This is a genomic window from Candidatus Krumholzibacteriia bacterium, from assembly GCA_029865265.1.
Lineage (GTDB): Bacteria > Krumholzibacteriota > Krumholzibacteriia > WVZY01 > JAKEHA01 > JAKEHA01.
Window position 1 is genome coordinate 1 of record JAOUHG010000018.1, and the last position, 57671, is coordinate 57671.

Below are 57671 nucleotides of genomic sequence, written 5' to 3' on the forward strand. Positions count from 1 at the left end.
CTGCACGACCCCTTGTGGTTGTCGACACCAACAGAAGGGTTGCGAGAAAAGCCGCATGGACGCCGACGCGTGCGCAGCTCACAACTGCGTCCCGAAGCACCAGTACATGGCTTGGTTGCGGGCATACGTGTAGGCAACAGTCTCGTAATAGCAGTTCTGTCCGGGCGTCGATCGGCACACATCAAGATTGTAGGCCGCAAAGTTGTACGCGATCAGGGAAGCTGTGCACGTATTCATTCCGGGGGCCGGGTACATCGGCTCATCGGCAGGAGTCGCGACGGCCATAGTGCAGAGAGCAAACAGGAGAGCAAGGGAACGCTTCATAACTCAAGCCTCCTCTCGGAGGATGCCACTCTTGGCTGCCTCAAAGAGCAGTCTATCCCGGTTGGCCCGGTTGTCAACGGGCGGTGTGCGCGCCCTGGTCGAACTTGAAGCCGCTCTCGCGCACCTTCTTCAGGAGGCGCGCGATGCGGTCCTCGTCGATCACCATGGAGATGCGCATGAAGTCCTTGCAGTGGCTGCCGAACGCGCTCCCGGGCGAGACGATGACGCCCGTGTCGCGGAAGAACTCCTTCGCAAACACGCCCGCATCCGCGTAGCGCCTGGGCACGCGGTCCCAGATGTACATGGCCGCGCGCGGCGGGGTGAGGTGCCAGCCCAGTTGGCCGAATCCCTCGATGAACAGGTCGCGCCGCCGCCGGTATTGCTTGCGCTGCGCCTCGGCGTAGTCCGTGGAGCTGTTGAGGATGTCGGCGCCGGTGCGCTGGATGGCCAGGAACTGGCTGAAATCCATGTTGGCCTTGATCTTCACCAGGTCGGCGATGATCTGCGGGTTGCCCACCACCCAGCCCAGACGCCACCCGGCCATGTTGTAGCTCTTGGAGAAGGAGTGGAACTCCACCGCCAGCTCCTTCGCGCCCGGGAGCTGCATGATGCTCGGCGTGGGCGTGCCCGGCTCGAGCGCCAGCTCCGAGTAGGCAAGGTCGGAGACCACGATGAAGTCGTACTTGTCCGCCAGTTCCAGCGCCTTCTGGTAGACCGGGAGTTCCGCGGCGGCGCCGATGGGGTTGTTGGGGTAGTTGAGGAACAGCAGCTTGGCCTTGTCCCACGCCGATTGCGGTACATCGTCGTAGTCGGGCAGGTAGTTGTTCTCCGCATGGAGCGGCAGCTCCACCACGTTGGCCTCCACGATCTTCGCCGCACCCAGGTAGGCCGGGTAACAGGGCGTGGCAATGACGACGGTGTCGCCGGGGTTGATGTAGGCGAGCATCAGCTTGGCGATGCCCTCCTTGGAGCCGATCAGCGGCAGCACCTCGCCGTTGGGGTTCACGGTGACGCCGAAGCGGCGTTGGTACCAGTTGGCGACGGCCTTGCGGAACTCCGGTGCCCCGTCGAAGGGCGAGTAGCGGCTGTTGTGCTCCTGCATGGCGCGGACATGTTTGTTCAGCATCTCGAAGATGTCGCCGTGGGGCGGCTGGTCGGGGCTGCCGACGCCCAGGTCGAAGATGTCCTCGGCGGGACGCGGGTCCTTGCGCTTCATCTGCGCGATTTCCTCGAAGATGTAGTGGCCGGATGAGACAATCCGGTTGGCTGGCGTGATCATGAAAAACCTCCGACTTGTGTGTGTGGATTATGATGGAACGCCAACCAGATTAACAGCTTTGCGCGACGGCGTCAAAGGTCGTAGACTTCGCGGATGCTGCCGCTCCTGGCTGTCGCCGCCGTCCCGCTGGCCCTGCACGCGGTGTGGCGCATCCGCTACGGCTACCCCCCGCAGACACTCCCGCGCGTGCTGTGTTTCCACAAGATTTCGCGGCGCTTCTGTCTGGAGGGGACGTGGACCACGCCGCAGCGTTTCGCGGCGATGATCGACCGCCTGCTCGAACGCGGCTGGACCTTCATCGACGAGGCGACGTTCCTGCATTCGCTGGAGGCGCCCGACCCGGCCAATGCGCGGCGCGCGTTTCTCACCTTCGACGACGGCTACGCGCACCTCGCCGACACGGCGTTTTCCGTTCTGGCCGAGCGGGGGATTCCATTCCACGTCTTCCTGGTGACGGACTACACCGGGCGCGACAACACCTGGGACCTCGGGCTGGGGCGTCCGCGCTTCCGCCACCTGGACGATGGCGTCATCCGTGAGATGGCGTCGGCGGGGGTGAGCTTTGGGTCGCACTCCGCCGCGCATGCGGATCTCACCCGCCTCCCGGACGCAGCGCTGCGAGATGACCTCGCGCGCTCGCGCGACGAAGTCGCCCGGCTGGCCGGGCGCCCGGCGCGCACGCTGTCGTATCCGTTCGGCATATATAATGACGCGGTCCGACGCGCGGCGGCGGAAGCGGGCTACGCGGCCGCGTTCTCGCTGTATCCCGCCCACCGCAACCGTATCGTTGACCGCCACGCGCTTCGACGTGATGCGGTGTACATCATCGACCCGGTGTGGGGTGTCGAGACCAAGCTTCGTCCCGGCCCCCTGTATGGACTGGAGGAGATGAAGTGCCGCGCCATCAACGCGGTGGCGCGCCTGACCCCGCTGCTCAAATCAAAGCGCGCGTCTCAGCCGGGGTAGGCGAGGCCGAAGCGCGCGCGGTAGTAGGCGCGCGCCGCCACCAGGACGGGGAGCAGCAGGAGCAGCATCAGGGGGTCGCGCAGCACGGCGGTGAGTGCTACGATTACGGTCATCCACTGCACCGCCAGCGAACTCGCGCGCGCGCGCGCGGCGCGCATCAGCACCGGGCCCATGCGCTGCGCGCGTTCGATGAAGATGGCCGCGGTCACGAAGCCCAGAAAGCCGGCCAGGGTGACCAGTACCGGGAAGGCCCGCGTGCCCCGCTCGAGAAACGAAAAGGCCGCGTCGCCCAGCGCACCCAGCGCAAACAGCACCGCGACCCATGCCGATACCCGCACCCCCACCGCGACGGTGGTGGTGCGCTTGCCCGTCGCCGCGTCGCCGTCCACGTCCAGAATGGTGGTGTGCAGGAAGGTGGCGCCCACCAGGAACACCCAGGGGATCCCGTTGCGCCACGCGTCGGCGAAGTAGTCGCCGTGGCCGGTGGCGCCGATGACAAACGCGAGACCGCCGTATCCGAGCGCGTTGGCGGCCAGGTCGAAGTAGGGCCGCGCGCAGAAGCGCAGCGGTGGTAGTGAGTAGGTGGTGGCGAGCAGGAAGGCGAGGACAATGGGAAAGCGCTGGCCGGGCACGACGCGCTGATAGAGCAGGGATGCGGCGGCGAAACACACCAGCGCGATAGCCACCATGGTGCGCATGCCAAACAGGCCGCGCGTGAGGTAATGGCCCTTGTCGTTGAGGGCGTCGCTGTCGCGGTCGAAAATCTGGTTGAGCACGTAGGCGCAGGCCAGCACGGCCGAGAGGCACCAGAAACCGGTGTCGGCCAGCACGGTGGCGAGAACGACGTCGGGGGCGGAGTGGGCGCCGAGCGCATAAAAAGCCCACGCGGGCACGAGGATCAGCGGTCGCAGCACAAACACGAAATCCGCGATCCGCAGCAGCGTTCGCGTCGTGCGAGACGGGTGAGATTGCAGTGCGTGCGTGAAAACTAGAGCAGGGTATAGGCGGTACCGTCGCGCGTCAACTTGTATCGCAGGTCGAGGTCCGCCGCGCGCTGGAGCGTATGGTTGTCCACGAAGCCCTCTTCGCGCAACGTCTCCAGGGTGGCCGGGTACGCGCCCATCTCGGCGCGGAACGCCTCCACCCCGAAGCGAACGTGGTACTCGATGCGCGCCCGTGCGGCGGGATCGCGGGACACGACGCCTTCGCGCGCGATGCGCGTGACGTGATCGGTGTTGCGCCACGCGCCGAACATCAGGCAACTGGCGAACATGAACATGGCCGCGACCATGGTCATGGGGTTGCCGCGCTTCTTGTGGCGCACGCGCGCGGCGATGGTGCCGTCGGCGGTGAGGCCGCTTTGCAGATCCTCCGCCACCGCGATGAGCCCCTTCTCCTTGAGCAGCTTGAGGGCCTCGTAGACGTCGAAGGAGGGCAGTTGTGCCCGCGCCACGATGTCGCGCACCGTGCGCGGCTGGTCCAGCAGCGCCAGCACGGCGGTCTCGCTCTCCATGGTTTCGGCGTCGGCCTCCGGCTTGCGTCCGCTGGCCGAGATGCGCACACCGTCGGCCGGGAAGGTTTGCAGCAGCATCGGGTACTCGTCGATGCGGCGCATGCACTCCATCAGCAACGGCTCCACCGAGAAGTCACCCATGGTCTTGACGCCGGACACCACCTCGTCGCCGGATACAAACTTGTAGGAGAGCTGGTCCCAGGTGATGACCTCGTGAAGCGCTTCCTGGATGTGGTTGCGCCAGTGCCGCTTGAGCCGCTTCTCGTCGAAGATACCCTCGGAGATGATCACGTCCAGCAGATCCAGCTTTGATTGCGAACTGATCTGCGTGATCTTGGCCAGTTCCTCGCGCTTCAGGCAGCCGTAGCGCGTCAGGTAGTCGCGGAAGGGGTCGCGCGTCTTGCTGCGGCGGTCCCGCGTGGAGATGATCTTGCCGTCGCGGAAGAACAGCACCGACGAGCGGTCGCTGGCGGTGACCGACAGCATCCCGGTCTTCTGCTGGACCGCGATCAGCTGCAGGATCTCCTCGAGACCGAACGAACTGAGATTTCCTTCGAGCGCCATGGTGTGTCCTGTTGTCTTCCGCCGCTAGGCCGAGGCCTTGTTCGACTCCGGTTCATTGTTGCGCGGGCGCGAAGTCCCGATGCGCGTGTTGCGTACTTCGTAACGCTGGTTCGCGGTGAGGGCGACCCAGTAGGAGATTGCCACGCCCAGCCCGGGCACGATCCACTTCCACAACGGCGTGGGCGTGGACAGCGAGTTCCAGTCGGGAACCAGGTAGCCGCGTGTCCACAGCATCAGCGCCGAGAACGAGAACACGGTGGCGATGAAGAACCCGCGCGCGAAGCGGCCAAAGAAGATGTGCCGCAGTCCCGGAACCCAGATGGTGAGCCAGCGCGTCGAGCGCCGGCGCTTGATTACCACGGACTGGCGGCGCTGGCGCAGGAGCGCGTCGAGAACCTTGTCCGACGAGACGCCCACCACCGCGTCGTTGCACGTCTGGCATATCACTGAGCCGCGCGCGTCCTGGCAGCAGCCGTCGCAGGTGAGGTCGCCGCAATTGGCGCACTGGAAGGCGAGCTTTCCGGGGCGGGTGAGCCGCTGCACCCCCACCACCAGCACCAGCGACACGGCGGCGATCCAGAAACTGATGCGCGCCGATTGTCCGGTGACGCTGGCGATGACGCTGGTGAGCAGCGCCGGGTTGTGATGACGTCCCTCGATGCCCGCCATGTGCCACAGGTCGCCGCTCGAGTAGGGCCGCGGATAGATGGGCATGCGATCCCGTGCGGGTCGCGCGATGGACCCGATGACGCCCTCGACGTTGAGCTGCGATGCGCGGTTGAGCGCGCGCGACGACTCGCTCATGAGCAGCGTCTTGATATAGGCCTGGGCCAGGTTGTACTGCGCAACCGCGTCGGTCGAGTCCGCCTGTTCCGCCTTGCGGTATCCCTCCAGCGCCTTCACGTACTGCCCGTTGAGGTAGTACACGTTGCCCAGATTGATATAGCTGATCGCGACCCCGGGCTTGATGGAAATGGAGCGCAGGAAGTGCGCGGCCGCGTTCTCGGTGTCGCCGGCGCGCGTGGCCAGCAGGCCCAGCGCCGCCTGGCGCTCCGCCTCCAGACCCTCGGCGCGGGCGTTGGCGAGTGCCCGCGTGAGTGCTTCGTCGGCGGGTGAGTCGTTGGCGCGCGCGATCAGAGAGACCAGGGAATTCGGGTCGGCCACCGTGGAGTAGCGATCCATGACGGGTGCAAACCAGGCCAGCGCGGCGAAAGAGGCCATGATGACCATCGACATCACCCGTTCGCGCCGTTGCATGAACGGCCACGTCAGCAGCATCACCATGGCGGCGGCGGTGGCGAAGCCGGGGAACAGGGCGAACGGCGTCAGTATCACCAGCAATGCGGTCATGCGCGGGCCGACCGCGTCGAACCGTTCCTTGAACATCTCCGCCACGCTGTGGGCGATGAACGGGAAGTAGCGCACGGCGAGTGCGATCCACACGATGCCGCTGGCCAGAATGAGGACCAGCGCGAGGGTGACGACGGAATTGATGGCCAGGAAACGCTGCGACTCGAACGTGGTGGCGGCAATCACGACACCCTGCACGAAGTGATAGACGGCCTCGGGGTTCATTTCCCGGGCGCGCACGCGGGCGAGGGTGAAATGGGCGTCCGCAAAACGCGGGCGCAACTGGAGTGCGTTCTGCAGGTGGGTGGCGGCGTTGTCCCGTTCGCCGCGCTCGATCGCATCCAGCGCGTACTGGTACTCGATCACGGCGGCGACACGCAGGGTCACCGCGCCGTAGTTGAGTTCCTGCTGCTGGTAGCGGGCAAATTCTGCCGGGCCGGCCGGGGCAACCGCAACCCACAGCACGGCGATCGCGCACGCGCTGCAGATTGCAACCAGCGTACGTCGGGTGCGGCTCATCGGGGAGCTGCCTTCCCGAAGCTTGATGTTGGATTCATGCGTGTTCCGGCCTCTCGGCGGCGTCGATCGCCGTCCTAAGTTCTTCCGTGCGAACGCGATTCGGCAAGAAGCGTGCCGGGGAACCGACCCGGTCAGCGGTGCCGCTCCGGGCCGCGGGGTGCCGTTTTCGCGCCATTGTGACCGGGGCCCGGCCCGTGATATAAACAACCTCTATGTCATCACTTCCCGTGGTCTATATCAGCGATCTCCGTGCCCACGCCGGCCAGCCCGTCGAGCTGCGCGGCTGGGTGTACAACACCCGTTCCGGCGGGAAGATCCGCTTCCTCATCCTGCGCGACGGCACCGGCTACCTGCAGTGTGTGGCCAGCGCGTCGGACGTGAGCGAGGCCGACTTCGAGACGCTCGGGCGCCTCACCCAGGAGTCCAGCGTGGTAGTCACCGGGGTTCCGCGCGAGGACAAGCGCGCGCCCGGCGGCATGGAACTGACGCTCAAGAGCGTGCGGCTGGTGGGCGCGTCGGACGGGTTTCCGATCACGCCCAAGGAGCACAGTTCGACCTTCCTGCTCGACCACCGCCACCTGTGGCTGCGCAGCAAGAAGCAGCACGTGGTGCTGCTGGTGCGCCACCACACGGTGAAGGCGATCCGCGACTACCTCAACGACCACGGCTTCGTCAACCTGGACACGCCCATCTTCACACCCAACGCGTGCGAGGGCACCAGCACGCTCTTCGAGACCGACTACTTCGGCGACAGGGCCTACCTGTCGCAGAGCGGGCAGCTCTACAACGAGGCCACCGCCGCCGCCTTCGGGCGCGTGTACTGTTTTGGTCCCACGTTTCGCGCCGAGAAGTCAAAGACGCGCCGCCACCTCACCGAGTTCTGGATGGTGGAACCCGAGGTGGCGTACATGGAACTGCCGGAGCTGATGGACCTGTGCGAGGACTTCTTTTGCTACGTGACCGGCCGCGTGCTGGAAGCCTGCGGAACCGAGATCCGCGACGTGCTCGAACGCGACACGTCGAAGCTCGAAGCGGCCATGCAGCGCCCCTTCCCGCGCATCCATTATAAGGACGCCGGCAAGTTCCTCCTGGAGAAGGGGCTGCCCTTCGAGATGGGGGGCGATTTCGGGGCGCCCGACGAGACCGCGCTCACCGAGGCGCAGGCGACACCCATCTTCGTGCACCACTTTCCGACGGCCATCAAGGCGTTCTACATGGAGCCGGATGCGGCCGAGCCCGAGTACTGTCTCTCGGTGGACATGCTGGCGCCCGAAGGCTACGGGGAAGTCATCGGCGGGGGACAGCGCACACCCGATCTCGATCTGCTCGAGCGCCGTATCAAGGAACACAACCTCCCGCGCCAGGCCTTCGAGTGGTACCTCGACCTGCGCAAGTACGGAACCGTCCCGCACTCGGGCTTCGGCATGGGTGTGGAGCGCACGGTGTCCTACCTGTGCGGGCTCTCCCACCTGCGCGAAGCCATCCCGTTCCCGCGCACGATCAACCGCCTGAATCCGTAGGACCACCGGCGCGGGCTCCGGTTGACCCGCCCATACGCTCGGGTGTAAAATTCCCCCTGGCCGACCGGACAGGAGCCCTCCCGATGTCGGACCCGGTCCCCGAGACTCGTGGTACCAGGCGCCTCCCTGCGAGACCGCAGACGTTCGCCGCCGCGCTGGCGGTTTGCCTTGCCCTCACCCCCCGCCCTGCCGCCGCCCAGAGTTCCATCGGTATCTACAGCGACGTTTCCGGAAGCTCGTGTTCGCTGTCCGACAACGGTCAGGGGTTCATCAACGGGTATGTCGTGGTGCGGCCGGGCCAGGAGGGGGTCTCGGCGGCTCAGTTCTCGGCCCCGCCACCACCGTGTTTTACCGGCACCTACGTGGGCGACCAGCAGGCGCCCGGAACGCTGGTGCTTGGCAACTCGCAGACCGGTGTCTCGGTATCGCTGCTGGTTTGCTCCGCCACACCCACCCACGTTCTCACCATCCAGTACTTCGGCTACGGCACCACGCCGGCGTGCTGCGAGTATCCAGTGCTGCCCGACCCAGCCGAAGACAGTGTGAAGATCGTCGACTGTTTCTTCAACGAAACGGCTGCGGCCGGTGTGGTGGGCCGCGTCAACGCGGACGGTTCCTGCCCGTGCGCGGGGAACAGCCCGCCGTTCCCGCCCGACAACCCGGTACCCGCCCACGCGGCGCAGGGTGTGAGTGTCTTGCAGACCCTCGGCTGGACGGCGGTCGATCCGGACGACAACATCAGCGAGTATCTCGTCCATTTTGGAACCGACCCGTCACCTCCCCTGGTTGCGAGCGGGTTGACCGCGCCGTCGTACGACCCCGGGCAGCTGGAGGAATTCACCGAGTATTTCTGGCGCGTGGTGGTGCGCGACCTGGGCGGGTTCGAGACCGCAGGCCTGACATGGCGATTCACGACCCGTGCGGCCAACTCGCCACCCGGCGAGCCGCGGTTTCCGATTCCCGAGGACGGCACCGCCGGCCTGCCGCTCGATCTGAGCCTCGAGTGGTCCGCCACGGACATCGACGGCGATGCGCTCACCTACGACGTGTACTTCGGCACCGAAGACACGCCGCCGCTCGTTTCCTCCAATCAGGGGGTGCCGAGTTACACCGTTTCCACGCTGGCGTACGGCACGACGTACTACTGGCGCGTGGTGGCGCGTGATCCGCCGGGCCACGAAACCTCGGGGCCACTCTGGTCGTTCGCGACACGGCCGGAGAACTACCCGCCCGGAACCCCCGCCAACCCGTCGCCGGCCAACGGTGCAACTTCACAGGCCATCGATGTCGCCCTGTCGTGGCACGCCGCCGACCCCGATTCCGATGCGCTGGTCTTCGACGTCTACTTCGGCGCCACGAATCCGCCGCCGCTGGTGGTGGCGGACCTGAGTGGCACGGCGTACCAGCCGGGTACGCTGTCGTTTGTCACCACGTACTTCTGGCGCGTGGTGGCGCGCGATGAGCACGGCGCGGTGCAGAGCGGTCCGATCTGGTCGTTCACGACGCGCCCGGAGAACCTGCCGCCGCTGGTGCCGGCCTCGCCCAGCCCGCCCAACAACTCGACCAACCGCCCGCTCGCGTCGGTGCTGGGGTGGCAGTGCAGCGATCCCGACGGGGAGGCGGTTACCTTCGACGTCTACTTTGGAACGGGATTTCCACCGCCACTGCTCGCTGCCGGCGTTGAGACAAACTCCTTCAGCCCGGGCACGCTCGCGTTTTCCACCCAGTACCGCTGGCGCATCGTGGCGCGCGACGAGCGTGGCGCGGAAACATCGGGGCCAACATGGACCTTTGCAACCAAACCCAACTCGCCGCCCGCGGCGCCGTCGAGCCCGAATCCCTCCAACAACAGCAGCAACCGCTCCGTGCTCACGACGCTCTCGTGGCAGTGCAGCGACGTGGACGGACACGCCATCACCTATGAAGTGTACTTCGGAACCGAGAATCCGCCGCCGCTGGTGGCCACCGGCGTGGAGACGCGGGCCTATGTACCGGGGACGCTGGCATTCTCGACGCGCTACTACTGGCGCGTGCGCGCGCGCGATGAGCTCAACGCGACCGCAATCGGAGCGCTGTGGACCTTCACCACCCGCTCCGACGGGCCGCCCACGGCTCCGGCCAATCCCGGCCCGCCCCACGACGGCGTCGCGCCGCCGACGGCCACGCTCTCCTGGACCTGCACCGAGCCGGACGGCCAGCCGCTCACTTTCGATCTGTACTTCGGGACGGTGTCGTCACCGCCGCTGGTGGCCACCGGACTTACCGAGCCGCAGTTCGACCCCGGACCGCTGACGATCTCGACGCGCTACTACTGGCGTGTGGTTGCGTCGGACGGGAGCCTGGTGGCAAACGGTCCGCTTTGGCGGTTTGCTACCGCTATTCCAGGCGACGTGAACATCGACGGCGCGATCACCGTGGCAGACGCGCAGTGCGCGTTCGATCTGGCGCTGTTGCGCTTGCCGGCGTGCGGCGCCGTCAGCAACCTGGAGTACGGCATTGCGGCCGCGGTCGACTGTAACACCATCGCCACCCCCCGCGATGCCCGCTGCATCCACAAGCACGCCGTGGACGGATCGTGTTCGTTCTGCGGGACGACGCCTGCGGCCGCGGTTGCACCGAACTCGCCGCCGGTGCTCAGGCAGGGGAGGACATACGAGGATGGCGACACGCTGGTGGTCACCGTGGATCTGGAGGGTGTTGCCTCACTGCAGGCGTTTGGATTCGAAACCTGGTCCTTCAACGCCACCCTGGTGCGCGTATCGCGCCGGGGACGAACCGCGGGCTTCGAGGCGCTAGGGGCTGGCGCAGCGAGGGTGGGGGGGTACACGCTCGACGGGGTCACGGCGATGACGCGGGAGCAGTTCATCCAGCTGCGGTATCAGGTCCCGCCCGGTGGCGCGTACATCTGGATCGACAGTTTCGTTGACGATCTGGCGGGCGCCGCGCCGCTGGAGATCTACTGGGGCGGGGGAAGCATTCCCGTGTTGATCTCACGCTTTGAAGGCGTGGAAACGCAAGCCGGCATCGAGCTGCGCTGGGAACTCGCCGGTGACGAGACTGCGGAGTGGTTTACGCTGTTGCGCCGGGAAGGATCGTCGGGGCAGCCCGTGTTGGTGGGCGAGGGGGCGCTTGCCGGTGCGAACGGTTCCTATCTGGATAAGTCGGTGGAGCCCGCCACCACCTATCACTACGAACTGCTGGTGCGCACACCCGGGGGAAACGAGTTCCGCTCGCAGACGGTGACCGTCACCACGCCGGGACGCGAGCTCGCGCTGGGGCAGAATCACCCCAACCCGTTCAATCCCACCACGGTGATTCCGTACACGCTGCCGGGCGGTACCTCAACGACGCGTGTTCGCCTGCTGGTCATGGACGTCTCGGGCAAGCTGGTGCGCACGCTGGTCGACGAGCCGCAAACGGGCGGCGTGCACGAGGCGATATGGGACGGTAGAGACGATCGCGCTGGGCCGGTATCGAGTGGCGTGTATTTCTACGTGCTGGATGCCGATGGCAAGCGCCAAACGAGAAAGCTGGTGTTGCTGAAATGAAGACACGTTCAATCCTGACCATCGTGACGGTCGTCGTGATGTCGTCGATGATCGTCGTTGATCCAGCGGGCGCACAGAGTTCCGTGGGCATCTATAACGACGCCAGCGGCAGCACCTGTTCACTCACCGCCCCGTCGTCGGGGCAGATCACCGCCTACGTGGTGGTGCGCCCCGGGCCCGGCGGCGCCACCGGGCTGCAGTTTGCCGCGCCCAAGCCATCCTGCTTCCAGGCCACGCACCTTGGCGACGTGACCCCGGCGGGTGTGCTGTCGATTGGAAACTCGCAGACCGGCATTTCGGTCGCGCTGGGTGGCTGTTTTGCACAACCGGTGCACGCGCTCACCATCGAGTACCTGGCCACCGGCACCACGCCCACCTGCTGCGAGTACCCCATCGTCAACGATCCGTCGGTGTCGGACATCCTGGTGGTCGATTGTGTGTTCAACGAGCTGGTGGCCACCGGCGTCGTCAGCACGTTCAACGCCGACCTCACCTGCCTGTGCAGCGGCAACAGCGCGCCCAACATCCCGGACAATCCCGACCCGGCAAACGGCGCGAACAATGTGGGCGTGCATGCCTCCCTGAGTTGGATCGCGACCGACATCGACAACAACCTGGCCGAGTTCGACGTGTACCTGGGAACCGACCCGTCGCCGCCGCTGGTTGCGACGGTGACCGAGCAAACCTACACGCCGCCGGCGCCTTTGACGGAACTGTCGACGCACTACTGGCGCGTGGTGGCGCGCGATGCGGGCGGCCTCGAACAGTCGGGCAGCGTGTGGACCTTCTCCACGCGCGCGCTCAATTCGCCACCGGAGCCGCCGTTCTCGCCCTATCCGTTCGACGGGGCGGAGGCGATTGCGGAGAACATCACCCTGATCTGGCAGGGGGATGACATCGACGGGGATACGCTGGTGTACGACGTGTATTTCGGCACCACGGCCACGCCACCGCTGGTCGCAACCAACCGGCCGGCCTCGTACACGCCTCCCACGCTGGCGTTCGACACCCGGCACTACTGGCGCGTCGTTGCGCGTGACCCGATGGGGCTCGAAACCTCCGGGCCGGTGTGGGACTTCACGACCAAGCTCGAGAACTACCCGCCCGGTCCGCCAAGCTTCCCGTCACCGCCCAACGCCGCCACCGGCATTCAGCCCGACGGCGTCAACCTGTCCTGGGTGGCGACGGACGCAGACGGCGACTCGCTCACCTTCGATCTCTACATCGGCACCACGCTGCCGCCGCCGCTGTTCGACACGGGGATTCCGACCATGAACTACGCGCTTCCCGGTTTGACGGGGGGCGCGCGCTACTACTGGAAGATCGTCGCCCACGACGATGTCACGGAGACGTCGGGGCCGGTGTGGTACTTCAACACCGCGGGTGTGAACCTGCCGCCGACGGCCCCCTCGAATCCGAGTCCCCCCGACAGTGCGATCGGCGTGGCTTCGCCCGCGACGCTGCAGTGGACCAGCACGGATCCCAACGGCGATCCGGTCCGGTTCGACGTGTACTTTGGCGACACCTCGCCGCCGCCGCTATGGCGGACGAACCTCGCGAGTCCCTCGACCGTCACCGGTCCCCTCGTGCCCGAGCGGCAGTACTTCTGGCGGGTGGTGGCGCGCGATTCACACGGGGCAGAGACCACGGGGGCACAGTGGAACTTCACCGCGAAGCCCAATTCGCCGCCGTTGCCGCCGTCGTCGCCAACGCCCGCGGACATGGCGACCAACCGGCCCATCAACAGCACGCTGGGCTGGCAGTGTTCGGACCCGGATCTGAACAGCATCACCTACGACATCTATTTTGGAACCATGTCGCCACCGCCGCTGGTGAAGACGGACCACACCCTGAGAAACTACGCGCCGGGGATGCTCGCTTTTGATACGGACTACTACTGGATGATCGTGGCGCGCGACGGCTTCGGCGCGGAGACGCCGGGTCCGCAGTGGACCTTCCGCACCGGTTCCAACTCTCCGCCCAACGCGCCGTCCAACCCGTACCCGGGAAACGGTGGAGTTTCGTCGACGTCACCCACGCTGTACTGGGTGGCGTCCGACCCCGACGGGCAGACGCTCACCTTCGACGTGTACTTCGGCACGGCGAGCAACCCACCGCTGGTGGCGCCGGGGCTGGTCAGCAGCACTTACCAGCCCGGCCAGTTGCAGGCCGAAGTGACGTACTACTGGCGCGTGGTTGCGTCGGACGGCGAGTACTCGACCAGCGGGCCGACCTGGTCGTTCCTGGCCGGTGTTCCGGTGGGTGGCGGCGCGAGCACGGTCGAGATCTACGCGGATCAGAGCGGCACCATGTGCAGCCTGAGCGACGTGACGTCGGGGCTGCAGTATGTGTACGTCTTCGTTCGGCCGGTGGGTGGTGCAACGGGGCTGCAGTTCTCCGCCCCGAAGCCCGACTGCTACACCGCCTACTACCTGGGCGAGGACGTCACGCCGGGCCTTCTTTCCATTGGGAACACGCAGGATGGAATCTCGTTGGCACTCGGGGGATGCGTGGACGTCCGCATGCCCGTCGTGACCATCGCCTACTTCGGTATCGGGACGACGCTGCCGTGCTGCGAGTACCCCGTACTGCCGGATCCGGGCAAGAGCGGTATCATCGTCGTCGACTGCTTCTTCAGCGAGGAGCCGTGTTCGGGGGTGTCGTTGACCATCAACGAAGCGGACTACTGCTCCTGCGGTGCGCTGCTTCCGGTGCTGATATCCAGCTTCGAGGCCCGCGCCGTCGAGGACGCGGTCGAAGTGCGCTGGGAGCTCGGCGGCGACGAGACCGCGGAACAGTTCACGGTACTCCGCCGTGCGGGCGACGCGACCAACCCGCAGGTGGTGGGGGAGGGTGCGGTGACCGGTGCATCCGGCTCCTACCTGGACACGTCGGTCGAGCCCGGTGTGACCTACCACTACGAGCTCGTGGTGCGCACGGCCGATGGCAACGAGTTCCGTTCGCCGGTGGCCACGGTGACCACGGCGGCCGTGGCGCTTTCGCTGGGGCAGAACCACCCCAACCCGTTCAACCCCACCACGGTGATCCCGTACACGCTGCCGGGTGGCGCTGCCACCGCGCGGGTGCGGCTGCTGGTGATGGACGTCTCCGGCAAGCTGGTGCGCACGCTGGTCGACGGGCCGCAGGCGGGCGGGTTGCACGAGGCGGTGTGGGACGGCCGTGACGACCGCGGCGGTCCGGTGTCGAGCGGCATCTACTTCTGCGTGCTGGACGCCGACGGCCAGCGCAACACGAGAAAGATGGTGCTTCTCAAGTGAGCGGACACCGTCGGAAACGGCCTGGCCGCGGGGTGGTCGCACTCCTCGTGGCCGGGGCGTGCCTCGCGTCGCCGCTTTCCGGGCCGGCGTGGGGACAGGCGTCCATCGGCGTCTACAGCGACCCCACTGGCGTCGGCTGCACGCTCAGCGATCAAACCACGGGACCGATCGCCTACTACGTGGTCGTGCGGCCGGCGCCGGGAGGCAGCACCGGCGCCCAGTTCGCGGCGCCGAAGCCCGCCTGCATGACGGCCAACTACGTCGGCGATTCCATCGCGCCCGGAATCCTGACCATCGGCAATTCACAGACCGACATCTCCGTGGCGTTGGGCGCATGCCTGACGGATCCGACACACGTCATCACCATCAACTACTTCGGCTTTGGCACCACGCCGGCATGCTGCGCGTACACGGTGATTCCGGCGCCGCGCAAGAACAGCGTCATCGTGGTAGACTGCGTGTTCTACGAGGCGGTTGGGACCGGTGTGGTGAGTTACATCAACGCCGATGAGTCGTGCGGCTGTGTGGGGAGCAGCCCGCCCGATTTGCCCCGCCAGCCAGACCCGCCATCGGGTGCCCAGCGGGTGGACGTGAATGCCTCGCTGAGCTGGGTGGGGACCGATGTCGACGACGACCTGGTCGGCTTCGACGTCTACCTCGGCACCAGTTCGCCGCCCCCGCTGGTTGCGACGGCAACCGAGCCGGAATACTCACCGGACCAATTGGCGCCACTCGCCAAGCACTACTGGCGCGTGGTGGCACACGACGCGGCCGGGCACCAGACCTGGGGCCCGCTGTGGAACTTCGAAACACGACCGGCGACTTCCACGCCGGACCCGCCACACCATCCGTTCCCGGCGAATGGGGCGTACAACGTTCCTATCAATGTTGCGGTTTCATGGGTGAGCGACGACGCCGACGGGGACGCGCTCACCTTCGATCTCTATCTCGGAACCGCCTTCAACCCGCCGCTGTTTGCCGCCGGTCTGCAGGAGCAGAGCCACCAGCTGCCGGAGCTGGTGGAGGGGATGCGGTACTACTGGCGGGTGGTGGCGTACGACGACACCTCGCAGGCATCCGGGCCGGTGTGGACGTTTGCCACCGAGGGCTATAACGGACCCCCCGCGGTGCCGTCCGCGCCGCAGCCGGCGCAGAACGCGAGCGGGGTTTCCGTTCAGGCCGACCTGGCCTGGCAGTGCTCGGACCCGGAAGGCGACCCGATCACCTACGACGTCTACTTCGGCACGACGTTCCCGCCGGTGCTCGTGGCGAGCAATCACGCGGCTACGTCGTTCCCACTCGACCAACTCGCGTCGTCGCAGTCGTACTACTGGCGCATCGTGGCGCGCGACATGCACGGGGCGGAGTCGGCGGGCCTGGACTGGACATTCACAACCGGCGTGAACGCGCCACCCAACCCGCCATCGCAACCGCGTCCGTCCAACAACGGATCGGCGTCCCTGTGGACCTGGCTGGGGTGGTCGGCGAGCGATCCGAACGGGCACGCCCTCACCTTCGACGTTTATCTGGGCGACACGTCGCCGCCGCCGCTGGTGGCGACGGGCATCACCAAGAAGTTCTACAATCCGGGCCTCCTGCAGGAGGGGGGTGTCTACTACTGGCGTGTGGTGGCGACCGACGGTGAGTTCGTGGTGAGCGGACCGGAGTGGACGTTTGAGGTGGTGCCACCGAGCCCGTCCTGCCGCGGGGGAAACATGGGCATCTACCCCGACCAGACCGCAGGGAACTGCAGTCTCAGCGATCAGATGTCCGGTCCCCTCGACGTGTATGTGGTGGTGAATTCGGCTGGCGTGACCGGCGCTCAGTTCGCCGCGCCCAAACCGCCCTGTTTCACCGGCGTGTACCTGGGTGAGGAACTGGGTGCGGGGTTCATTGCCACCGGAAACTCGCAGGATGGCATGACGGTGTCGTTTGACGGCTGCCTGGCTGGACCCTACACGACCGTCGTGACGATTCACTACATGGGCCTGGGGACCACGCCACCGTGCTGCGAGTATCCGCTGCTGCCCGCTCCCGGCGCGAGCCATGTCGTTCTCGTGGATTGCAACTTCGAAGCAGGGATGTGCTCCGGTGAATCGTTGACGATCAACGAGGACTGGAGTTGCTGGTGCGGCATTATTACGCCGGTTCTCATTTCACGCTTCGGCGCGTCGGAAACCGATGCGGGTGTCATGGTGACGTGGGAGCTCGGCGGCGACGAGACCGCGGACCAGTTCACGGTACTCCGCCGTGCGGGTGACAGCGTGGATCCGCAGGTGGTGGGGGAGGGTGACGTAGCGGGTGCCAATGGCTCCTACCTGGATACGACGGTCGAGCCCGGCGTGACCTACCACTACGAGCTCGTGGTGCGCACGGCCGACGGCAACGAGTTCCGCTCGCCGGTGGCCACGGTGACCACGGCGGCCGTGGCGCTCTCGCTGGGGCAGAACCACCCCAACCCGTTCAACCCCACCACGGTGATCCCGTACACGCTGCCGGGTGGTGCTGCCACCAAGCGGGTGCGGCTGCTGGTGATGGACGTCTCCGGCAAGCTGGTGCGCACGCTGGTCGACGAGCCGCAGGCGGGCGGGATGCACGAGGCGGTGTGGGACGGCCGTGACGACCGCGGCGGTCCGGTGTCGAGCGGCATCTACTTCTGCGTGCTGGACGCCGACGGAAAACGCCACACCCGCAAACTGGTTCTGCTCAAGTAGACGCCGCGGCGCCCGCTGGCTACAATGCGCGCATGCCCGAGCTGCCGCCCGTCCGCTATTTCCGCTCCGCCGCCGAGTTCCGCCGCTGGCTGGAGAAGAACCACGCGCGCGTGACCGAACTGTGGGTGGGCTTCTACAAGAAGGGTGTGGACCGCAAGGGGATCACCTACAAAGACGCCGTCGACCAGGCCCTGTGCTACGGCTGGATCGACGGTCTCCTCAAGCGCGTGGACGCGGAGAGTTACACCCACCGCTTCACGCCCCGCACGCACAAGAGCACCTGGAGCAACGCCAACATCAAGCGCGTGGGAGAACTCAAGAAGCTGGGCCTCATGGCGCCGGCCGGCCTGGAGGCCTTCGGGAGAAGGACGAAGGACCGTTCGGGTGTCTACGCGCATGAGAACCAGCACGTCACCCTGGCGCCCGCCATGATGAAACGGCTGCGCGCCGACAGGAAGGCGTGGGCGTTCTTTCAGGCCCAGGCGCCTTCCTACCGCCGGCTCGCCGCGGCGTGGGTGATGTCCGCGAAGCGGGAGGAAACCCGGGAGCGTCGCCTGGCGTCGCTCATCGAGGACTCCGCGCGCAACGCCTGGATCAAACCCCTGCGCTGGCAGAAGTAGGCACGCGCCGCCTCAGAACGGTGTGGCGGTGCGGTAGAAGCGGCGCATCTCGTCCATGGCACGCGCGGCAAGGTCGGGGGGAATGCCATCCACGCGAGCGTTAATGTCCCACAGTTTGTACTTCTGCACATACATGGGAAACACCGAATACACGTCGTCGTCGGCCACGATGGCGTGGTTGACGTAGCTGCTGATGACGAACGGGCGTGGGTCGGCCAGCGGTCCGTACAGGTTGAGCCCGTTGCTGTAGTCGCCCGCGTCCTGCTTGCAACCCAGGCCCTCCTGGATGAGGGTGGGGACGATGTCGATGTGGGCGGTGGCTTCGGACACCACGCGCGGTTCCCGCCACGGCACGTAGATGATGAGCGGCACCCGCGTCTGGTACCCGGTGAAGTTGCTGGTGTGCCCCCAGTAGTTGGCGTCGTTGTCGTCGAACTCCTCGCCGTGGTCGGACGTGATCACCACGATGGTGTTCTCCAGTATTCCCTCCGCCTCGAGACCGTCCAGCAGATCGCCCACCAGCGAGTCTACCCAGCCGACCGCGTTGTAGTAGTCGTTCAGGAACGCCTCCGGGTCCCGCTCGCGGTTGGCCAGGGCGATGTTGAGCTTCCCGGCCGGGGTAAAGCGCGCCGTGTCCTTGGGGTAGTAGTAGCTGAAATGTGTCGACTTGTAGAACGCAAACCCGAAGAACGGCCGGCCCGCGGCGTTGGCGTCCAACGCAAAGCGGTGCAGGCGCCCGGTGAGGTCCTGGTCCTTCAGATCGGCGCTGCGCCCCTCGAATTCCTCCTGCACGTCGATGCCGCGGAACATCCCGTCCTTGATCTTGTGGCGCTCGAAGTGCGAGTCGGCAAAGATCCCGAAGCGGTAGCCGTTCTGCTGCAGCACGTCGATCAGCACCGGGTTGTCGATGGCCGCGCAGTTGGCCTTCACCGCGGCCCAGTAGGTGGGGTGGATGCCGTAGAACACCGAGAAGACACCACTGGGCGTGGAGTTTCCCGAACTGAAGTGGTTGTCGAAGCGCGATGCGCGCGAGGCGAACGCGGCCATGTGCGGCGAGATCCGCTCGTTCATGGCGTCGAAGCGCCAGCTCTCCAGCAGCAGGAGGAGGATGTTGGGCCGCCGCGATACCATGGTCGAATCGCACGCCACGTCCCGCAGCGGGTAGTGCAGCGCCTGACCCGCATCGTCCGCCGATCCGGAGGTTTCCACGATGAGCGGCAGCCGGTCGGCGTACTTGAGCGCGTGCCGGTGCGAGGTGATGGGGAAGTAGAACGGGAAGCGCAGCGTCATGTCGGTGAAACGGGTGTCGTTGCGTTCGTAGGCGAGCACGTGCAGCGCCTGGCTGGCCGAATAGGACACCAACGCCACCAGGAATACCGCCGCGGCCAGGCGCCCCGGGTGCCGCATGCGGCCGGAAACGCGGAACAGGAATGCGGTGAGCGCGGTCACCGCGGCCACCACCGCGGCCGCCATGGCGATGGTGAGCCCCGAAATACCGATGCCGCTGAAGGACTGGAACGCGTACTCGAGCCAGAAGGCGTCCACGTGGAAGCGGTACACCCGGTAGATGGTCGCGTCGAACACCAGGTAGAAGAGCATCGCGCCGATGAGCGTGGCGCAAACCGTGCGCGCCACGCGCGGCCACGCGATCAACACCAGGAAGACCAGCGACAGGAAGACCAGCGGAACGAGAACATAGTAGCCCAGGAAGACGAGAATGGCGTACGCGCCGGCGGAGTTGAGACCGGTCGACGCGTCGAGGTAGCGGGTGAGCGCGAGCACCGCGAACGGCAGCGCCAGGCCCAGCAGCGCCACCATGCGCGCATAGGAACAGGCGCGCGTGGACACGCAGGCCCGCGCCGAGGCGAGATAGCTTGGGAGTTTCATATCGGTCTGGACCGCAGGCGGCCGCGGTTCGGGCTGCGGGGCACTGCAGGCTCATATTGTAGCGCCATCCGATTCGGCCGACACGCGAAAGTTTGGGCGCTGAGACGCGCGGGGCGGCGAAACCTTACCACGGATCTGCCGCGGCGTTCCTTCGCGGCTACACTGCCTGGTTGCATCGTGTTAGGATGCGGGCCGAGGAGGTCCTTCATGCACTTCGCCAGGCTTCTTGTCGTTTCGTTCCTCGCCGTTCTCCCGATGCGGTCCGCCGCCCAGGAGGCGGCGCAGGCGCCCGATTCCACCGCCGCCGACAGCGCCGTGGTCGTGGTGCGCAAGCCCACCATACCCATCGTCCCCTTCTTTATTGAGGGGATCGAGGACACCTTCCTGACCGCCACGCTCGAGGTGCCCGAGGACCGCTCGCAGCCGGGCGGGCGCAAGATCTCCCTGCACATCGTCATCGTTCCCGCCCTCGAAAAGGGCTCGGGACTGCCGCCGCTGTTCGACATCGCCGGCGGACCGGGTGTATCCGCCACCGCGGGTGCCGCCGAGTACGCCGGTGTGCTGCGCGTGCACCGCGAGCGCCGCCCCGTGGTGCTGGTGGACCAGCGGGGAACCGGCGAGTCCAACCCGCTGCGCTGCCCGGAACTGGAAGCCGTCTCGAAGATGGACGATATGTACGACCCCGACGCCGTGGCGCGTTGCCGCGACGAACTCGCGAAGACGGCCGACCTTTCGCACTACGGTACCATCGACGCGGTGCGCGACCTGGAAGACGTCCGCAACGCGCTGGCCTATGACCAGATCGATTTCATCGGCCTGTCATACGGCACCCAGGTGGTTCAGATGTACATGCGCGAGTACCCGGACAACGTGCGTGCGGCGGTCATGCTGGGCGCGGTTCCGCTGGGCGAAGAGATCCCGCTCCACCATGCCAACAACGCCGAGGCCGTGCTGCAGCGCATCCTCGACGACTGCGACAGCGACCCCGACTGCGGGCGCGCGTATCCGTCGCTGCGCCGCGAATGGTCGGAGTTGCTGGAGCGGCTCGACGCCGGTCCGGTCTTTGCGGAGTTCGTGGACTCGACCGGTGCGCGCAGCGTGGAGATCCGCAAGGGGCCCTTCTGCGAGGCGCTGCGCTCGCTGTTGTACGTGCCGCCCACGCAGCGGCTCATCCCGCTGTTGATCCACCACGCCGCCCAGGACGACTTCCGGCCTTTCCTGCAGATGGTACTCGCCGGCGGCGCGGGCGGTTCGATCGCCGAGGGAATGTATCTGTGCACGATCTGCCCCGAGGGGACCACGCGCATCGCGCCGGATGCGATCGACGCCGCCACGGCGCGCACCTTTCTCGGTCGCTGGCGGGTCGACCAGCAGATGGGTGCGTGCGCGGTGTGGGCGCTCGCGCCGGCGCCGGACGCGGACCTCGCCCCGGTCGTCGCGGAGGCGCCCACGCTGTTCATCACCGGGGGCATGGACGCGGTGACGCCGATTGCCTGGGCGCAGGAGATCTCGTCGCGCCTGACCCACAGCCTGGTGCTGGTAATCGACCATCTGGGGCACCATCCGGACGGCCTCGAGCACATGGAGTGCTACGATGCCGTCATCGCGCAGTTCTTCGAGAAGGGGAGCGTGGTGGATCTGGACACGTCGTGCTTCGACACCATGCTGCCGCCGCCCTTCGTGACCGAATAGAATAGACGCGTTCCTCTAACTTGAAATACGCCCCCTCCCGAAACCGGCGGAGGTTCAGTTGACGCGCGGGCCGGGGCATGGTATACCCTCTTTCTTGTAGTACCTCGGCTTGGCGATCTGCAGTTAAGGGCAAAGCAGTTTCAAAAGACCGGCTTCGGTCGGAACCGAAATCGAGCGTGCTAGCTGCACCATGCCCGGCGAACGCCCCACTCCATCAGACTGCCGTGCGCTGCTTCTCTGCGCAGTTCCACTCTCTCGCGCGGCAGGTTCCCGTCTAAGCATCCGTCAGGTGTCGATGTTCGCGCTTCGCGTTCCGATCTTGTGTTTCGGGTTCCGCCTCCATGTCCTTGCGTAACGCGCGGTGAAGTTCCGCCACGCGTGGCGGTATGACAGGGAGGGTGCGTAACCGATTCGGTTGCGCGGCGAATTGAACACCCAACCCCTTGGAGGACCACCATGACGGGGAACAGATGGGGTTTGCGCCTTCTCATCTTCCTCCTCCTGCTCGCGACGCCGCTTGCGAGCGCCCACGCCGTGACGAACATCTTCTTGTACGACGAGAGCGTGGCGGCGGATGTGGATCTGAACGCCTACCTGGCTGATGGCACTGTCAAGCAGCCAAACGGCAAGGGTTTCTTCAAATACGTGGATAAGACACCGGCGCCAGCCGAGTATCCCACGATTGCAGTCTCCGAGCAGAGTTTTGAACAGCTCGGGGCGTCGAACGCTGAGATCGATGGCGTCTGGTTCATCAATCACGGCAATTTCTATGTGCCCAACAAGAAAGCGCTCATCCTGTGGGTGGTCCGAATCCCGGACGCCTCCCTGCGGATGCCCGCTGAATTCCAGCAGGATCTGACGATCTCGATGTGGGTCGACTGGAACCAGGACGACAAATGGAAACCGGGAGAGCGGATGATCCACCATTCGTTCAACCTGGCTGACAGGTTCCCGGCCACGGACGACGAAATCGTGGTTTCGTATCTGACGTCGTTCCAGGTGCCGGATGTCACGGAGATCATGACGTCCAGCGCCAAGTACGGCAACTCCGGCAAGGACATCCGCCACCTGTGGGTGCGCGCCGTGGTTGCGTATGACGATGACGACATGAGTCCGGACGGCGCGCAGCTCTTCGGGGAGTACGAAGACTATCGTGTCTCCTATTACGTTCAAAACAAATTCATCGGCGATGGTGGATCGCGCTAGGAGGGAAGAGCCATGAAGAGATTCAAGAATATGTTCTTGCTCGGCGCGGTTCTTCTTTCCGCGCTGTTGATCATTCCGTCTTTGCAACCGGTGGATGCCGCGGACGGCGCCAGGCCCGAACGCGTTGCACCGGGTCTTCAGAAACAGCTCGACGAGGCGGCGCCCGATGAGATGGTCACCGCCATCGTCAAGCTTCGTTCCATCGGCCCCCCGCCCCAGGCGAACCTGGGTCGGTCAGCTGTGTTCGGTTCGCTTCGGCAGAATGCGCGTGTCTCGCAGGCGCAGCTGAAGTCGTTCCTGAACCGCCCGGACATCCGGGCCGACGTCGGTGTTACGCGCGAGTTCTGGCTGGACAACCTGGTTCTCGTCCAGGCCCGGAAGTCCGTGATCGAACAGATCGCGCGCCGCACGGACGTTGAACAGGTGTTCGACAACTACACCGTCACCGTGCCGCCGCGGCCGGCGGACGATCCACTGCCGGATCCGCACCAGAGCCAGCCGTGGGACAACATCGCCTACATCGGCGTCAAGCAGGTGTGGACCAGTTTCGGTCTGCGCGGTGCAGGGGTGCGTGTCGGCGGACTCGATACGGGTGTGGACATCAACCACCCCGACATCGCCGGCAAGATGATCACCAACAACCCGGCCGATCCCACCTATCCCGGGGGATGGGCCGAGTTCGACGGCAACGGCAATGTGATTCCCGGTTCGGTGCCGCACGACAGTGACCAGCATGGAACCCACACCACCGGCACCATGGTCGGCGGCAACGCCAGCGGGTGGGACGTGGGTGTCGCGCCGGAAGCCAGCCTGATGCACGGTCTGGTCATTCCGGGTGGAAGCGGGAGCTTTGCGCAGGTCGTGGGCGGCATGGAGTGGATCATCGATCCCGATGGCAATCCCGCCACCGACGACGGCGCGCAGGTTGTGAACATGTCGCTCGGCGCTACGGGAACGTACACCGAGATGGTGGCGCCCACCGACAACATGGTCGCGGCCGGCGTGTTCCCCAGCTTCTCGATCGGCAACAGCGGGCCTGGTGCCAGCACAACCGGCAGCCCGGGCAACGTCCCCAGCGCCTTCGGCGTGGGAGCGACCGACAACCTCGACGTGATCGCGTCGTTCTCGAGCCGTGGCCCGGTGACGTGGAACTTCCCGCCGTATGTCGGGACCTACACCAAGCCGGACATCTCCGCGCCCGGTGTCTCCATCTATTCCACCGTGCCCGGTGGGGAGTGGGAGTACAGCGGGTGGAGCGGCACGTCCATGGCGGCCCCGCACGTTTCGGGGACCGTTGCGCTCATGCGCCAGGCCAACCCCAGCATGACCGTCGCCGAGATCAAACAGATCCTCGCGCAGACGGCACTTGATCTGGGCGCGGCGGGCATGGACAACAACTACGGCTGGGGACGCGTCAACGCGTTCGCGGCCGTCAGCGCCGCGCTGGTGGGAGTGGGAACGCTCGACGGTACCGTCGCCAGCATGGGGATGCCCGTCGAGGGCGCCCTGGTTCGTGTGGCGGACACCGGCCAGCGCGTCACCACCGACGCCAACGGCGACTACAGCATCCGCATCGTGGCCGGCGATCACACCATCGAGGTGAGTCGCTTCGGCTACGAGTCCGCCTCCGCGCTCGTCACCCTGGTGGCGGACATGACGACCACGCAGGACTTCGATCTGGTTCAGCTGCCGTCCGGCGCAGTCGCCGGCACGGTAACCGACTCGCAGTCCGGCATGGGTGTGTCCGCTTCCATCGCGGTGAAGCTCGCCGGACAGGTGGTTGTGAATGCGTCGACGGATCCCATGACCGGTGCGTACAGCATCACGCTGCCGGTGGGAACCTACGACCTCGTCTTCACGCCGGTGTTCCCGTATCCCGCGACGACGCGGAACGGAATTGCCGTCATGGAGGGGATGACGACGCCGCTCAACGTGACGCTCATGCCGGCCCAGGTCCTCATCGTGGATGACGACGCCGGCGGCGCCTTCGAGTCTTACTTCGAGGCGGCGGTTGCGGGAGCGGGGAGGTCGTATCTCACGGTGAGTTCGCCACCCACGGCGGCGCAGATGAGTGCGTTTGAAACCGTGGTCTGGTTCACCGGCAACGACTACACCACCACGCTGACGGCCGCCGACCAGGCGGAACTGGCCGCGTACCTGAACGGCGGCGGCCGCCTGTTCATGACCGGCCAGGACATCGGCTACGACATCCGGACGGAGGCGTTCTATGCGGATTACCTGCATGCCGCCTACGTGCAGGATGACGTGGCACTCGGTGCCGTGCTCGGCAACCCGGCCAGCCCGGTGGGATTCGGCTTCTCGTTCGCCATCTCGGGTGGCAGCGGGGCCAGCAACCAGGCCTACCCGTCGGAGATCAATCCGGTGGGTGGCGCCATGTCGGCGTTCTTCTACGATCCCAACGTTCCGGGCGCGCCGGTTTCGGTCGGCGAAGTCACCAAGAATGGCGGGGTCGTGGGCGACGGCATCGCCGATTCCGGCACCGCGGGTCTCACCTACGAGAACGGTTACAAGCTCGTGTACTTCGCGTTCGGGTTCGAGGCCATCGCCGATGCCAGCACGCGCACCGAGTTGATGGACCGCGTGCTCGACTGGCTGCAGGGATACCCCGAGATCAACCACACACCGCTGGGCGATACCGAGGATACCGCGCACCCGTACACGGTGACCGCGACCATCACGTCCGACTTCTTCACGCTGGATCCGTCGAGCTTTGCCGTCGTGTACAGCGCGAATGGCGGGCCGGACTTCACGGTTGCGATGATAGCGACCGGTGCACCGGACGAATACGCGGCCAGCATTCCGGCGCAGGCGTCGGACACGGAGGTCGCGTACTTCATCCGCGCGGCGGACGTGGAGGGTCATGCCTCCGTGGATCCGCTGGGAGCACCGCTCAACCGGTACAGCTTCTACGTGGGCAGAGACATGGTGGCCCCGGAGATCGTTCACATGCCGCTGCGCGACACCAACGATCTCACCGGGCCGTATCCGGTGATGGCGGAAGTGACCGACAACATCGGGGTCGAGTCCGTGTACCTGCTGTACTCGAAGAACGGCGGCCTCTGGCACCGCGCGAAGATGATCCCGCCCGACCCGGTTTCGCCCGTGTACCTGGGCGAGATTCCGGGCCCCACCATGGTGGGTGACCAGTTCGACTACTTCATCCTGGCGATGGACGAGTCGTACTCGGGCAACGTCACGCGCGAGCCGGCCACGGGAAGCCACAGCTTCTCGATCGTCGAGGAGTTCGTCTGGGACTTCGAGATGGATGACGGCGGTCTCACGCAGACGGGTGACGTCTGGCAGTGGGGTGCCCCGACCAGCGGTCCGGGCATGGCTCACTCCGGGATGAACCTGTGGGCGACGATTCTCGGCGCCAACTATCCCAACAGTTCCAACGCCACGCTGGACCTGCCGGCGATCACCATTGCGGCCGACCGGCCGTACGCGGTGTTCTCGTTCTGGCACTGGTACAACATGGAGAACACGTGGGACGGCGGCAACGTCAAGGTTTCGACCGACGGCGGTGCCACCTTCCAGATCGTGACTCCCGCGCGGGGCTATGACGGCGTGGCCCGCAGCGGCAACGCGGGCATTCCCAACGAGCCCTGCTTTACCAACATCAAGGAGTTCTGGCAGGAGGACGTGTTCGACCTGTCGGCCTTTGCGGGCCAGCAGGTGATCCTCCGCCTGCACTTCGGCAGTGACGGCAGCGTGCAGCGCTCCGGCTGGTACGTGGACGACATGCGTCTGCGCAGCAGCGACACGGACGACGTGGCACCGTCGTTCAGCAACGTGGTGGTTCCGGCCAGCACGTTCGACACGGCGGGGCCGTACGTGGTGAGCGCCGACGTGCGCGACCTGTTCTCGGGTCTCGCCAGCGTCGACATGTACTACAGCCTCGACGGCGGCCCGTTCGTCCAGGTGCCAATGACACCGGGGACGGGCGACCAGTGGAGCGCGAGCATCGGCGGACAGGCGCAGGGTACGCGCATCCGCTTCTACATGGAAGCGTCGGACAACGCGGGCAATACCACCCGCGAACCGCTGGGGGCGCCGGGTGATACCCACCTGTTCGCCATTCTGCCCAGCGCGCCGACGCTGGTGCTTTCCAGCTCCACCACCCTGGGTGCGGGGCTGGACGGCTACCGGGCGGCGCTCGAGGCCAACGGCTACGAGGCCGACTACTGGAGCTTCGTGAGCCAGGGCAGCGAGGTCCTCAATCACCTGAGCGCGTACGAGAACATCATCCTGGAGGAGACGAGCAGTATGACGTCCGCCGAGATGACGGCGTACGGTGCGTTCCTGCAGTCCGGGACGGTCGGGTCCAAGAAGGGCTTCTTCATCCTGGCGCGGAGCGTCGGACTCACCTCCTCCAACCGCCCGTTCATCATGCAGTACCTGCGTTCCGAGTACGTGCAGAACGACGCGGGCTGGAAGGAAATCACCGGTGAGCCGGGCGATCCCATCGGCATCGGCGAGACGTTCCTGCTGAACGGCACGTCGGTGGATGAGATCCAGCGTTCCACCACCTATCCGGGTGGCCTCATCGTGTACCGGTTCACCGCTCCGGGAACCGCGGCGATGTCCCGCGCGGAGTACGGAGAGACTCTCGAGAAGTACGGAGAGGAGTGGGACGGTGTGGTGCCGGATGCGCCGATCAGTCTCGATGCGGCGTGCGGTATCCGTTACAACGGAGACACCTACCGTTCGATCTACCTCACCTATGACATGAGCTATGTAACCGAGCTGTCGCGTCGCGAGGGCATCATGGATCGCGGCCTGCGCTGGCTCGCGTCGCCGGAAATCGTGCACAGCCCGCTGCCGGACACCGAGGACACCACCAGCCCGTATGCGGTGACTGCGCTGGTGTACTCGGACAACCTGGATCCGACGCGCGTGCGAATGACGTACGACGTCGGCGGCGGAGCGGTGGTTGTGCAGATGACACCCACCGCGAATCCAGACGAGTGGTCGGCGTCGATACCGGCGCAGCCGCTGGGAACGACCGTGCGGTATTACCTGAGCGCGGCCAATCTCGACGGCAATACGTCGTATGACCCGCCGACGGCTCCGACGGACCAGCACTCGTTCGATGTCAACGCCGACCTGACACCGCCGGTGATCGCGCACGCGCCCGTGGGCACGACGGCCGATATCACCGGGCCGTATGTCATCTCGGCGGATGTCACCGACAATGCGGGTATTTCCTCCGTTCAGCTCTCGTGGCGTAAGAACGGCGGCAGCACCACCACGGTGGCGATGACCAACACCATGGGCGACACGTATGAGGGCTCGATGCCGGGACCGTCGGTATTCGGCGACCTGTACGAGTACTTCATCGTGGCCAGGGATATTGCCGGCGTTCCGAACACGGCACGCAGTCCGCAGAACGGATTCCACAGCCTTGAGGTCGTTGACTTCTACGCGTGGGACTTCGAAGCGGACGACGGGGGATTCTCGGCCATCGGCCAGGACTGGCAGTGGGGTTCGCCCACCAGCGGCCCGGGTGGCGCCTACTCCGGCGTGAACCTGTGGGCGACGCAGCTCTCGGCCAACTACACCGCGAGCAGCAACTCCCGCCTCGACTCGCCGCCGGTGGTGGTACCCAACGGGAGTACCTACGCGCAGATGAGCCTGTGGATGTGGTACGACACGGAGCTCAACTACGACGGTATGAACGTGAAGGTCTCCACCGATGGCGGTTCCAACTGGACGATTCTCACGCCCGACATCGGCTACAACGCCACGGCTACCAGCGGCAACGCCGGTATTGCGGGTGAGCGCTGCTTCAGCGGTCACGGCCAGAAGTTCTGGCAGAAGGCGACGTTCGACATGACCCCGTACAAGGGTCAGGGCGTCATCGTCCGCCTGCACTTCGGCAGTGACGGCAGCGTGCAGTATCCAGGCTTCTACGTCGACGACGTGCGCATCGAGGGTATGGAGGACACGGAGGGGCCGGCGTTCGTTTCGCGGTCCATCCCGCTCAGCACCTTCGATGAAACGGGTCCGTACCTGGTGAAGGCGACGGTTGTCGACGCACTCTCCGGCGTGGCTGGAGTGGATATGCACTACAGCACCGACGGCGGAACGATCTACACGACCGTGGCCATGACCGGCACGGGCAGTGCGGACGAGTACGGGGCGGATATCCCGGGTCAGTCGAGCGGTACGCGCATCAAGGTGTACTTCTCGGCCACCGACAACGCTTCAAACGGGTCCACCGATCCGGACGGGGCGCCGGGAACCTCCACCTGGGAGTTCGGCATCCTGCCCTCGGGTGACTACCTGGTCATCGTGGGTGGCACCGCGGAGACCACTCCGCTCATGTTCCAGGAGGCGTTCGCCACCCTGGGACGCACCTACGACATCTGGGACTGGGACGTGAGTGGAGTCCCGGACCAGTCCGTCCTCAACGCCTACCAGGCGATCGTCGTAGATGAGAGTTTCTACTTCGATGCCACGCAGCTTGCGGCGCTGACCGCCTTCCTCAACACGGACGACGGAACGCGCCAGCAGATCTTTTTCATGGGACGCGACCTGTCGTTCGGCTCCTCGGCGCGGCCGTTCATGGAGCAGTACACCGGCGCGGCCTATGTGAAGGACAACCCGGCGTGGTTCCAGATTTCGAGCGCGCCGGGTGACCCCATCGGGGCGGGCGAAACCTTCACCATCTCCGGGAGCTACCCGGACGAACTGAAGTTCTCGACCACCTGGACGGGTGCCGAGGCGGTCTATCGGTACAGTGGCGTGGGCTCGGCCTCCGACCGGTGGGACACCGAGAAGGAGAACCGCGAGTTCTACGAGAAGGAAGGCAAGGAGTGGGATCCGAAGCTGTGGCCCTTCGCACCGTCCGGACCGGATTCACTGGCCGGCGTGCGGTTCGTGGGACCGAGCCACTCGGCGGTCTACTTCTCCTTCAACCTGTACTACATCCAGGAGCCGGCACGGCGTGCAGCCGTTCTCGGCCGCGCGCTCGACTGGTTGGCGTCCACCACGACGCTCACCGTGGCGGCGGGTGGCGAGACATTGGGATCGCCCGACGCGCCGACTCTGCTGCCTCAGCAGCTCTCGCTGGGCCAGAACTACCCGAACCCGTTCAACCCGGTCACGCAGATGCGGATCGGCATACCGGCGAAACACACCACGCCGGTGAGCCTGAAGATCTACAACGTGCGGGGCCAACTGGTGAGGACGGTGTTCAGCGGTGTGAAACCGGCGGGATACCATACGTTCAAATGGGATGGCACCGACGAACACGGGAGCCCTGTGGCGACCGGCGTCTACTTCGCGAACTTCGTCGCGGACAACACGCGGCTGACGCGCAAGATGGTGCTTCTCAAGTGAGCGGGGGTTCTTTGATCTGAAGGAAGCCCGGCCATCGAGTCTGACGATGACTCGGTGGCCGGGCCGCCGCGGCGCTGGCGTGCCGTGGCAACACTGGACAACTTCATCTTTTGTCGGTAAACTCTGGATCGGGGACCGCGATTAGTTCACCGCTTCTAGAGTGGGGGGAATCGCCTGAAGATGAGCCGATGGGTTCTATGCAACCAATTGTTCGTTAAGTCCCGACATCTCGCCGTCGGTGAAGCAAACGACACGCAGTGCCAAGAAAGCAGGGTGCCGGGATAGAACTCTGAATTCTGTTCTACCTGCACGTCGATCGAGGTGTGGGAAATGAAAGCCAGTGAACCTACCCAGAGATTACCATCCGCGGCATCCCCCGAGACGCCGGAGCATTGTTCCGCAATCGAGACCGCGGGCGGCGAATGTGGCGTGCCCGTGTGACCTGTGTGTTTGCAATTCTCGTCATCGCGGCAAGCACGGAATCGAGCGCGCAGACCGTCCCTTCGACGATTACTTTGTTTTCGGACCCGAACGGATACTCTTGTACGCTGATTGACAATCAGGAAATCCCCCTGAATGTCTATGTGATCAATGAGAGCCGAGGGCTGGTGGATTCGAGGTTTCGGATCGCGAGTTCCGAGGGATTCAACGCGGACTACCTGAGCGAAGTGGTTCACATGCCATTCCACATTGGTGATCTGCGGGCGGGCATCGATATAGGTTACGGCTACTGCGCCACCGGCACGCTGCTGCTTGCCACGATCACGTATATGGGTCACGGGAGTTCAAGCCCATGCGCGTACCTCGAGGTCTTGCCGCATCCGGTGTCGTACTTTGGCACCATTGAAGTCATGGACTGTGCTTTTGACACACTCAGAGGATCCACGCTGGGACCCCTCCTGGTGAACCCGAGTTCAGGGCAGTGCGCGCCGTGGTGCAGCCCGGTGGGTGTCCAATCGACGACATGGGGGGCTGTGAAAGCGTTGTACAGATAGCACGTAAGCCGGGGCCGCAGGCGACACAAGGAGGGGAGGGCTATGCGATTGGCTTTGATTGTCGCGGCGCTGAGTCTGCTGGCCACGGCCAGTTCATCAGTTACAGAACGGTCGGTGGGCAACCAGAGCTTCGCGCTGCGCGAGGGTGTTTGGTATTTCATCGATGAACACGACGAAGAGTGGAGGGTGGCGCCCGGCCGCATTTTCGTCAAGCTCACACAGGGTGCCACGCTGGAGCTCGCGCTGAATTCGCCGCCCCTCTCAGCGCTGAGCCTGGAGCGTCGGCTGCCGGTCGCGAACTTCTACCGGTTTCGATTTTCCCCGGAAAGCAACCCGATAGATGTCCTTGCAGAGGCCGTCTCGTCTCCGTTCGTGGAGGCGGCTTTTCTTGACACGTACATTCGGTTCCTAGGGGACGCCTATTACGACGAGTTGTGGCATCTAGCGGAGATCCGGGCGGAAGCTGGGTGGAAGGTGACAACCGGTTCCTCCGACGTGACCATTGCGATTATCGACGATGGATTCGAATACTATCACGAGGATCTGGCTGCCAACGTCTGGTCGAACCCAAGCGAGACGCCGGGCGATGGCGTTGACAACGATGCCGACTCACTCTGGTACGGGAGCCCGCTCGCAGATGACATGGTAGGATGGAATTTCGTTGATAACGACAACGACCCGTCTCCTAGGGCGATCCCCGGACACGATGATCCTGCCCATGGAACGGCCGTTGCGGGTCTCGTTTCGGCCACGAGAGACAATGATCTTGGTGTTGCCGGCGTCGCCGGCGGCAGCGCAGCGGGAAGACCTCAATTTGTGGCCGTCCGGGTGGACTTTTACGGCGACGTGACCGACGCCGTGGAGTACTGCTGGCGGAAGGGCTTTGACATCATTTCAATGAGCTGGACGAACAACGATGATTACGGACTCGTCCACGCTTTGCTGGACAGTGCGTATGCGGATGGGGCCGTCCTCGTCGCTGCTTCTGGAAATACCCCGCATAGGCGCGTATTTCCGCCTGCAAGCTATTCGTCGGTGATCGCCGTCGGCGGTGTGGGAGCGGGAGGGCAACAGCTCGATCTCTCCTGGGGACCGGAACAAGAACTCGTCGCTCCGACGTCGAAAATCTACTCGGGCGTTCCGCTGTGGACGACGGATAACGATTCGAGTATCACCGGTTACAATCCGGAGATCTATTGCGCATGCCCTCCGTCGTGCAATCAACGGCGGGCGTGACCCTCCAGTTCACCGAGGAGTATGTGACCGCCACCGACCGGCTCCTCTACGTCGACCTGGACCTTGAGGGCATCGCGGGTGTGCGAACCTGCGTCCTGTCCTTTCAACCGGGGATCAAACACCTGGAGCTTCTGAGCTGGGAGCAGGAAGATCCTTCTGTTGGGCAAGTGCTTTTTACACCAGCGCTCCGCAATGGCGTTCCAGAGTTGTTCTTCGGAGTGATGGTGTCGGAAAGCTACGGCGGGGCTTCGGCGCGCCTGGGGCGGCTCACGTTTGACGTCCAGACCAACGAGCCACTCGTGCTCGACGACGAGGCGTTCGTGCTCGCAGTGGGGGACCTGCTGCAGGAGGGCGAGGGGGGCACAGCAGTTGCCGCCTCGATGAATCCGGTCGTGGGACGGACGCTGGACACCGAGGTGGTGCGCGTCTTCCACAATCGTTTGGAGCAGTGCTTCCCGAACCCGTTCAACCCGACAACCACGATCGCCTATTCGATCAAGGAGGCGAGCGACGTGGGCATCACGATCTACGATGTCGCCGGACATCGGGTGCGTGACCTTGTAAACGAGCGGCAGGACCGGGGCGCGTATCAGATCGTCTGGGATGGCCGAAACGACAACGGAGCACCGGTCTCGAGTGGGGTGTAATTCTACAAGTTGGTTGCGAAGTCGTTTACGAATACCAAGAAGATGGTGCTTCTCAAGTGAGCGGCGGCAGCGGAATCATCGATCGCGTAAGCGGTTGACGGGCCCGCCCGCCTCTGTTTCCTGCGCTGGCGCCCCGGGGCTTCGTGCCCCGGGGCGCCGCCGGTGAGGCTCCTCCAGTCTTCATTTGCAACCGGCCGTCCCGGGCGCTATCCTAGGGTGGCCGCTCCGCCCCGCCCGTCTGTCGGCTCGGCGCCTGCCCGGATGCATCGTCCGGGCGGTTTCGTTGCGGACCGCGTCAATTATCACTTACTCCCACTGTTCCGGGACCCGGCAGGTTGCGTTCTCGACGCGCCGCGGCCACCGGAAGGAGCTGACGAGATCATGGCCAGGAGAATAATCGTAACCATCACCATTCTGGTGGTGGTGATCGCCGCCCTCGCGTTCGTCAAGTACCGTCAGATCATGGCTGCCATGGAGGGCGGTGCCTGGACGCCGCCGCCGGAGGCCGTGACCACGGTGGTCGCCGAGGAAGTGCAGTGGATGGGGACCATCAATGCCGTCGGCAGCGTCGCGGCGGTAAACGGCGTCATCCTCAGCGCGGACCTGCCCGGCGTGGTGCAGGAGATCACCTTCGACTCCGGGCGGCGTGTGGCCGCGGGCGACGTGCTGGTGCGCCTGGACACGAGCCAGGAGCAGGCGCAGCTCAAGGGTGCCGAGGCGCAGCGTGACCTCGCGAAGCTCAACCTGGACCGCGCGCGCGACCTCCTGACGAAGGAGGCGATCTCCGAGTCCGACTTCGATCGCGTGGATGCGGAAATGCGCGGCGCGGAGGCGGCCGTGGAGGGGTACCGCGCCACCATCGACCGCAAGACCATCCGCGCGCCGTTCGCGGGGATCCTCGGTATCCGCCAGGTCAACCTGGGCCAGTACCTCGCCGGGGGGGACCCGGTGGTGCCGCTGCAGCAGCTCGAGCCCATCTACGTGAACTTCGCCGTCCCCCAGCAGGACGGCGGGCGGCTCAAGCCGGGCAACGACGTCCTGGCGCGGACGCAGAGTGTCGACGGACCCGTCGCCGGCAAGATCACCGCCATCAACTCGCTCATCGACACCGCCACGCGCAACGTCGATGTGCAGGCGACCTTCGCCAACAGGAACGCCGCGCTGCGTCCGGGCATGTTCGTCGACGTGGAGGTCGAGCTGGGCAGCGCGACCTCGGTGGTTACGTTGCCGGCCTCGGCGGTGAGCTATGCACCGTACGGAAACTCCGTCTATATCGTGGAGGACGTGACCGGGCCGGACGGGAGTACCTACCGCGGCGTGCGCCAGCAGTTCGTGCGCCTGGGGGCCGCGCGCGGTGACCAGGTGGCGATTCTCTCCGGCGTCAACGCCGGCGAGGAGGTCGTGACCTCGGGCGTGTTCAAGCTGCGGCCCGGCGCGGCGGTGCTGGTGAACAACGAGGTCCAGCCCGCCAACAGCCAGACGCCCAACCCGCAGGACGGCTAGGGATGCGCTTTACCGACATCTTCGTGCGGCGGCCGGTGCTGGCCATCGTGCTCAACCTGGTGATCCTGATCGCCGGGGTGCAGTCGATCCGCTCGTTGAGCGTGCGACAGTATCCGCGCAGCGATATCGCCGTGGTGCGCGTGACCACGGTGTACGTGGGCGCCAACGCCGACCTGGTGCGCGGGTTCATAACCACGCCCCTCGAGCGCGTCATCGCCAGCGCGGACGGCATCGACTACATGGAGTCGGCCAGCGCGCAGGGTGTGAGCACCATCACCGTCCACCTGCGTCTCAACTACGACACCAACGCCGCCCTCACCCAGATCCAGGCCAAGGTGGCACAGGTGCGCAACGACCTCCCGCCGGAGTCGGAAGCCCCGATCATCGAGCTGGAGACGGCGGACAGCGAGTTCGCCGCCATGTACATCGGCTTCTCGTCCGAGGATCTCGACGAGAACCAGATCACCGACTATCTCACCCGGGTCGTGCAGCCCCGGTTGTCCTCGATTGCCGGCGTGCAGCGCGCGGATATCCTCGGCAGCCGCACCTTCGCCATGCGCGTCTGGCTCAAGCCGGACATGATGGCGGCGCGCAGCATCTCGCCCTCGGACGTGCGCAACGCGCTCGCGCGCAACAACTACCTCTCGGCGCTGGGCACCACCAAGGGGTCCATGGTGTCGGTGAACCTGGTGGCCAACACCGACCTCAAGACGGTGGAGGAGTTCCGGCAGCTCGTGGTCAAGGAGGCCAACGGCAGCCTGGTACGCCTGGGAGACATCGCGGACGTGGTGCTGGGAGCGGAGAACTACGAGCAGGAGGTCCGCTTCAACGGCGATGCGGCCACGTTTATCGGCCTGTGGGTGCTTCCCACCGCCAACTCGCTGGAAGTCATCCGCCGGGTGCGCGAGGCCATCCCCGAGATCGAGGCGCAGCTGCCCGCGGGCATGAAGGTGGGCATCCCCTACGATTCGACCCGCTACATCGAAGACGCGATCCATGAGGTCCTGAAGACGCTCACCGAGACCCTTTTCATCGTCATCGTGGTCATCTTCCTGTTCCTGGGATCGGTGCGCTCGATGCTCATCCCGGTGGTGGCCATTCCGCTCTCGCTGGTGGGTGCGGTGTTCCTGATGAACGTGGCGGGCTTTACCATCAACCTGCTCACGCTGCTCGCCGTGGTGTTGTCGGTGGGGCTGGTGGTGGACGACGCCATCGTCATGGTGGAGAACGTGGAGCGGCACCTGCACATGGGTGAAGACCCGTTCCACGCCGCGCTGTTCGCCGCGCGCGAGCTGGTGGGTCCCATCATCGCCATGACCATCACGCTGGCGGCGGTGTACACGCCGGTTGCCATCCAGGGTGGGTTGACGGGAACGCTGTTCCGCGAATTCGCCTTCACGCTGGCGGGCGCCGTGATCATATCCGGCGTGGTGGCATTGACGCTTTCGCCCATGATGGGCTCCAAGATGCTGCGCGAGGGCGACACCAACCGCGGCTTCGCCGGTTTCGTCAACGGACAGTTCGACCACATCCGCAACTTCTACGTGCGGCGGCTCGCCACCGTTCTCAAGTACCGGCCGGCGGTGTACACGGTGTGGGTGGTGGTGGCGCTGCTGATGGTTCCGTTCTACATGTTCTCCTCCAAGGAGCTGGCCCCCACCGAGGACCAGTCGGTGATCTTCGGTATCGTGCAGGCCCCCGCCAACGCCACGCTGGATCAGACCACGCTGTACACGCCGGCAATCAACCGCGTGTTCGAGTCGATTCCGGAGCACCAGGCCACCTTCCAGATCACGTTTCCGACCGGCGGCTTCTGCGGCATGGTCACCGTTCCCTGGAGCGAGCGCGACAAGAGCAGCGAGCAGTTGCAGCTCGAGGCGTCCATGCAGCTCGGGCAGATCCCGGGCGTGCGCGTGATCCCCATCGTTCCGCCGGCGCTGCCCGGCGGCGGCACCTTCCCGGTGGACTTCGTGATCGCCTCCACCGCGGAGCCCGAGGAACTGGCCCGGTTCGCCGACGATTTCGTGATGAAGGCCTTTCAGAGCGGGATGTTCATGTACGCGGACTCGGATCTCAAGTTCGACCAGCCGCAGACGGAAGTGGTGTTCGATCGCGACAAGCTGCGCTCCGCGGGCGTCGACCTCAGCCAGGCGGGGCAGGACCTCTCCACCATGCTCAGCGGCAACTACGTGAACCGCTTCAGCATTCAGGGCCGCAGCTACAAGGTGATTCCGCAGGTGAAGCGCAGTGAGCGCCTGACCGCGGAGCAGATCGAGGACATATACATCACCGGCCCCAACGGCAGGCTGGTTCCGCTGTCCACCTTCGCCACCCTCAAGACGACCACCCAGCCCCGCGACCTCAAGCGGTTCCAGCAGTTGAACGCCGTGCGCATCCAGGGCGCCATTCCGCCCCCGGTGCCGCTGGACAAGGCGCTGTCGATGCTCGAGGCCGAAGCGCGCAAGACGCTGCCCAAGGGGTACAGCATCGACTACGCGGGCGAGTCGCGCCAGTTGCGCAAGGAGGGGAGCAAGTTCCTCGGGGTGTTTCTGCTCTCGGGAATTCTCATCTACCTGGTGCTCGCCGCCCAGTTCGAGAGCTTCCGCGACCCGTTCGTGATTCTCATGGGTTCGGTGCCGCTGGCACTCGCGGGTTCACTCATGTTCTCGTTCCTCGGCTTCACCACCCTGAACATCTACAGCCAGGTCGGCCTGATCACCCTGGTGGGACTGGTCGCCAAGAACGGGATCCTGATTGTCCAGTTCGCCAACGAGCTGCAGTTGGAGGGGCGGTCCAAGCTGGACGCGGTCATCGAGGCCTCGGGCACGCGCCTGCGGCCCATTCTGATGACCACCGCGGCAACGGTGGCGGGGCACATGCCGCTGGTGTTTGCGGCCGGGCCCGGCGCCGGATCCCGCAACAGCATCGGTATCATGCTGGTCACCGGCATGATCATCGGCACGGCCTTCACCCTGTTCGTGGTGCCGGCCATCTACATGCTGATTGCGCGCACGCGCGAGCGGGCGGTGCAGGAAGAGGTGCTGGCCAACGTCGCGGCCGGCGTCTAGCCGGGTTGCCGCGCAACCCGTGCGGCCATCCTTCCGTATATACCGCCATTCCCCCGGCCCGGTCCGGTGCCCGTTCGGAGTTGCCGGGGCGAACTCCTCACCACCCACACCAGGAGGTCCCGGTGCTAAGCACGCGCGGTCTCACCAAGATCTATCCCGGTCCGGTAACGGCTCTCAATGGCGTCGACCTCGACGTTGCGCCCGGCATGTTCGGCCTGCTGGGGCCCAACGGCGCCGGCAAATCGACCTTCATGAAGATCCTGGCGGGTCTGCTGGAGCCCACCTCCGGCACGGTGACCCTGGACGGCAAGGACACGCTCGCCGATCCCGAGTGGTTGTGGCCGCGGCTGGGCTACCTGCCGCAGGAGTTCGGCTTCTACCCGCACCTCTCCGGCGAGGCGATGCTCGCGCACCTGCTGGCACTCAAGGGTGTGGATGCGCCGGGCGGGCGCAAGAAGCTGGTGGCCGATCTGCTGGAACGCGTGAATCTGTCCTTCGCCGCGAAGCGCGCGGTCAAGGGCTACTCGGGCGGCATGCGCCAGCGCCTGGGCATCGCCCAGGCCATCGCGGGCAACCCGCGCCTGATCATCGTGGATGAACCCACCGCCGGTCTCGACCCCGAGGAGCGCATCCGTTTCTATCACCTGCTGAGCGAGCTGGCCGCGGACCGCATCGTGCTCCTTTCCACGCACATCGTGGAGGACGTGGCGGTGTTGTGCCCGCGCTTCGCCGTGATCCGCCAGGGCAGGCTGATCGCGCTGACCACGCCCACCGAGGCACGCGCGGCCATCGGTGGTCACATCTACGAGGGAACCGTCGACCCGGCCGGCCTGCCGCGGCTGCGCCAGGAACGGACGGTCACGCAGGCGCTGCTGATGGAGGGGCGCAACCGCGCGCGAATCTATGAACCCTCCGGCCATCCCCCCGCGGGCTTCACGAGCGTGCCGGTCACCCTGGAGGACGCCTACCTCGTGCTCATGCGACTGGGATCGCTGCCCGGTCGCGAGCCGCTGGCTGCGGCAGCCGCGGGTGAGCGATGAGCATCGCACGCCTCCGCGCCGCATTCAGTGTCGAGTTCTGGAATTCTTTCCGGCGTCCGCTGTTCATCGCGCTGGCGCTGATGCTGGCGCTCACCGCCTTCGGGCTGTCCAGCGGCAAGATGTCCATTTCCTCCGGCGACAGCACCGTGGGTGGCACCAAGGCGTGGATCACCTCGGAGTTCGCGCAGACCCAGACCACCGCGTTCCTGGTGCTGCTCTACTACGCGTTCTTCGTTGCGGCGGCCGCGGGTTTGTCGTTGTTGCGCGACCGCGAGACGCGGGTGGACGTGCTGCTGCACTCCACCCCCATGACACCCGGCGAGTATGTGTGGGGGCGGTTCTTCGCGGTGGCAGGCAGTTTCACGGTGTTGCTGTGCTTCCAGGCCGGGGCGGACGCGTTCTTCAACCACGCCGTCCCCAACGCCAACCTCAACGAGATCCGCGGACCCTTCTTATTCCGCAGCTATTTTCTGCCCGTGCTGAGCATGGGCATTCCGTTCGTCGTGTTCTTTGCCGGCGTGTCGATGTGGGTGGGCGAGCGCTCGCGCAATGCGGTGCTGGTGTTCGTGCTGCCGGTGGCGATGCTGATGATCAGCGGGTTCTTCCTGTGGACGTGGTCGCCGTCGTGGCTTTCGTGGCGGGTAAACCAGATTCTGCAGGTGATCGAACCCACCGGGTACCGCTGGCTCAATGAGACCTACCTCAAGGTGGATCGCGGCGTGGAGTACTACAACCACGCGCACGTTCCGTACGTGGGGTTGTTCTGGCTGAACCGCCTGTGGCTGCTGGGAATGGGCGTGGTGGGCGTGTTGATGACGCGGCGATCGGTGGCCGCGTCCATGCGCGGGGCCGTGGTGGCAAAGCCGCGGCGCTGGCGCTGGCGCCGCAAGTCCGGGCCGATTGCGGCCGCGATCCCCGCGCCGGCGCCCGAGGATGCGTCGCTGGCCGGCATGGGCATGACCAGCGGTGTGCCTTCGTTCGTGGCAAGCGTGCGCCGGGTGGCGCGCACCGAACTGCACGAACTGCTGCGCCAGGCGGGCCTGTACATCTTCTTTCCGCTCATTCTCATCCAGTGCCTGGGCAACGTGCTGGTGGCGGTGGGCGCATTCGACACGCCGTTGCTGCTGACGCCGGGGATGACGGCGGTGGCCGCCGCCAACCAGCTGGTGACCTTCGTGTGCTTCCTGCTCATGTTCTACACGGTGGAATCGCTGGAACGCGAGAAGGCCACCGGCTTCGCCCCCATTCTGTTTGCCTCGCCGCTGCGCACCACCGCGTTCTTGACCGGCAAGGCGCTGGCCAACAGTGTCATCGCCGTGGCCATCCTGGTCGCCGCGTTCATCGCGTGCGCCATCGCGCTCCTGATCCAGCATACCGTGCCGCTGTCGCTCTCCCCCTACCTGCTGGTGTGGGGACTGCTGCTGCTCCCCACCTTCCTCGCGTGGACGGCCTTCGTGACCGCGTCGTACGCCGCGGTGGGGAATCGCTACGCGGCGTATGCGATTTCGTTCGGGCTGCTCGCCTTCAGCGGGTACAAGGCCATGACCGGGGGCATGAGCTGGGCGGGCAACTGGCCGCTGTGGGATGCGTTGCGCTGGAGCGACCTCGGCGCCTTCGAATTGGATCGCAGCGCGCTCATTCTGAACCGCGTCATGGTGCTCGGCTTCGGCGTGCTGTTCACGGTGCTGGCGGTGCGACTGTTCGGCCGGCGCGGGGGCGACGCGGTGCAGACCATGCACCGGCTCTCGCCACGCCGGCTCGCGCGATCGGGCGTGCGCCTGTTGCCATTTGCCGCGGTTCCGTTGACGGCGTGTGGGGTGCTGATCTTCATGGTGCACAGCGGGCTCGAGGGCGGCGTGGCCAGGAAGGACGCAAAGGAGTACTGGGCGAAGAATCTCAAGACCTGGTTCGACGTGCCGCTGCCGGACATCGCGCGCGCCGACATCGACGTCAAGGTGGATCCCGCGAAGCACTGGATCGCCAGCAGGGGCACCTTCACGCTGGTCAACCCGTTCGATGACCCGCTGAGCCAGATTCCGCTCACCACCGGGCTGTTCTGGGAGAACGTGACCTGGACCATGAACGGCGAGGACTACACGCCGGAGGACAACCGCTACCTCGTGGTGTTCACGCCGTCCCGCCCGCTGGCCAGCGGTGACAGCGTGGTCGTCGGATGGTCGTTCGAGGGGAAGTTCCCCGGCGGCGTCACGAAGAACGGCGGCAATGCCAGCGAGTTCATCCTGCCCGCGGGCGTGGTACTCACCGGTTTCAGCCCCAGCTTTGCGCCCGTGCTGGGCTTTCAGGAAGAGGTGGGAGAAACCGAGAAGAACCGCACCGAGCCGCGCCGCTACCCGCGCGACTACTGGAAGGGCATCACCCGTGGCGGTTACGGCGCTACCGCGTGGTTCCCCGCACGCATCAGCGTCACCGGACCGCAGGAGTACACACTCAACTCGGTGGGCGTTTGCACCAGCAACACGGTTGAGGACGGCTGGCGCACCCAGGTGTGGGAAACCGACCACCCCGCCAAGATCCTCAACATCGTGTGCGGGCGCTGGGAGGAGAAGCGTGGCCGCGAGGGGACCGTGGTCTATTACAACGACAAGCACCTGTACAACGTGGACGAAATGGTGGCCACGCTGGACGCGGCCCGCCACTGGTATTCGGAGTGGTTCCTGCCCTACCCGTGGCAGGAACTGAAGCTGTCCGAGTTCCCGGGGCTCGCGGGGTACGCGCAGGGATTTGGCACCAACATCACCTTCAGCGAGAACATCGGTTTCCTCACCCGGAACACCGACAAGACCGACGCCACCTTCCTGGTGACGGCGCACGAAACCGCGCACCAGTGGTGGGGCAACATTCTTACCCCGGCCAACGGGCCCAACGGGGACTTCCTCAGCGAGGGCACGTCGCATTTTTCGACGCTGCTGCTCTTCGAACAGGTGAAGGGGCCGCACGGCCGCATGGAGTTTGCCAAGGGCATCGAAGACCGCTACAACAACCGCCGCCGACCCAACGACGAACGCCCAATGTACGACGTGGACGGCAAGCGCCGTTCGGACACCACCGTCATCTACGACCGCGGTGGGTGGGTGTTCTGGATGGTGTACGACTATCTGGGCCACGAGCGCGCGCTCGAGGGCTATCGCAATTTCTTCCAGACGTGGAGTGCCAGCCGCGATCACCCGGCGTTGCAGGACTTCGTGGCGGCCATGCGTCCCTATGCCGCGGACCCGGACGCGTACGACGCGTTCACCAGGCAGTGGTTCGAGGACAAGGTGGTTCCGCAGTACGCCGTCCACGACGCGAAGAAACAGGCGGACGGCGACGGCTACGTGGTGACGCTCACGCTGGAGAACACCGGCACCGGCACCATGCCGGTGGAGGTGGCGGCCACAAAGGGCGAGCGCTGGCAGAAGCCGGACGCGGATGCCGACGACGCGGTCTACACCCAGCGCGAAGACTATCGCGACGCGCGCACCACGGTCACCATCGGCAGTGGGGAGTCACGCGAGGTTACCATTCGCTGCGACTTCGAGCCGGAAAAGATCGTCGTGGACCCGGATGTCCGCATTCTTCAGCTGAAGAGAAAGCAGGCGGTGGCGTCTCTGTGACGACCGCGCGGGATTTCACGCTGGACACGGCCCGTTTGCCTGTAGAAGAGTCCTCTCCGTGAACGCATTTCGCAGCGAGTTGACTCCGGTCCAGTTTCTCGAACGTTCTGGTACCGTGCACGCGGAGCGGATCGCCGTCGTCGACGGCGGAGTCCGTCACACGTGGCGCGAGTTCCGTTCGCGCGCGCGGCGGCTGGCGTCGGCGCTGCGCGCCGGCGGCCTCGAGAAGGGCGACCGGGTGGCCTTCCTCTCCTTTAACGCCGAGCCGCTCTTGCTCGCGCATTTTGCGGTGCCCATGGCGGGCGGCGTGCTGGTGGCGATCAATGCGCGCTGGTCCGCCGAGGACGTGGCGTACGTGGTGGAGCACGCGGGCGCGACGCGCCTGTTCGTGGCCGCGGCGCTCGAGCCGCTCGCCGCGCGGGTGGCGCCGCGCGTGCGCCGCATCGGCACCGGCGTTGAACTCGAGTCACTCATCGCGTCCGGTGAGGATGCACCACTCGAGTCATGGCTCGCCGACGAATCCGGGCCCATCTCCATCAATTACTCGTCGGGAACCACCGGGCGCCCCAAGGGCGTGGTGTACCACCACCGCGGCGCGTATCTCGACGCGCTCGCGGTGGCACTGGAACACGGCATGTCGTACGAGAGCGTCTACGCGTGGACGCTCCCCATGTACCACTGCAACGGCTGGACATTTCCCTGGGCGCTGGCGGCGGTGGGAGCGCGCAGCGTGTGCTTTCCGCGCGTGGAATCCGCCGCGCTGTGGGGGCTACTGGAGAATGGGGTCACGCACTTCTGCGCCGCGCCCACGGTGCTCATCATGCTGGCAAACGACCCCGGGGCGCGTCGGTTGGAAAGACCGGTGCGCGCCATCATCGGCGGCGCGCCGCCCTCGCCCGCGCTGATCGCCCGCCTGGGTGAGCTGAATTTCAGGCTCGATCACACCTACGGGCTCACCGAAACCTACGGCCCCTTCGCCATCAACATTCCGCCGCCGTCGTCGTCGGCGAAGCCGTTCGACGAACAGGCGCGCATCATCGCGCGGCAGGGTTTTCCCAACGTGTGCGCGGGGGAGATGCGCGTGGTGGACCCGGCCATGAACGACGTCCCGCGCGACGGGCGCACCATGGGTGAGGTGGTGATGCGCGGCAACGTGGTCATGAGCGGATACCACCGCGACCCCGATGCAACGGCACGCGCCTTCGAGGGCGGCTGGCTGCACACGGGTGATCTTGCCGTGTGGCACGAGGACGGCGCCGTCGAACTGCGCGACCGCATAAAGGATGTCATCATCTCGGGTGGCGAGAACATCAGCACCATCGAGGTGGAACAGGCGCTGGCCAGCCACCCCGCCGTGCTCGAGTGCGCGGTGGTCGCCGTCCCCGATGAGACCTGGGGCGAGGTGCCGCGGGCGTTCGTCACCCTGCGCGAAGGCGCAGGCGCGACCGCCGCCGAACTCATCTCCCACTGCCGCACCCATCTGGCCCACTTCAAGGTTCCCAGAACCGTGGTATTCGGCCCCCTGCCAAAGACCTCCACCGGGAAGATCCAGAAGTTCGTCCTGCGGGAAGGCGCCTGGAAAGGCCGGGAAAAGCGGATCAACTAGGGAGCGGTACCTGTGTCCAAAGCCATGCGTCTGGTGCTAGCATGCCTGTTGTGTGCCGCCCTGGTCATCGGGATGGGCCTTCTGATCCACCACTGCTCGGGGCCACACTGACCTTCTGTCTGGAGGTAGTATCGTGAAGAAGAACATGGGTGCCGCAGACCGTATCATCCGCACGCTGATCGCAATCGTGATCGGCGTGTTGTTTTTCAAGGGCGTGATCGCGGGCGTGCTCGGGGTCATCCTGGGAATCCTGGCCATCATCTTCCTGGCGACAAGCCTGGTGGGCTGGTGTCCGCTCTACCTGCCGTTGGGTCTCTCGACGTGCAAGGCGGCGCCGGCGAAGAGCAAGTAGAACACGGCGTTCACGGCGCGCCGGCGATCCAGCGCTCGGCCTGCTCGCGGCACGCGGCCAGGGGAGTCGGCGGCACGGGCGCGTCGGCGGCGGGGGACAGCGCGAGCCACCACCAGCCCACGTCGTGCCAGCGTCCCAGCTTGAAGCCTGGCTTTGGCAGCCACGCAACGCGCTCGAAGCCCAGTGATTCGTGCAGCGCCACGCTTGCCTCGTTGGGCTGGGCGATGATTCCCACCGCGTTGATGTAACCCTGCCCGCGCATGCAGCGAAACAGCGCCCGATACAGCAAGCGGCCCAGCCCGCGCCGCCTCGCATCACTTGCGATGTAGACGGACACCTCCGCCGTCCACTGGTAGGCCGTGCGATCCTTGAACGGTGCCGCGTACGCGTATCCCGCAATGCGGCCGCCGTCTTCGGCCACCAGCCAGGGATGGGTGGCGAGAAACCGCGCCATTCGATCCGCGAAGACAGTCTCGCCTGGGACCTCGGTCTCAAAGCTGGAATGGGACGATTCGACGACCGGCCGGTAGATGTCGAGGCACCCGGGGGCGTCGGTGGGGGTGGCAAGCCGGATGAGCATTGGCCGAGAGTAGTTCCCATGCCGCGGCGCTGTCCATCATCCCGCAACTGGGGGGTGGGCGATGTGCAAGGCCGTCCCGGTGGCGCCCGTCGTCGCGGCCGGGCCACTCCCGGCTCCCCGGGGGGCGAGCGGGCCACCGTTCTTCCCGGGACTTGCCGGGCGGGGAGCGTGGGGCAGGGCTGAAGAATGTCCTCGAAAGGGAATTAAGAGTGGACTGTCTCTTGCATGGCGGCTAACATTCCCTTGGATATCGTCGGCCGCAGGCGCGCTTCTGTGCCGCCCATGCCGGCACCGGGGCCGTTTCCTTTTTGATACCGGCCCCTCGTTTGCACCCTTCGCCGGCCGCCCCCCAGGCGAGGACAATCTCAGAAGGAGGCACCTATGCGCGTCAAGCGATGGGTTCGTTTCACTATCATTCCGGCCACGCTCGCCGTTGCCGGACTCGCGGTTGCGTCGAGCATCGGCCCGCCCCGCAACCGGACCGGCGCCCCCGCCATCGGCGGAGTCGGGGCGGAGTCCACGTGCCTGAACTGCCACAGTGGCAGTCCGATAAATGGCAGCGCGACGCTCACGTTCGTCAATGCGCCCAACTTCTACGTGGCCGGGCAGACCTACACCTTTTCGGTGCAGCTCGCCTCCACGGCGACGTCGGGAAACGCCAACCGCGTGTGGTCGTTCGAGTTGACCGCGGTCAACCAGAGCAACGGTCAGGGAGCGGGTACGTTCGCAAACGTCGCCGGGCAGGGAACCGCGATCATCAGCGGCTCGGGCAGCTACTCCACACGCCGGTACATCGAGGAGGCGACCGACGACAGAGTCGGCGCAACCTCACCCCAGACGTGGCAGGTGCAGTGGACCGCGCCCGACCCGGGTGTCGGGTCCATCGGGTTCTACGCCGCCGGCATCGCCGGTAACGGGAATGGACAGACGAGTGGTGACTACGTGGCCACGGCCTCGCAGGTGATGGCGGACGTGACGCCCACCGAGCAGGTCACCTGGGGGAAGGTCAAGGCTCTCTTCCGCTAGCCGTTTGCTGTAAGATGGAGACTGAACGCGGCGCGCGTCCCCTGCGGGGCGCGCGCCGTCTGCTTCGGGTTCCCCCGGTTGCCGCGCCACCCGCTTTTTGATACCTTCCTCCTTTGCCTCCCGCAAGCCAATGAAGCAAAAAGATCTCGTCGTCCGGGGTGCCCGGGAACACAACCTCAAGAACATCAACGTCACCCTGCCGCGCAACCGGCTGGTGGTGGTGACCGGCTTGAGCGGCTCCGGGAAGTCCTCACTCGCCTTCGATACCATCTATGCCGAGGGGCACCGGCGGTACGTCGAGAGTCTCTCTGCGTACGCCCGCCAGTTCCTGGGGCAGATGGAGAAGCCCGACGTGGACCGTATCGAGGGGCTTTCGCCCGCCATCTCCATCGAGCAGAAGACCACCGGGCGCAACCCGCGGTCGACCGTCGGCACCATGACCGAGATCTACGACTACCTGCGCCTGCTCTTTGCGCGCGCGGGGACGCCGCACTGTCCCACCTGCGGTCGCGAGATCGCGCAGCAGACCATCCAGCAGATCCAGGATCGCATCCTGTCGTTCACCCCCAACACGCGCGTGGCCATCCTGGCGCCGCTGGTGCGGGGACGCAAGGGCGAGCACCGCAAGGTATTCGAAACCATCGAGACCCAGGGGTTCGTGCGCGCGCGCGTCGACGGTGTCATCGTGGACGTCGACAGCCCGCCCAGGCTCAACCGCCAGCAGAAGCACGACATCGACGCGGTGGTGGACCGGCTCACCGTGGATCCCAGGAACGCGCGCCGCATCGCCGATTCGCTGGAGGCGGCGTCGCGACTCGCCAACGGTAACATCACCGTGATTGCGGGTGGCGAGGACCATGTGTTTTCGCTGCAGTTCGCGTGTGCGCATTGCGGCACGGGCTTCGGCGAGATGTCGCCGCGACTGTTCTCGTTCAACTCGCCGTACGGCGCCTGCGCGGAGTGCTCCGGCCTGGGTTCGCGCATGGATTTCAACGAGGCACTGGTGGTGCCCGACGCAATGCGCACCATCGGGCACGGTGCGCTGGCGCCCATGGGCAAACTCAAGGGCGACTGGGGGCGTTCGCAACTCGAGGCGCTGGGCGAGCACGTGGGCTTCGACCTGGATACGCCGTGGAAGGACCTGCCGAAGAAGGCGCACAAGGCGATCCTGCACGGCATCGACGGTGAGATTGCGGTGAAGATGGATTTCGCCCGCGTCGAGGGCGAATACCGCACCGACTGGGAGGGCGTCATCCCGTGGTTGCGCCGCCGCCACCGCAGCACCTCGTCCGACAGCGTGCGCAAGTGGATCGAGACCTTCATGACCGTCGAACCCTGCGCAGCCTGCGCCGGGGCACGACTGCGGCCGGAAGCACTGGCGGTGCACGTGTGCGGCAACACCATTGCGGAGGTGTGCCGCTGGAGCGTGGCGCGGGCGCTGTTCGAGATCAACGGATTCAAGCTGCAGGGAAACGCCGCCATCATCGGCGCGCCCATCCTGCACGAGATCGTTTCGCGCATCCGTTTCCTGGTGGACGTGGGGCTGGGCTACCTGTCGCTCGACCGCAGTTCGGCCACGCTGGCTGGCGGCGAAGCGCAGCGGCTGCGCCTCGCCACCCAGATCGGATCCAAACTGATGGGCGTCCTTTATATACTCGACGAGCCGTCCATCGGCCTCCACCACCGCGACAACGCCCGTCTCATCAAGACACTCAAGGAGTTACGCGACATCGGCAACACCGTCATCGTGATCGAGCACGACCGCGACACCATCATGGCGGCGGACTACGTGGTGGACCTCGGGCCGGGTGCCGGCGTCCACGGTGGTGAGGTGGTGGCCGCGGGGGCGCCGGAGGAGGTCATGCGCGCCCCCGACAGCGCGACCGGTCGCTACCTGCGCATGGATGCGCCGGTGATATCGCGTGGTGCGCGCCGCCACCTGATCGATCAGAGTGTCGTGGTGCGTGGTGCGCGCGAGAACAACCTCAAGCGCATCGACGTGGCGTTTCCCATCGGGGTGTTCAGCGTGGTGAGTGGTGTGAGCGGATCGGGCAAGAGCACGCTGGTCAATGACATCCTCTATCGCGCCGTGCACCGTGAGATCTACGGCGGCAACGAGCTGCCCGGCGCGCACGACCGCATCGATGGTCTCGACCACATCGACAAGGTGATCGACATCGATCAGTCGCCCATCGGGCGGACACCGCGTTCCAATCCGGCCACCTACACCGGGCTGTTCACGCCCATCCGCGACCTGTTTGCGCAACTGCCCGAGGCGCGCGCGCGCGGCTACAAGGTGGGGCGCTTCAGTTTCAATGTGGCCGGCGGGCGGTGCGAGCGCTGCGAGGGCGACGGCGTGATCAAGGTGGAGATGCACTTCCTGCCCGACGTGTACGTCGCCTGCGAGACGTGCAAAGGGCGCCGCTACAATCACGAGACGATGCAGGTGACGTACAAGGGGTTGAGCATCGCCGACGTGCTGGACCTGAGTGTCGAGGCGGCGGCGGATGTCTTTTCCAGCTTTCCGGTCATCCGGCGCACGTGCGACACGCTCGCCTCTGTGGGGTTGGGCTACATCAAGCTCGGCCAGCAGGCCACCACCCTGTCCGGGGGGGAGGCGCAGCGCGTCAAACTGGCCACGGAACTGGCCAAGCGCGGCACCGGCAAGACCCTCTACATCCTGGACGAGCCCACCACCGGGCTCCACCACGATGACGTGCGGATGCTCCTCGACGTCCTCAACAAGCTTGTGGATAAAGGAAATACCGTTATTGTGATCGAGCACAACCCCGATGTAATATTGGCTGCCGATCACATCATCGACCTCGGTCCGGAGGGTGGGGAGGCGGGTGGCGAGGTGGTGGCGACCGGTTCTCCGTACGACATCATGCAGTGCGCCGAGTCGCACACGGGTGCCATGCTGCGAGAGATGGCCGCATCGAATCCCGCCGCCGGACTGGAAGTGGCGCCGCGCGGTGGTAACGTCGCCTGACGCGCCTTCGGCGCGAAGCGGGCCGGATCTGGATCAACATGACCAAACTTTCACGGACTCCCCTCTACGACGCCCACATTGCGGCCGGCGCCCGCATGGTGCCTTTCGCCGGCTTCGAGATGCCGGTGAGCTACAGGGGCGTCATCGAGGAACACACCGCGGTGCGCGAGCGGGTGGGCCTGTTCGACGCCAGCCACATGGGCGAGTTCATCGTCTCCGGGCCGGATACCTGGCCGTGGCTCGACAGCGTGGTGACCAACGATTGCTCGAAACTGGCCGCGGACGGCGTCCTCTATACGGTGATGTGCCGCCACAATGGCACGGTGGTGGACGACCTGCTGGTCTCACGCCTGGCCGACGACCGCGCCCTGGTGGTGGTGAACGCATCCAACATCGACAAGGACTTCGCGCACATGAAGGGCCAGCTGCGGGGCAACGTGCAACTGGAGAACGACAGCAACGCATGGGCGCTGATCGCCGTGCAGGGTCCGAAGGCGCACGACACGGTCAAGGCGACGCCCATGCTGGCCGCCATTCGCGCCGAGGTCGATTCCATTCTATATTACCGCTGGCGCTCCCTCGAGGTTGACGGGGAGCGTCTCATTGTCTCGCGCACCGGTTACACCGGTGAGCGGGGCTTCGAGATATTCGTTCCGCCCGCCCGCGCCTTGGAGTTGTGGGACCAGTTGATGGCGGCCGGGGCTCCCTCCGGCATTGCACCCGCGGGGCTGGGCGCGCGCGACACGCTGCGCTTCGAGGCCTCGTTGTGCCTGTACGGCCACGAGCTGGACGACGAGACCACGCCGCTCGAGGCCGGGCTCAACTGGCTGGTGAAGCTGGGCAAGGGCGACTTCACGGGCCGCGCCGCGCTCGCCGCGGAGAAGGAATCTGGCTCGAAGCGGAAGCTGCTGGGTTTCGAACTGGAGGGACGCAACATCGCCCGCCAGGGTTACGCGGTGATGCGCGGGGACTCGATGGTGGGCAAGGTGACCAGCGGAACCCATGCGCCCACGCTCAAGAAGAGTCTGTGCATGGCGTACGTGGATGCGGACAGCGTCGACGCCGAACTGGCCATCCAGGTGCGCACCACGCCCATCCCGGCGCGGCGCGTGCCCATTCCGTTCTATCCGAGCCGCGCAAGGGACTAGCAAGAAAAACAGGAGCAACACATGGATTTCAAGAAGGTGCGCTTCACCAAGGATCACGAGTGGGTTCGCCTGGACGGTGGCGATGAAGTCACCATCGGCATCACCGATTTTGCATCCGGTGAACTCGGGGACATCGTTTACGTCGAGTTGCCGAGTGTCGGCGACGCGGTCAGCGCCGCGCAGAGCATGGGCACCATTGAGGCGGTCAAGACGGTCGCCGACCTGTTCGCGCCGGTATCCGGCGTGGTGACCGCGGTGAACGGAGCGCTGGAACAGGGCCCCGACCTCGTGAACAAGGATCCGTTCGGCGACGGCTGGTTCGTGCGCATGAAGATTACCGCGAAGGCCGAATTCGAAGCATTGATGGACCACGCCGCGTACCAGGAGATGATTGGAAAGTAGCGATGCCGTACACGTATCATACCGACGACGATCGTAAGGCCATGCTCGATGCCCTCGGGATCAAGGCCGAGGATGAACTGCTCAAGGTCATACCTGAGAAGCATCGCGTGCGCGGGCTGCTTCCCATCGACCAGGGCCGTACCGAACCGGAGACCATGCGCAAGCTGTTCGCGCTGGCGGAGCGCAACGCGCCTGCCGCGCGCCTGGTGAGTTTTCTGGGCGGCGGCATCTACGACCACACCGTGCCCTCGGTGGTGAAGAACATCTCCAGCCGGCCGGAGTTCGCCACCGCGTATACGCCCTACCAGGCCGAGGCCAGCCAGGGCACGCTGCAGGTGATCTTCGAGTTCCAGACCCACATCGCGCGCCTGACGCGCATGCCGGTGGCCAACGCGTCCATGTACGACGGCGCGTCCGCGCTGGCCGAGGCGTGTCTGATGGCGGCCAAGATCACACGCCGCGACGTGGTGCTGGTTTCCAGCGTGCTCAACCCGCGCTACCGCCGCGTGCTCGAGGCGTACGTGACCGGCCAGAGCGTTGAGATCCACACCATCCCGGCGGCTGCGAGCGGGGAGTTCGACGCCGCCGCGCTGCGCGCCGCCCTGGGCGACACGGTGGCGGCGGTGGTGGTGCAGACGCCGAACTACCTCGGCGTGCTGGAGCGTCCGTGGGACTTCGAGCACGAAGTCCACGCGGCGGGCGCGCTGCTGGTGGCAAGCGTGGACCCGGTATCGCTCTCCGTGCTGCGCCCGCCGGGCGAGTGGGGAGCCGACATCGCGGTGGGCGAGTGCCAGCCGCTGGGCAACGACGTGAGCTACGGCGGCCCCCTGATCGGTTTCATGGCGTGCCGCAGCAACCACATCCGCCAGATGCCGGGGCGCATTGTCAGCGCGACCACCGACATCGAGGGGCGGCCCGCGTTCGTGCTGACGCTGCAGACGCGCGAGCAGCACATCCGGCGCGAGAAGGCGACGTCGAACATCTGCACCAATCAGGGGTTGCTGGCGACGCGCGCCACGGTGTACCTGAGCCTGCTGGGTGAGCATGGTTTCTCTGAACTGGGGCGCGTGTGCCACGCGCGCGCGCGCAGGCTGGCGGACGCCATCGGTGCGTGCGACGGATACTCGCTGCAGTACCGCGCGCCGTTCTTCCGCGAGTTCGTGGTGGCGTGTCCGGTGGAGGCCGACATGGTGGTGGCGACCGCCCGCAAGGAGGGAATCCTGGCCGGGATACCACTGGCGCGCTATTTCGGCGCCGCCGCGCGCAACCAGTTGCTGGTCGCGGTGACCGAGAAGCATCAGGACGAGGATTTCGACCGATTCTGCGCGGTGCTCAAGCGTGCCGCCATGGTGAAGGTGGGTTGACGATGAGCCACGATTTTTCAGGCACCATCTACGGACGCAGCCGCCCCGGGCGGCACGGTTATCACATCGCCACCCAGAAGTCCCCCGCGCCGGCAGACATCCCGGGCGAGTACCTGCGCGAGGGCCGCATCGGATTGCCCGAGGTGAGCGAGCCGCAGGTGATGCGTCACTACGTGGACCTGTCGACGAAGAATCACCACGTCGACAAGGATCTGTTTCCGCTCGGGTCGTGCACCATGAAGTACAACCCGAAGGTCAACGAGGACGTCGCCGCCATGGTGGGTTTTGCGGGTCTGCACCCGGAGCAGGACGACGCGGACGCGCAGGGTGCACTGGAAATCATGCACGCGCTGGAGCGGGAACTTGCCGCCATCGCGGGCATGGACGCGGTCACGCTGCAGCCCGCGGCGGGCGCCCAGGGCGAAATGACCGGACTGCTGCTGGCGCGCGCCTACTTCGCCGACCGCAAGCAGTTGCGCCGCAAGGTGCTGGTGCCGGACTCGGCGCACGGTACCAATCCCGCCACCGCGACCATCACCGGATTCGAGACGCACACCTTCCGTTCCGGCAAGGACGGCCGCGTGGACCTCGACGTACTGGGCAGCGTGCTGGACGACGACGTCGCCGTGCTCATGCTCACCGTCCCCAACACGCTGGGACTGTTCGAGACGCACATCGCCGAGATCGTGGAAGCCGTCCACAGGAAGGGCGGTCTGTGCTACATGGACGGCGCCAACATGAACGCGCTCATGGGGCAGGCGCGGCCGGGCGATTTCGGCTTCGACATGATGCACTACAACCTGCACAAGACCTTCTCCACGCCACACGGTGGCGGCGGGCCGGGCTCGGGTCCGGTGGCGGTGAAGTCTCACCTGGAGCCGTTTCTTCCCCTGCCGCGCGTGACCGGGAGCAACGGCGCCTTCCGCCTGGATTACAACCGGCCGCAGTCCATCGGTGCGCTGCACTCGTTCTTCGGGAATTTCGGAATCTACCTGCGCGCGTACACCTACATCACGCGTCTGGGCGCCGACGGTATCAAGCGCGCCAGCGCCACCGCGATTCTCAACGCCAACTACCTCGCGCACCGCATTGCGCCCGCCTACCCGATTCCGTACGGAGAGCGCTGCATGCACGAGTTCGTTGCCAGCGGCGAGCCGCTCAAGAAGTTCGGTGTGAAGACGCTCGACGTTGCCAAGCGGTTGCTCGACGCCGGATTTTACGCACCGACGGTGTATTTTCCGCTGACGGTACCGGAGGCGCTGATGGTGGAACCGACCGAGACCGAGAGCAAGGAGACGCTCGATCGCTTCGCGGACGTCATGCTGCGGATCGCAAAGGAGGCGGCCGAGTCGCCGTCCCTGCTGACCTCGGCCCCGACGCGAACACCGGTGCGCCGCCTGGACGAGACGACGGCGAACCGCAGCCCCATCGTTACCGTGCCCCTGGATTCCTAGCGCGAGCCAGCCGCGGTCAGCACCGCGCCGGGCGTCGCGTCGAACGCTGATATGGCCCAGTATCTCGCTCGCCGCGCACTCAACGCCATCGTGCTCGTCGCCGTTACGCTGACGATCACGTTTGCCATTCTTCATCTCGCCCCGGGCGATCCGCTGGCGCGCTTCGTCGAGCCGGGCACCGACCCCGCGGACGTCGAGCGCATCCGGCATTCACTCGGACTGGACGATCCGCTCCTGGTGCAGTACGCGCGCTGGGCCGGCGGTGTCGCCACCGGCGATTTCGGCACCAGCCTCGTGCAGCACCGGGCCGTGCGCGATATCATCGCGGAGACCATTCCCCGCACGTTGCTTCTTACCGTGCTGGCGCTCGGCATCCAGCTCCTGCTGGGCGTCTGGGCCGGCGGGCTGGCGGCGCGCCACCGTCACGGGCGTGCCGACCGCGCGGTTTCGTTCCTCTCCATCGGGCTGTACGCAATTCCGCCCTTCTACCTGGCCTATCTCCTCATGACCTTCCTCGCCATCGATCATCCGTGGCTTCCCACCGCCGGCATGCGCACACCCGGCATGGAGGACGGCGGCTGGGTGATGCTGGCGGATCGCGTGCGGCATCTGGTCATGCCGGTGATCGTGCTGGGTGTCGCGAGCGCCGCCGGTTTTGCGCGCTACACGCGCGGCAGCCTGATCGACGCCCTGGGCGAAGACTACGTGCGTACCGCGCGCGCCAAGGGTCTCGCGGAGAAGGTCGTGGTGTGGCGGCACGCGTTTCGCAGCGCGCTGGGAACCCTCATTACGGTTGCGGGACTGAGCGCGCCATTCCTGGTGGGTGGTGCGGTGATCGTCGAAGCCGTGTTCGCATGGCCCGGCATGGGGTCGCTCATGGTGGAATCCATCTACGCGCGCGACTATCCCGTCGTGCTCGCCGTGAACCTGATCGGGGCGCTGGTGGTGATCGCGGGCAACCTGGTGGCGGACGTGGCCGCCGCCTGGGCCGACCCGCGCACCGTTGCGTCTGCGAGGACGGAATGACGGCGCCGGGGCGCAGGCGCGGCTGGCTGCGCTGGCTGCCGCTGGGGCCCGCGGGGCGGGGCGGCGCGCGCGCCGTCCCCGGGGTGGCGTTCTACGCCGTCGTGGCGCTGGCCTTCCTGCGCGCACCGGCCTGGCACGGCCTGTCCGCGCTGGACCGGTTCCTGACCGTGCTCCTGGCCGGCCTGCTGTACGCGTGCGCGGTTGCCGGGGGCAAGGCGCGCACCACGAAGTTGTATCAGCGCTTTTCGCGCAACGCCGTCGCGGTGGTGTCGCTGGCGCTGCTGCTGGCGATGGTGTGCGGCGCGGTTCTCGCACCGCTCGTGGCGGGGGCGGATCCGTCGGCGCTCACCGCCCCGTCGCTCACGCGCTACGCCGCGCCCGGCGTCGACCATCCCCTGGGCACGGACCGCTTCGGGCGCGACGTCTGGGCGCGCCTCGTCTACGGCGGCCGCGCCTCCTTCGGGGTGTGCGCGTTGTCCATCCTGCTCGCGGTACTCTTCGGAACCACCCTCGGCGCGCTGTCCGGAATGGCGCCGGCGCGAATCGACGACGCGCTGATGCGTTTCGTCGACGGCATGCTGTCATTCCCGCGCCTCCTGCTGCTGCTGGCCGCGGTGGCCTTCCTGCCCCCGGGGCCGGTTGCGCTCGCGTTGCTCATCGCCGGCACCGGCTGGATGGGAATTGCGCGCATCGTGCGCGGAGAAGTGCGGCGGCTGCGGGGACGCGAGTTCGTCGAGGCCGCAGTGGCCGCGGGCATCGGGCGCGGGCGCATCGTGGTGCGTCACATCCTTCCCAACGCCGCCGGTGCGGTGGTGGTGACCGCCACGCTGAGCGCGGGCACGGTGATTCTGCTCGAATCGTCGCTGTCCTTCCTGGGCCTCGGCATCCAGCCGCCCGCTCCCAGCTGGGGCTCGATGGTGTTCGAGGGACGCGACGCGCTGGCAACGGCCTGGTGGGTGAGCGCGTTTCCCGCCGTCGCCATTACGCTGGCGGTGGTGGCACTCAACCTGGTTGGAGACGGTATCCGCGACGCCCTCGACACGCGCGGCTGACTGGCACCACGAGGGACGGTCTCCGAGACGTCCTCGCGTGAACCGGAGAGGCGCTTCGGGGTTGCGAGGTGATGCTGCGGATTGTCTCGGAGACCGTCCCTCGTGGCCCCACCCGGGTTGGCGCTCTTTTTGCAGTGCCCGGACGGCAGGAAGGAATTGCCGATCCCAATGGTTCAGACGTACGATCCCCCAATGACGGACAAGACCGGCACGGACGCTGCGCAGGGTGTCGATACGCTGCTCGACGTGCGCGGCCTCTCGATCAGCTTCGACACGCCCGAGGGCCGCGCGCGCGCGGTCGACCGGGTGAGTTTTTCTCTGCGTCCCGGCGAGACGCTGGGGCTGGTGGGGGAGAGCGGTTGCGGCAAGACCGTCACCGCGCTGGCCCTGATGCGGCTGGTCCAGACCCCGCCGGGCCGGATCGACGAGGGACAGATCCTCTTCAAGGGCCGCGACCTGCTCAAGCTCCCCGAGCGCGACATGCAGAAGATCCGCGGCAACGAGATCTCCATGGTATTCCAGGAGCCGATGACCAGCCTCAACCCGGTGTTCACGTGCGGATACCAGGTGGAGGAGGCGGTGCTGCTGCACCAGAAGGTGGGCAAGCGCGAGGCCGCCGAGCGGACCCTGGAGATGCTCGCGCTGGTACGCATCCCGGACCCCAAGCGCGTGGCCAAGGCATACCCGCACCAGCTGTCGGGCGGCATGCGCCAGCGCGTGATGATTGCGATGGCCCTGTCGTGCAATCCGAGCCTGCTGGTGGCGGATGAACCCACCACCGCGCTCGACGTCACCATCCAGGCCCAGATCCTGGACCTGCTGCAGTTGCTGCAGGAGGAGATGGGCATGGCGGTGCTGATGATCACGCACGACCTCGGCGTCATTGCCGAGACGTGCCGGCGGGTGGTGGTGATGTACGCGGGCAAGGTGATGGAGATCGCAAGCGTCAACGACCTCTTCCACGATGCGCGCCACCCCTACACGCTGGGACTGCGCGAGTCCATCCCGCGCTTTGCGCGCAAGGGCGAACGCCTCAAGGTGATCCCGGGCAAGGTGCCGGACCCCCTGGATTTCCCGGCCGGGTGCCGCTTCTCGGATCGCTGCAAGTACGCGGAGTACCGCTGCGACAACGAGGAAATCGAACTGCGCGAAGTGAGGGACGAGCACTGGATCCGCTGCTGGAAGGACGTCGATCGTGGCTGACGCGCGCGTCGAGACCATGCCGGAATCCACCACACGGGCGCCGCGCGGCGACGTGCTGCTCGAGGTCAAGGATCTGTGCAAGCACTACCCGATTCGGCGCGGAATCCTTTCGCGCGTGGTGGGACAGGTGCGCGCGGTGGACGGTGTCACGTTCGACGTGTACCGCGGCGAGACGCTGGGACTGGTGGGCGAGAGCGGTTGCGGCAAGACCACGCTGGCGCGCGCCATACTCCGGCTCACGGAAGTGACCTCGGGGGAAATCCACTTCGACGGAATCAACATCCTCGCCACCAACGCCAACGAGATGCGCAAGCTGCGCAAGCGCATGCAGATCGTCTTTCAGGACCCCTACGGGTCCCTGAATCCGCGACTGACCGTCGGCAGCATGATTGCCGAGGCCATCAAGATTCACAAGCTCGCGAGCGGCGACGCGGTGCGCGATCGCGTCAGCGAGCTGCTGGACCGCGTGGGGATTCCGGCCGAGCACATGAACCGTTATCCGCACGAGTTCTCCGGCGGTCAGCGGCAGAGAATCGGCATCGCGCGCGCGCTGGCCGTCAACCCCGACCTGGTGATCGCGGACGAGCCGGTCAGCGCGCTGGACGTTTCCATCCAGGCGCAGATCATCAACCTGCTGAAGGATCTGCAGGAGGCGCTCGATCTCACCTACCTGTTCATCGCGCACGACCTGGGGGTGGTGGAGTACATCAGCGACCGGGTGGCGGTGATGTATCTGGGGCGCCTGGTGGAGCTGGCGCCCGCGCCGGAGCTCTACCGAGAGCCGAAGCACCCGTACACCCAGGCCCTGCTGAGCGCGGTGCCGAGCCTCGAGCCCGGCGTGCGGCGCAATCGTATCCTGTTGCCCGGCGACGTTCCCAGCCCCGCCTCCGCGCCGCGCGGCTGTGCCTTCCACACCCGCTGCCCCCACGCAATGAGCGTGTGCCGGGAAGAGACGCCGCCGGTGCGCGAAATCGGGCCCGGGCATCGCACGGCGTGCTGGCTCTACGAGAAATAGCCG

The 57671-nt window shown here is 66.0% G+C and carries 35 protein-coding genes; 28 read left to right on the forward strand and 7 right to left on the reverse strand.

What is annotated here, in order from left to right; all coding sequences use genetic code 11:
* Positions 1-78 precede the first annotated feature (78 nt).
* Both OEX18_09445 and OEX18_09450 read right to left on the reverse strand, forming a co-directional pair.
* Positions 79-324 carry a hypothetical protein gene (locus OEX18_09445; protein MDH4337481.1) on the reverse strand — a complete coding sequence of 82 codons (246 nt, stop codon included), beginning with the start codon at positions 322-324 and terminating at the stop codon, positions 79-81.
* Between the two features lie 73 nt (positions 325-397).
* Positions 398-1603 carry an aminotransferase class I/II-fold pyridoxal phosphate-dependent enzyme gene (locus tag OEX18_09450; GenBank protein MDH4337482.1) on the reverse strand — a complete coding sequence of 402 codons (1206 nt, stop codon included), beginning with the start codon at positions 1601-1603 and terminating at the stop codon, positions 398-400.
* 93 nt (positions 1604-1696) lie between these two features.
* Here OEX18_09450 and OEX18_09455 point away from each other — a divergent pair, with 93 nt between their 5' ends.
* Entirely contained in the window at positions 1697-2569 is an 873-nt protein-coding gene (locus OEX18_09455) for a polysaccharide deacetylase family protein (GenBank protein MDH4337483.1), read from the forward strand.
* On the opposite strand, the gene OEX18_09460 is transcribed toward OEX18_09455, so the two are convergent.
* The 3 genes from OEX18_09460 to OEX18_09470 all read right to left on the reverse strand — a co-directional run bounded on the left by OEX18_09460 (position 2557) and on the right by OEX18_09470 (position 6515).
* The gene (locus OEX18_09460) at positions 2557-3483 is read right to left on the reverse strand and encodes a UbiA family prenyltransferase (GenBank protein ID MDH4337484.1); all 927 of its coding nucleotides are present in this window, start codon (positions 3481-3483) and stop codon (positions 2557-2559) included. The genes OEX18_09455 and OEX18_09460 overlap by 13 nt on opposite strands.
* A 74-nt stretch (positions 3484-3557) precedes the next feature.
* Positions 3558-4646, reverse strand: a complete 1089-nt coding sequence (locus OEX18_09465; GenBank protein ID MDH4337485.1) for a DUF4388 domain-containing protein — start codon at positions 4644-4646, stop codon at positions 3558-3560.
* Between the two features lie 24 nt (positions 4647-4670).
* Positions 4671-6515, reverse strand: a complete 1845-nt coding sequence (locus tag OEX18_09470) for a tetratricopeptide repeat protein (protein MDH4337486.1) — start codon at positions 6513-6515, stop codon at positions 4671-4673.
* A gap of 212 nt (positions 6516-6727) precedes the next feature.
* Between OEX18_09470 and asnS the strand changes: the two genes are divergently transcribed.
* The 5 genes from asnS (at position 6728) to OEX18_09495 (ending at position 18195) form a co-directional block, all read left to right on the forward strand.
* Positions 6728-8035, forward strand: a complete 1308-nt coding sequence (gene asnS / locus OEX18_09475; GenBank protein MDH4337487.1) for an asparagine--tRNA ligase — start codon at positions 6728-6730, stop codon at positions 8033-8035.
* An 83-nt stretch (positions 8036-8118) separates the two neighbouring features.
* Positions 8119-11583 carry a T9SS type A sorting domain-containing protein gene (locus tag OEX18_09480; protein MDH4337488.1) on the forward strand — a complete coding sequence of 1155 codons (3465 nt, stop codon included), beginning with the start codon at positions 8119-8121 and terminating at the stop codon, positions 11581-11583.
* Positions 11580-14861 (forward strand): hypothetical protein, encoded by a 3282-nt coding sequence (locus tag OEX18_09485; protein ID MDH4337489.1) that lies wholly within the window; start codon positions 11580-11582, stop codon positions 14859-14861. The genes OEX18_09480 and OEX18_09485 overlap by 4 nt, the downstream gene beginning before the upstream one ends.
* 32 nt (positions 14862-14893) lie before the next feature.
* The gene (locus OEX18_09490) at positions 14894-17575 is read left to right on the forward strand and encodes a hypothetical protein (protein ID MDH4337490.1); all 2682 of its coding nucleotides are present in this window, start codon (positions 14894-14896) and stop codon (positions 17573-17575) included.
* Positions 17576-17616: 41 nt separating this feature from the next.
* Entirely contained in the window at positions 17617-18195 is a 579-nt protein-coding gene (locus tag OEX18_09495; protein ID MDH4337491.1) for a YdeI/OmpD-associated family protein, read from the forward strand.
* A gap of 12 nt (positions 18196-18207) precedes the next feature.
* On the opposite strand, the gene OEX18_09500 is transcribed toward OEX18_09495, so the two are convergent.
* Positions 18208-20082, reverse strand: a complete 1875-nt coding sequence (locus OEX18_09500; protein ID MDH4337492.1) for a sulfatase-like hydrolase/transferase — start codon at positions 20080-20082, stop codon at positions 18208-18210.
* 207 nt (positions 20083-20289) lie between these two features.
* Here OEX18_09500 and OEX18_09505 point away from each other — a divergent pair, with 207 nt between their 5' ends.
* From OEX18_09505 to OEX18_09560, 12 genes are all read left to right on the forward strand, one after another.
* Positions 20290-21774, forward strand: a complete 1485-nt coding sequence (locus tag OEX18_09505) for an alpha/beta hydrolase (protein ID MDH4337493.1) — start codon at positions 20290-20292, stop codon at positions 21772-21774.
* A 456-nt stretch (positions 21775-22230) separates the two neighbouring features.
* Entirely contained in the window at positions 22231-22980 is a 750-nt protein-coding gene (locus OEX18_09510) for a GEVED domain-containing protein (GenBank protein MDH4337494.1), read from the forward strand.
* Positions 22981-22992: 12 nt separating this feature from the next.
* Complete coding sequence (locus OEX18_09515; GenBank protein MDH4337495.1) at positions 22993-30345, forward strand: S8 family serine peptidase; 7353 nt, start codon at positions 22993-22995, stop codon at positions 30343-30345.
* A 446-nt stretch (positions 30346-30791) separates the two neighbouring features.
* The gene (locus tag OEX18_09520) at positions 30792-31340 is read left to right on the forward strand and encodes a hypothetical protein (protein MDH4337496.1); all 549 of its coding nucleotides are present in this window, start codon (positions 30792-30794) and stop codon (positions 31338-31340) included.
* Between the two features lie 42 nt (positions 31341-31382).
* Positions 31383-32576 carry a S8 family serine peptidase gene (locus OEX18_09525; protein MDH4337497.1) on the forward strand — a complete coding sequence of 398 codons (1194 nt, stop codon included), beginning with the start codon at positions 31383-31385 and terminating at the stop codon, positions 32574-32576.
* Entirely contained in the window at positions 32543-33223 is a 681-nt protein-coding gene (locus tag OEX18_09530) for a hypothetical protein (protein MDH4337498.1), read from the forward strand. Before OEX18_09525 ends, OEX18_09530 begins: the two co-directional genes overlap by 34 nt.
* A 381-nt stretch (positions 33224-33604) precedes the next feature.
* Entirely contained in the window at positions 33605-34726 is a 1122-nt protein-coding gene (locus OEX18_09535; GenBank protein MDH4337499.1) for an efflux RND transporter periplasmic adaptor subunit, read from the forward strand.
* Positions 34727-34728: 2 nt separating this feature from the next.
* Positions 34729-37794, forward strand: a complete 3066-nt coding sequence (locus tag OEX18_09540; protein ID MDH4337500.1) for an efflux RND transporter permease subunit — start codon at positions 34729-34731, stop codon at positions 37792-37794.
* Between the two features lie 122 nt (positions 37795-37916).
* Positions 37917-38834: an ABC transporter ATP-binding protein gene (locus OEX18_09545; GenBank protein ID MDH4337501.1), complete on the forward strand. Its 918-nt coding sequence runs from the start codon at positions 37917-37919 to the stop codon at positions 38832-38834.
* On the forward strand, positions 38831-42448 hold the full coding sequence (locus tag OEX18_09550; GenBank protein MDH4337502.1) for a M1 family aminopeptidase: 3618 nt from the start codon (positions 38831-38833) through the stop codon (positions 42446-42448). The genes OEX18_09545 and OEX18_09550 overlap by 4 nt, the downstream gene beginning before the upstream one ends.
* A 58-nt stretch (positions 42449-42506) precedes the next feature.
* Positions 42507-44054, forward strand: coding sequence for an AMP-binding protein (locus OEX18_09555; protein MDH4337503.1), 1548 nt, complete (start codon positions 42507-42509; stop codon positions 44052-44054).
* 133 nt (positions 44055-44187) lie between these two features.
* Positions 44188-44406, forward strand: coding sequence for a DUF2892 domain-containing protein (locus OEX18_09560; protein MDH4337504.1), 219 nt, complete (start codon positions 44188-44190; stop codon positions 44404-44406).
* 10 nt (positions 44407-44416) lie between these two features.
* On the opposite strand, the gene OEX18_09565 is transcribed toward OEX18_09560, so the two are convergent.
* Complete coding sequence (locus tag OEX18_09565; protein ID MDH4337505.1) at positions 44417-44986, reverse strand: GNAT family N-acetyltransferase; 570 nt, start codon at positions 44984-44986, stop codon at positions 44417-44419.
* Between the two features lie 381 nt (positions 44987-45367).
* Here OEX18_09565 and OEX18_09570 point away from each other — a divergent pair, with 381 nt between their 5' ends.
* From OEX18_09570 to OEX18_09615, 10 genes are all read left to right on the forward strand, one after another.
* Positions 45368-46012 (forward strand): hypothetical protein, encoded by a 645-nt coding sequence (locus tag OEX18_09570; GenBank protein MDH4337506.1) that lies wholly within the window; start codon positions 45368-45370, stop codon positions 46010-46012.
* A gap of 130 nt (positions 46013-46142) precedes the next feature.
* Complete coding sequence (gene uvrA / locus OEX18_09575) at positions 46143-49004, forward strand: excinuclease ABC subunit UvrA (GenBank protein ID MDH4337507.1); 2862 nt, start codon at positions 46143-46145, stop codon at positions 49002-49004.
* A 38-nt stretch (positions 49005-49042) separates the two neighbouring features.
* Positions 49043-50152, forward strand: a complete 1110-nt coding sequence (gcvT, locus tag OEX18_09580; protein MDH4337508.1) for a glycine cleavage system aminomethyltransferase GcvT — start codon at positions 49043-49045, stop codon at positions 50150-50152.
* A 21-nt stretch (positions 50153-50173) separates the two neighbouring features.
* A complete protein-coding gene (gcvH, locus tag OEX18_09585) occupies positions 50174-50554 on the forward strand; it encodes a glycine cleavage system protein GcvH (protein MDH4337509.1) in 381 nt (126 codons plus the stop codon).
* A gap of 2 nt (positions 50555-50556) precedes the next feature.
* On the forward strand, positions 50557-51918 hold the full coding sequence (gcvPA, locus tag OEX18_09590; protein ID MDH4337510.1) for an aminomethyl-transferring glycine dehydrogenase subunit GcvPA: 1362 nt from the start codon (positions 50557-50559) through the stop codon (positions 51916-51918).
* A gap of 2 nt (positions 51919-51920) precedes the next feature.
* A complete protein-coding gene (gcvPB, locus tag OEX18_09595) occupies positions 51921-53372 on the forward strand; it encodes an aminomethyl-transferring glycine dehydrogenase subunit GcvPB (GenBank protein MDH4337511.1) in 1452 nt (483 codons plus the stop codon).
* 51 nt (positions 53373-53423) lie between these two features.
* Positions 53424-54398: an ABC transporter permease gene (locus tag OEX18_09600; protein MDH4337512.1), complete on the forward strand. Its 975-nt coding sequence runs from the start codon at positions 53424-53426 to the stop codon at positions 54396-54398.
* On the forward strand, positions 54395-55450 hold the full coding sequence (locus tag OEX18_09605) for an ABC transporter permease (GenBank protein ID MDH4337513.1): 1056 nt from the start codon (positions 54395-54397) through the stop codon (positions 55448-55450). Before OEX18_09600 ends, OEX18_09605 begins: the two co-directional genes overlap by 4 nt.
* Before the next feature lie 192 nt (positions 55451-55642).
* Entirely contained in the window at positions 55643-56653 is a 1011-nt protein-coding gene (locus OEX18_09610; GenBank protein ID MDH4337514.1) for an ABC transporter ATP-binding protein, read from the forward strand.
* Positions 56654-56669: 16 nt separating this feature from the next.
* The gene (locus OEX18_09615; protein ID MDH4337515.1) at positions 56670-57668 is read left to right on the forward strand and encodes a dipeptide ABC transporter ATP-binding protein; all 999 of its coding nucleotides are present in this window, start codon (positions 56670-56672) and stop codon (positions 57666-57668) included.
* The last annotated feature ends 3 nt before the right edge of the window (positions 57669-57671 follow it).

Coding starts and splice junctions, on each gene's coding strand:
- gcvT (MDH4337508.1), top strand. CDS start 49,043: ATGACCAAACTTTCACGGACTCCCCTCTACGACGCCCACATTGCGGCC.
- OEX18_09500 (MDH4337492.1), bottom strand. CDS start 20,082: ATGAAACTCCCAAGCTATCTCGCCTCGGCGCGGGCCTGCGTGTCCACG.
- OEX18_09525 (MDH4337497.1), top strand. CDS start 31,383: ATGCGATTGGCTTTGATTGTCGCGGCGCTGAGTCTGCTGGCCACGGCC.
- OEX18_09465 (MDH4337485.1), bottom strand. CDS start 4,646: ATGGCGCTCGAAGGAAATCTCAGTTCGTTCGGTCTCGAGGAGATCCTG.
- OEX18_09615 (MDH4337515.1), top strand. CDS start 56,670: ATGCCGGAATCCACCACACGGGCGCCGCGCGGCGACGTGCTGCTCGAG.
- OEX18_09540 (MDH4337500.1), top strand. CDS start 34,729: ATGCGCTTTACCGACATCTTCGTGCGGCGGCCGGTGCTGGCCATCGTG.
- OEX18_09480 (MDH4337488.1), top strand. CDS start 8,119: ATGTCGGACCCGGTCCCCGAGACTCGTGGTACCAGGCGCCTCCCTGCG.
- OEX18_09485 (MDH4337489.1), top strand. CDS start 11,580: ATGAAGACACGTTCAATCCTGACCATCGTGACGGTCGTCGTGATGTCG.
- gcvPB (MDH4337511.1), top strand. CDS start 51,921: ATGAGCCACGATTTTTCAGGCACCATCTACGGACGCAGCCGCCCCGGG.
- asnS (MDH4337487.1), top strand. CDS start 6,728: ATGTCATCACTTCCCGTGGTCTATATCAGCGATCTCCGTGCCCACGCC.
- OEX18_09510 (MDH4337494.1), top strand. CDS start 22,231: ATGACGGGGAACAGATGGGGTTTGCGCCTTCTCATCTTCCTCCTCCTG.
- OEX18_09565 (MDH4337505.1), bottom strand. CDS start 44,986: ATGCTCATCCGGCTTGCCACCCCCACCGACGCCCCCGGGTGCCTCGAC.
- OEX18_09570 (MDH4337506.1), top strand. CDS start 45,368: ATGCGCGTCAAGCGATGGGTTCGTTTCACTATCATTCCGGCCACGCTC.
- OEX18_09450 (MDH4337482.1), bottom strand. CDS start 1,603: ATGATCACGCCAGCCAACCGGATTGTCTCATCCGGCCACTACATCTTC.
- OEX18_09455 (MDH4337483.1), top strand. CDS start 1,697: ATGCTGCCGCTCCTGGCTGTCGCCGCCGTCCCGCTGGCCCTGCACGCG.
- OEX18_09605 (MDH4337513.1), top strand. CDS start 54,395: ATGACGGCGCCGGGGCGCAGGCGCGGCTGGCTGCGCTGGCTGCCGCTG.
- OEX18_09530 (MDH4337498.1), top strand. CDS start 32,543: ATGCCCTCCGTCGTGCAATCAACGGCGGGCGTGACCCTCCAGTTCACC.
- OEX18_09505 (MDH4337493.1), top strand. CDS start 20,290: ATGCACTTCGCCAGGCTTCTTGTCGTTTCGTTCCTCGCCGTTCTCCCG.
- OEX18_09610 (MDH4337514.1), top strand. CDS start 55,643: ATGACGGACAAGACCGGCACGGACGCTGCGCAGGGTGTCGATACGCTG.
- OEX18_09550 (MDH4337502.1), top strand. CDS start 38,831: ATGAGCATCGCACGCCTCCGCGCCGCATTCAGTGTCGAGTTCTGGAAT.
- OEX18_09535 (MDH4337499.1), top strand. CDS start 33,605: ATGGCCAGGAGAATAATCGTAACCATCACCATTCTGGTGGTGGTGATC.
- uvrA (MDH4337507.1), top strand. CDS start 46,143: ATGAAGCAAAAAGATCTCGTCGTCCGGGGTGCCCGGGAACACAACCTC.
- OEX18_09515 (MDH4337495.1), top strand. CDS start 22,993: ATGAAGAGATTCAAGAATATGTTCTTGCTCGGCGCGGTTCTTCTTTCC.
- gcvPA (MDH4337510.1), top strand. CDS start 50,557: ATGCCGTACACGTATCATACCGACGACGATCGTAAGGCCATGCTCGAT.
- OEX18_09470 (MDH4337486.1), bottom strand. CDS start 6,515: ATGAGCCGCACCCGACGTACGCTGGTTGCAATCTGCAGCGCGTGCGCG.
- gcvH (MDH4337509.1), top strand. CDS start 50,174: ATGGATTTCAAGAAGGTGCGCTTCACCAAGGATCACGAGTGGGTTCGC.
- OEX18_09445 (MDH4337481.1), bottom strand. CDS start 324: ATGAAGCGTTCCCTTGCTCTCCTGTTTGCTCTCTGCACTATGGCCGTC.
- OEX18_09600 (MDH4337512.1), top strand. CDS start 53,424: ATGGCCCAGTATCTCGCTCGCCGCGCACTCAACGCCATCGTGCTCGTC.